At 60.4% G+C, this 57497-nt stretch carries 54 protein-coding genes and 1 tRNA gene (1 of these 55 running past the window's edge); 26 read left to right on the top strand and 29 right to left on the bottom strand.

Translation table 11 applies throughout. The annotated features are described in order from the left end of the window. Positions 1-326: the beginning of a glycerophosphodiester phosphodiesterase family protein gene (locus VGI36_12795; protein ID HEY2486024.1), read on the bottom strand. Its footprint begins 406 nt before the window's first position; only the first 326 of its 732 coding nucleotides appear in the window; its start codon is at positions 324-326; its stop codon lies off the left edge, out of view. A gap of 130 nt (positions 327-456) precedes the next feature. On the opposite strand from VGI36_12795, the gene VGI36_12790 reads away from it, so the two are divergent. The 4 genes from VGI36_12790 to VGI36_12775 all read left to right on the top strand — a co-directional run bounded on the left by VGI36_12790 (position 457) and on the right by VGI36_12775 (position 3305). Beyond that, positions 457-1326, top strand: a complete 870-nt coding sequence (locus VGI36_12790) for a 50S ribosomal protein L11 methyltransferase (protein HEY2486023.1) — start codon at positions 457-459, stop codon at positions 1324-1326. Beyond that, positions 1323-2051, top strand: coding sequence for an RsmE family RNA methyltransferase (locus VGI36_12785; GenBank protein HEY2486022.1), 729 nt, complete (start codon positions 1323-1325; stop codon positions 2049-2051). Before VGI36_12790 ends, VGI36_12785 begins: the two co-directional genes overlap by 4 nt. 61 nt (positions 2052-2112) lie before the next feature. Beyond that, positions 2113-3069, top strand: coding sequence for a glutathione synthase (gene gshB / locus VGI36_12780; GenBank protein ID HEY2486021.1), 957 nt, complete (start codon positions 2113-2115; stop codon positions 3067-3069). Positions 3070-3229: 160 nt separating this feature from the next. Continuing rightward, positions 3230-3305 (top strand) — tRNA-Phe (locus tag VGI36_12775). A gap of 800 nt (positions 3306-4105) precedes the next feature. On the opposite strand, the gene VGI36_12770 is transcribed toward VGI36_12775, so the two are convergent. Further along, positions 4106-4426 carry an RNA-binding protein gene (locus VGI36_12770; GenBank protein HEY2486020.1) on the bottom strand — a complete coding sequence of 107 codons (321 nt, stop codon included), beginning with the start codon at positions 4424-4426 and terminating at the stop codon, positions 4106-4108. A gap of 310 nt (positions 4427-4736) precedes the next feature. Here VGI36_12770 and VGI36_12765 point away from each other — a divergent pair, with 310 nt between their 5' ends. Next, the gene (locus VGI36_12765) at positions 4737-5057 is read left to right on the top strand and encodes an RNA-binding protein (protein ID HEY2486019.1); all 321 of its coding nucleotides are present in this window, start codon (positions 4737-4739) and stop codon (positions 5055-5057) included. Positions 5058-6782: 1725 nt separating this feature from the next. On the opposite strand, the gene VGI36_12760 is transcribed toward VGI36_12765, so the two are convergent. Next, the gene (locus VGI36_12760) at positions 6783-7253 is read right to left on the bottom strand and encodes a hypothetical protein (protein ID HEY2486018.1); all 471 of its coding nucleotides are present in this window, start codon (positions 7251-7253) and stop codon (positions 6783-6785) included. A gap of 1275 nt (positions 7254-8528) precedes the next feature. On the opposite strand from VGI36_12760, the gene VGI36_12755 reads away from it, so the two are divergent. Together VGI36_12755 and VGI36_12750 are read left to right on the top strand one after the other, a co-directional pair. Beyond that, a complete protein-coding gene (locus VGI36_12755; GenBank protein HEY2486017.1) occupies positions 8529-8729 on the top strand; it encodes a helix-turn-helix domain-containing protein in 201 nt (66 codons plus the stop codon). 734 nt (positions 8730-9463) lie between these two features. Then, on the top strand, positions 9464-10576 hold the full coding sequence (locus VGI36_12750) for a hypothetical protein (GenBank protein ID HEY2486016.1): 1113 nt from the start codon (positions 9464-9466) through the stop codon (positions 10574-10576). 636 nt (positions 10577-11212) lie between these two features. Here the strand turns inward: VGI36_12750 and VGI36_12745 are convergent. Beyond that, entirely contained in the window at positions 11213-12778 is a 1566-nt protein-coding gene (locus tag VGI36_12745; GenBank protein HEY2486015.1) for a L,D-transpeptidase family protein, read from the bottom strand. 776 nt (positions 12779-13554) lie between these two features. On the opposite strand from VGI36_12745, the gene VGI36_12740 reads away from it, so the two are divergent. Then, complete coding sequence (locus tag VGI36_12740; GenBank protein HEY2486014.1) at positions 13555-14745, top strand: acyl-CoA dehydrogenase family protein; 1191 nt, start codon at positions 13555-13557, stop codon at positions 14743-14745. Positions 14746-15006: 261 nt separating this feature from the next. Here VGI36_12740 and VGI36_12735 read toward each other — a convergent pair whose 3' ends face one another. The 4 genes from VGI36_12735 to VGI36_12720 form a co-directional block, all read right to left on the bottom strand. Continuing rightward, positions 15007-15744: a glutathione S-transferase N-terminal domain-containing protein gene (locus tag VGI36_12735; GenBank protein HEY2486013.1), complete on the bottom strand. Its 738-nt coding sequence runs from the start codon at positions 15742-15744 to the stop codon at positions 15007-15009. A 24-nt stretch (positions 15745-15768) separates the two neighbouring features. Continuing rightward, the gene (locus VGI36_12730) at positions 15769-16953 is read right to left on the bottom strand and encodes an amidohydrolase family protein (GenBank protein HEY2486012.1); all 1185 of its coding nucleotides are present in this window, start codon (positions 16951-16953) and stop codon (positions 15769-15771) included. A gap of 219 nt (positions 16954-17172) precedes the next feature. Beyond that, the gene (locus VGI36_12725) at positions 17173-18093 is read right to left on the bottom strand and encodes an alpha/beta hydrolase (GenBank protein HEY2486011.1); all 921 of its coding nucleotides are present in this window, start codon (positions 18091-18093) and stop codon (positions 17173-17175) included. A gap of 122 nt (positions 18094-18215) precedes the next feature. Further along, positions 18216-18587: a hypothetical protein gene (locus VGI36_12720; GenBank protein HEY2486010.1), complete on the bottom strand. Its 372-nt coding sequence runs from the start codon at positions 18585-18587 to the stop codon at positions 18216-18218. A gap of 185 nt (positions 18588-18772) precedes the next feature. Here VGI36_12720 and VGI36_12715 point away from each other — a divergent pair, with 185 nt between their 5' ends. The 6 genes from VGI36_12715 (at position 18773) to VGI36_12690 (ending at position 24685) form a co-directional block, all read left to right on the top strand. Continuing rightward, entirely contained in the window at positions 18773-19642 is an 870-nt protein-coding gene (locus VGI36_12715; protein HEY2486009.1) for an SMP-30/gluconolactonase/LRE family protein, read from the top strand. Between the two features lie 116 nt (positions 19643-19758). Continuing rightward, complete coding sequence (locus VGI36_12710; GenBank protein ID HEY2486008.1) at positions 19759-20223, top strand: LptA/OstA family protein; 465 nt, start codon at positions 19759-19761, stop codon at positions 20221-20223. A gap of 291 nt (positions 20224-20514) precedes the next feature. Continuing rightward, a complete protein-coding gene (locus tag VGI36_12705; GenBank protein HEY2486007.1) occupies positions 20515-21366 on the top strand; it encodes an MBL fold metallo-hydrolase in 852 nt (283 codons plus the stop codon). 28 nt (positions 21367-21394) lie between these two features. Beyond that, on the top strand, positions 21395-22567 hold the full coding sequence (locus VGI36_12700) for an acyl-CoA dehydrogenase family protein (GenBank protein HEY2486006.1): 1173 nt from the start codon (positions 21395-21397) through the stop codon (positions 22565-22567). A gap of 3 nt (positions 22568-22570) precedes the next feature. Next, entirely contained in the window at positions 22571-23815 is a 1245-nt protein-coding gene (locus VGI36_12695; protein ID HEY2486005.1) for an acyl-CoA dehydrogenase family protein, read from the top strand. Positions 23816-23848: 33 nt separating this feature from the next. Next, the gene (locus tag VGI36_12690; protein HEY2486004.1) at positions 23849-24685 is read left to right on the top strand and encodes a TauD/TfdA family dioxygenase; all 837 of its coding nucleotides are present in this window, start codon (positions 23849-23851) and stop codon (positions 24683-24685) included. Positions 24686-24780: 95 nt separating this feature from the next. Here the strand turns inward: VGI36_12690 and VGI36_12685 are convergent, their stop codons facing one another. Further along, entirely contained in the window at positions 24781-25296 is a 516-nt protein-coding gene (locus tag VGI36_12685) for a nuclear transport factor 2 family protein (protein ID HEY2486003.1), read from the bottom strand. Between the two features lie 293 nt (positions 25297-25589). On the opposite strand from VGI36_12685, the gene VGI36_12680 reads away from it, so the two are divergent. The 8 genes from VGI36_12680 to VGI36_12645 all read left to right on the top strand — a co-directional run bounded on the left by VGI36_12680 (position 25590) and on the right by VGI36_12645 (position 30833). Further along, the gene (locus VGI36_12680; GenBank protein ID HEY2486002.1) at positions 25590-25958 is read left to right on the top strand and encodes a TfoX/Sxy family protein; all 369 of its coding nucleotides are present in this window, start codon (positions 25590-25592) and stop codon (positions 25956-25958) included. Between the two features lie 202 nt (positions 25959-26160). Further along, entirely contained in the window at positions 26161-26880 is a 720-nt protein-coding gene (locus VGI36_12675) for a thioredoxin family protein (GenBank protein ID HEY2486001.1), read from the top strand. 195 nt (positions 26881-27075) lie between these two features. Further along, positions 27076-27549 carry an SRPBCC domain-containing protein gene (locus VGI36_12670; GenBank protein ID HEY2486000.1) on the top strand — a complete coding sequence of 158 codons (474 nt, stop codon included), beginning with the start codon at positions 27076-27078 and terminating at the stop codon, positions 27547-27549. Between the two features lie 326 nt (positions 27550-27875). After that, positions 27876-28286, top strand: coding sequence for a VOC family protein (locus tag VGI36_12665; protein HEY2485999.1), 411 nt, complete (start codon positions 27876-27878; stop codon positions 28284-28286). Then, positions 28270-28761, top strand: a complete 492-nt coding sequence (locus tag VGI36_12660) for an SRPBCC domain-containing protein (protein HEY2485998.1) — start codon at positions 28270-28272, stop codon at positions 28759-28761. Before VGI36_12665 ends, VGI36_12660 begins: the two co-directional genes overlap by 17 nt. Positions 28762-28784: 23 nt before the next feature. Continuing rightward, positions 28785-29258, top strand: coding sequence for an SRPBCC domain-containing protein (locus VGI36_12655; GenBank protein ID HEY2485997.1), 474 nt, complete (start codon positions 28785-28787; stop codon positions 29256-29258). A 12-nt stretch (positions 29259-29270) separates the two neighbouring features. Then, complete coding sequence (locus VGI36_12650; GenBank protein ID HEY2485996.1) at positions 29271-29741, top strand: SRPBCC domain-containing protein; 471 nt, start codon at positions 29271-29273, stop codon at positions 29739-29741. A gap of 297 nt (positions 29742-30038) precedes the next feature. Then, positions 30039-30833 (top strand): SDR family NAD(P)-dependent oxidoreductase, encoded by a 795-nt coding sequence (locus VGI36_12645; GenBank protein HEY2485995.1) that lies wholly within the window; start codon positions 30039-30041, stop codon positions 30831-30833. Between the two features lie 79 nt (positions 30834-30912). On the opposite strand, the gene VGI36_12640 is transcribed toward VGI36_12645, so the two are convergent. Then, a complete protein-coding gene (locus VGI36_12640) occupies positions 30913-31428 on the bottom strand; it encodes a hypothetical protein (GenBank protein HEY2485994.1) in 516 nt (171 codons plus the stop codon). Positions 31429-31580: 152 nt separating this feature from the next. Between VGI36_12640 and VGI36_12635 the strand changes: the two genes are divergently transcribed. Next, entirely contained in the window at positions 31581-33335 is a 1755-nt protein-coding gene (locus VGI36_12635) for a DUF885 domain-containing protein (GenBank protein ID HEY2485993.1), read from the top strand. 153 nt (positions 33336-33488) lie between these two features. On the opposite strand, the gene clpP is transcribed toward VGI36_12635, so the two are convergent. The 12 genes from clpP to VGI36_12575 form a co-directional block, all read right to left on the bottom strand. Continuing rightward, complete coding sequence (gene clpP, locus VGI36_12630) at positions 33489-34112, bottom strand: ATP-dependent Clp endopeptidase proteolytic subunit ClpP (protein ID HEY2485992.1); 624 nt, start codon at positions 34110-34112, stop codon at positions 33489-33491. Between the two features lie 218 nt (positions 34113-34330). After that, entirely contained in the window at positions 34331-35725 is a 1395-nt protein-coding gene (locus tag VGI36_12625) for an amidase (GenBank protein ID HEY2485991.1), read from the bottom strand. 5 nt (positions 35726-35730) lie between these two features. Then, on the bottom strand, positions 35731-36135 hold the full coding sequence (locus VGI36_12620; protein HEY2485990.1) for a hypothetical protein: 405 nt from the start codon (positions 36133-36135) through the stop codon (positions 35731-35733). A gap of 49 nt (positions 36136-36184) precedes the next feature. Beyond that, the gene (locus VGI36_12615; GenBank protein HEY2485989.1) at positions 36185-36625 is read right to left on the bottom strand and encodes an AraC family transcriptional regulator; all 441 of its coding nucleotides are present in this window, start codon (positions 36623-36625) and stop codon (positions 36185-36187) included. A gap of 532 nt (positions 36626-37157) precedes the next feature. Continuing rightward, complete coding sequence (gene gltX / locus VGI36_12610; protein ID HEY2485988.1) at positions 37158-38594, bottom strand: glutamate--tRNA ligase; 1437 nt, start codon at positions 38592-38594, stop codon at positions 37158-37160. A 3-nt stretch (positions 38595-38597) separates the two neighbouring features. Continuing rightward, complete coding sequence (gene guaA, locus VGI36_12605; protein HEY2485987.1) at positions 38598-40127, bottom strand: glutamine-hydrolyzing GMP synthase; 1530 nt, start codon at positions 40125-40127, stop codon at positions 38598-38600. A 70-nt stretch (positions 40128-40197) separates the two neighbouring features. Then, the gene (gene der / locus VGI36_12600; protein ID HEY2485986.1) at positions 40198-41637 is read right to left on the bottom strand and encodes a ribosome biogenesis GTPase Der; all 1440 of its coding nucleotides are present in this window, start codon (positions 41635-41637) and stop codon (positions 40198-40200) included. Continuing rightward, on the bottom strand, positions 41634-42530 hold the full coding sequence (era, locus tag VGI36_12595) for a GTPase Era (GenBank protein ID HEY2485985.1): 897 nt from the start codon (positions 42528-42530) through the stop codon (positions 41634-41636). The genes der and era overlap by 4 nt, the downstream gene beginning before the upstream one ends. After that, complete coding sequence (gene rnc / locus VGI36_12590) at positions 42514-43266, bottom strand: ribonuclease III (GenBank protein ID HEY2485984.1); 753 nt, start codon at positions 43264-43266, stop codon at positions 42514-42516. Before rnc ends, era begins: the two co-directional genes overlap by 17 nt. Next, positions 43202-44536 (bottom strand): tRNA (N(6)-L-threonylcarbamoyladenosine(37)-C(2))-methylthiotransferase MtaB, encoded by a 1335-nt coding sequence (gene mtaB, locus VGI36_12585; protein ID HEY2485983.1) that lies wholly within the window; start codon positions 44534-44536, stop codon positions 43202-43204. Before mtaB ends, rnc begins: the two co-directional genes overlap by 65 nt. A gap of 4 nt (positions 44537-44540) precedes the next feature. Continuing rightward, on the bottom strand, positions 44541-45629 hold the full coding sequence (gene mnmA / locus VGI36_12580) for a tRNA 2-thiouridine(34) synthase MnmA (protein ID HEY2485982.1): 1089 nt from the start codon (positions 45627-45629) through the stop codon (positions 44541-44543). After that, positions 45626-46792: a cysteine desulfurase family protein gene (locus VGI36_12575; GenBank protein ID HEY2485981.1), complete on the bottom strand. Its 1167-nt coding sequence runs from the start codon at positions 46790-46792 to the stop codon at positions 45626-45628. Before VGI36_12575 ends, mnmA begins: the two co-directional genes overlap by 4 nt. 85 nt (positions 46793-46877) lie before the next feature. Here VGI36_12575 and VGI36_12570 point away from each other — a divergent pair, with 85 nt between their 5' ends. Beyond that, positions 46878-48074 carry an FAD-binding oxidoreductase gene (locus tag VGI36_12570; protein ID HEY2485980.1) on the top strand — a complete coding sequence of 399 codons (1197 nt, stop codon included), beginning with the start codon at positions 46878-46880 and terminating at the stop codon, positions 48072-48074. Positions 48075-48351: 277 nt separating this feature from the next. Here the strand turns inward: VGI36_12570 and VGI36_12565 are convergent, their stop codons facing one another. From VGI36_12565 to VGI36_12545, 5 genes are all read right to left on the bottom strand, one after another. Beyond that, positions 48352-49341, bottom strand: coding sequence for a threonine/serine dehydratase (locus VGI36_12565; protein HEY2485979.1), 990 nt, complete (start codon positions 49339-49341; stop codon positions 48352-48354). A gap of 103 nt (positions 49342-49444) precedes the next feature. Beyond that, a complete protein-coding gene (locus VGI36_12560) occupies positions 49445-50083 on the bottom strand; it encodes a glutathione S-transferase family protein (protein HEY2485978.1) in 639 nt (212 codons plus the stop codon). 208 nt (positions 50084-50291) lie between these two features. After that, positions 50292-51008, bottom strand: coding sequence for a serine O-acetyltransferase EpsC (gene epsC / locus VGI36_12555; protein HEY2485977.1), 717 nt, complete (start codon positions 51006-51008; stop codon positions 50292-50294). 27 nt (positions 51009-51035) lie between these two features. Next, a complete protein-coding gene (cimA, locus tag VGI36_12550; protein HEY2485976.1) occupies positions 51036-52712 on the bottom strand; it encodes a citramalate synthase in 1677 nt (558 codons plus the stop codon). Positions 52713-52716: 4 nt separating this feature from the next. Further along, positions 52717-53958 (bottom strand): aspartate kinase, encoded by a 1242-nt coding sequence (locus VGI36_12545; protein HEY2485975.1) that lies wholly within the window; start codon positions 53956-53958, stop codon positions 52717-52719. Positions 53959-54275: 317 nt separating this feature from the next. Here VGI36_12545 and VGI36_12540 point away from each other — a divergent pair, with 317 nt between their 5' ends. Further along, positions 54276-54956, top strand: coding sequence for a hypothetical protein (locus VGI36_12540; protein ID HEY2485974.1), 681 nt, complete (start codon positions 54276-54278; stop codon positions 54954-54956). Between the two features lie 4 nt (positions 54957-54960). Here VGI36_12540 and VGI36_12535 read toward each other — a convergent pair whose 3' ends face one another. Both VGI36_12535 and VGI36_12530 read right to left on the bottom strand, forming a co-directional pair. After that, complete coding sequence (locus tag VGI36_12535; GenBank protein HEY2485973.1) at positions 54961-55278, bottom strand: hypothetical protein; 318 nt, start codon at positions 55276-55278, stop codon at positions 54961-54963. Positions 55279-55567: 289 nt separating this feature from the next. Continuing rightward, a complete protein-coding gene (locus VGI36_12530) occupies positions 55568-56677 on the bottom strand; it encodes a substrate-binding domain-containing protein (protein ID HEY2485972.1) in 1110 nt (369 codons plus the stop codon). Positions 56678-56867: 190 nt separating this feature from the next. Here VGI36_12530 and VGI36_12525 point away from each other — a divergent pair. Further along, on the top strand, positions 56868-57497 hold a 630-nt coding region (locus tag VGI36_12525), incomplete at its 3' end, for a hypothetical protein (protein HEY2485971.1).

Genomic DNA, 57497 nt, shown 5'->3' with positions numbered 1-57497 from the left:
AGTGCGCACTGGCCGGCGGTTGCTGCGAATACTTCATCGAGCGTCGGAATCGGTTCACTGGATCCCGCCGCCCCGCCGAAACGCACCCCCGCATCGAGGCGTTTAAGTTCCGCGAGCGTCATCTCCTTAACCGCACCCTGCCCGTCGCTGGTGCGGTCGACGGTGTCGTCGTGGATGACCACGAGCGCGTGGTCAGCGGTCGGCTGCACATCGAGTTCGCACATCTCCGCGCCGGCTACGATCGCGGCGTGAAACGCGGCCAGAGTGTTCTCGGGAGACGTTCCGCTCGCTCCGCGATGCGCTATGTTCAGGATTGACGGCTTCATCGGGAAGGAACTGCACCAAAGCTTATGTTTGACTGTCGCGCGAGCGCAAATGCGAGGGGCGCGGTTATTCGGAGGTAATCCACAGGTATCTCGAACCGCCCGGCTCGCGATGAGATACTGCAAGCGCTCGATGACAGCGACTTACGCAAAGGCCACCTTTCGAGTGCCGGCCGTGATGGCTGATGAGATCGCGGGATTTTTGATTTCCAAGGGCGCTCTCGGTTGCGCGGTTGCAGAGATGGAAAAGCCGCGGCAACGACCGCGCCGGATTCTGACGCTGGAAGCCTATTTTCCCATTGCCAACCGCCGCCAGGTCAGCGGTCTTTACACGGCAATGCGCCACGGAGGAATGCTGGCGGCGCGGTCGCGCGCACGGCAGCCGAAGAAAATCAAAGATCCGGGCTGGGCCACAAAGTGGCAGGACCGGTTCACGCCATTTCAGGTAGGCAAGATGTTTCTCATCGTACCTCCGTGGGACCAAAAACGGATACCGGAGCGGATCAGCATCACGATTGCACCAGGGTTTGGATTCGGCACGGGGCGCCACCCGTCAACGGCAGGCGCGCTGCGCGCGATTGAAAAGCTGTTCGCGCAAAGATCCTATGGAAATGCCCTCGACGTAGGTACCGGGTCGGGCGTGCTGGCGTTTGCGATGGCTTCGCTGAACGCGCGAGTCACCGCGATCGATATCGACCAGCAGGCGCTGGAAAACGCGCGCCAGAATGCGAAACTCAATACGACGGCCGCGGGCATCCGGTTCTCTGCGAAGCCGCTTGCGCAAGTCGCGGCGCGGTTCGACCTGATTACCGCGAATATTCTCAGCACCGTCTTGATCGGGATGGCGCCCCTGCTTACGCGGCGACTCAAGCCCAAGGGCAGACTCGTGCTGAGCGGGATTCTAGCTAGTGAGGTCAGAGAGGTCCTTGCCGCGTTTCGCGGGCTGCGGACGGTTGCAATCACTCGCAGCCGGGGATGGGCCACCCCGGTGATGGCGAAATGAAGCCGGCACCACGTTTTGCGCTTCAGTCAGCTCCCGACTTGCGGGGGACGGCGCGCATTGCCCGCGAAGAGGCGCATCATATGCGTGACGTGATGCGGTTGGAACGCGGCGACGCGGTTACACTGATTGATCGGGAAGGAAGGAGCTATTCGGGAACCATCAGCGGCTACGATCGCGAAGGCGCGCTGGTTCAAATCCTCTCGTCGCAATGCTCGCGCCCGCGGCCACCTCTGATAGTTACCCCCGCCATCATCAAGGGGCCGCGGATGGACTTTTTGGTGGAAAAAGCGGCCGAGCTTGCCGCGACCGAATTGTGGCCGATCGTGAGCGCCAGGACGGTAGGCAAACTGCCCGGGAAGGAGAAAATCCTGCGCTGGCAGCGGCTGGCCGCGGCGGCAGCTAAGCAGAGCCTGGCCTTGCCACCGATGCGGGTCCGTGATGCCGTGCCCTTCGCCACCTTGATTCGAAGCGTACCGCGCGACACGCTCGCATTGATCTGCTCGCCAGGGTCGGAACCGATGACGCGTCTGATGGGAAAGGAAAGGCCGAGCGGTCTGCTAATAGCCTCAGGGCCGGAGGGCGACTTCGCGCGGGAGGAGCTGGAGGAGGCAATCGCCGTGGGATTCGTGGCAGTTGGCCTTGGTCCGAACCGGCTTCGCAGCGAGACCGCAGCTATAGCTGCCCTCGCGCTCGTCGGACAGTGGCTTTACAGCAAAGCTGGGTAGGCGGAGCCGTAAGGAAGACAGATAGCGGAGCGCCGAGGCAACAAGTCAGGAGAGACGCGTCGTGTACAAGTTCGCTTTCATCATGGACCCGCTCGAAGGGGTGCTGATCGACAAAGACACCACCTTCGTCTTCATGCTCGAGGCCCAGAAACGAGGCCACCAGATTTACTTTCTGGGATTGCGCGATCTTTACGCCGTCGGGCGGCAGGTGCAGATGCATGCGTGGCGCTGCGAAGTGGAGCGCGCGACGCCGCATTTTCGATTTCTCGACAAGGGGGCCGACTATCCAATCGAGGCCTTCGAGGCGGTGTTCATGCGCAAGGACCCGCCGGCAGATGCGCCCTACCTTTATGCAACCATGTTGCTGTCGCTGGCGGATCCGCGGCGCACCTTCGTGCTTAACGATCCGGCCGGGCTGCGCGAAGCAAACGAAAAGCTTTACGCGCTGAATTTTCCATCGGTGATCCCGCCCACGGTAGTGACCTACCAAATATCCCGGCTCAGAAAATTTTTGATCGATCAGGGTGGCGAGATGATCGTGAAGCCGCTCGACGGACACGGCGGCGAAGGGGTGTTCTTCGCGCATAGCGGCGACCGGAACCTAGGCGCGATCCTGGAATCGGCAACCCGCTTCGAAACGCGTCCCATAATGGCGCAACGATACGTGCCCGAAGTACGCGGCGGCGACAAGCGCCTGATCGCGCTGAACGGCGAACCGTTGGGATGTACCTTGCGCGTGCCGCGCGACGACGAACATCGCGGAAACATCCACGTGGGCGGGACCTGTGTGAAAGCGCCGGTGACCGCCCGCGATCAGGAGATCTGCAAGACGCTGCAGCCCCGCCTTGAGCAGGACGGGCTTTACTTTGTGGGCCTCGACATAATCGGCGACTACCTGACCGAGGTGAACGTCACCAGCCCGACGGGAGTGCAGGAAATCGATCGGCTCGACAACGCAAACCTGGAGGGCAAGGTGATCGATTTCGTAGAGTCGCGGTGCGCTAAGCTGTTCAGGTAGGAGCCTGCGAAATCCGCGGGTTCCGCAGATTCATCCATTTCCGGAAGGGCAATATGTGAAATCGGGGAAGTTTCTTTGTTCTATTGCAAGGGACTGAGCGGGAGGATACGAATGATCGTTCGCTGTACGCATCGCCTACAGATCCGGCCGCTGTCACGGTGGGCAGGTAGCTCAGTCGGTAGAGCAAAGGACTGAAAATCCTTGTGTCGAGTGTTCGATTCACTCCCTGCCCACCAGCTAAGTAATTGAAATATCGAAGATTTCGCTAATCTGGTCGAGGCCGAGAACCTGCCGATCGTGCCGAAGTGTGGAGGTTGTGTGGCGGTTTTCAAAGGCGCCCTCCCTCGGTTTTCTTCTTGAGCGGCAGAGTGGCCGGTGCTTGGGGCTGCGCGGCGAGATCGTCGAAAACCTCTCTCTATAGCGCGTGCGAGCTCGTCCTCCGCGACGATGTTGTAGGGATCGAAAACAGATCTTGTCTTATGCCCGCTTAAGGCCGCGGTCTGGTCGGGCGTCGATCAGGAGCCGATGGTGCGGGCCATTTTAAATCGGCGATGCATTGGGGTCGCGAAGCGGGCGAGATCGCCGCACGCGAGCTCGACGGCCTTTTCCAACCCCCTCGCGGTGGTGCTGCTTCATGTTGGCCAACTTACCGTTCAAGCTATTAAAGGCCCGGTGTTTATTTGCACTTATAGTGTAATTAATTGCAACGACCTTGGAAACTAGCAGGGTCAGGAGATAACTCATGACGCGCTACCAGCCGACAGCCTTGAACAACCGCTTCCGATCTTCGTCATCCGTCACACTGAAGAGACGGGGGCACTGATCTGATAGCCATCGACTCGCTCACGACACCCTCCAGCGCCCCACCTTCTCCGTCGACGGCCCAGATGTCCCGACTTGTGGCGGTAAACTGGTGGAAGTTACGGCCGCATCTGCGGCATCTGTATTCCAGCGTTGAACCGCGCGCCGCAGACCAGTCGAGCATCTTGACCGCAAAGTCGTGGGTGTCCCAATTTCGCGCCGCCGCCAAATATTTTTAGGCCTCGTCCGGTCCAGGTTCCGATTCAGGTGCACGCAAGGATTGCACCGCCCGATTTCGGGCCTTGCCATTTTTTAGCGATGGATCAGCTTCGATCTTTATCTGTTGTCCGTTAAGGAGAGTGTTGTTCAACAGGCTGAACGCGAGCACAACGTCGGCGAGTTCCGCCATTTCCACAAAGCCGAAACCGCGGCAGAGTCCGGATACTTTATCCGTAACTGCCAACGCCCCCAGCACCTCTCCCGCGCGTGAGAAATGCGTCAGAAGGTCTCTACTGGTAACCGAACTGGCCAGATTGCCAACATACACCTTGGGCATCAACGAACTCCTTGTGGGTCTCAAGCGGTTCGGATTGTCTCGACCAACGACGTGAGGTGGTCTGTCTGCGGTGGACTGTATCCGAGAGCGAATAGCAGCACTTTATTCTTCGCCGAGGGGTAAGTACATCTGTTGGCATCTCAACCGCTCGAAATCAGCGACCCGGTCAAGCGAGGGTGGTATCTTCAGCGGGCTGGAAGATATATAATTGTTTAACTCTAAAGTTCGGACGTTCCTTTCACACCCACCCGGGAATGAGCCCGGGTCCCCTGTTCGGAGCTACCCCGACACAAACTCTCGGAGGGCAAAAATGCCCAGCAAGTTATATGTAGGCAATCTGGCCTACGCGGTTTCCAATGACGATCTCCATCAACTCTTCTCACAAGTTGGCCAGGTGCAAAGCGCTACGGTCATCACTGACAAATTCTCCGGACAATCAAAGGGTTTCGGCTTTGTCGAAATGACCACCGCGGAAGAAGTTGCCAACGCGATCCGTCAGTTCAACGATACCGAGCTCAAGGGCCGTAACATCAAGGTGAACGAGGCCAAACCGCGCGAGTCGAACTTCGGCGGGGGCAATCGCGATCGAAGCAGTGGTGGCGGTGCAGGTCGAGGCCGTAACCGCTGGTAATTATGTAATCGGCGCGAATCGTATTTTGCTTTGGTGCGCTGATGACCAAGGTCTGGCGCACCACTCGAGGGAGCGCCGGAACAAAGTCATCAATTTGGATCGCGTCGCGGTTCCAAAACGGCGTCGATGATGTCGCCCACACTCGGAGGCAGAATCCATGGAAAAACGCCAAAGAGAACGTGCACGCAGAGAGAAACAACAGCAAAAGGAGCAGCGTCGCATCGAACGCGTGGCTGAACGTCAGAAGCGGGCCCGCGAAGGTGGCAAAGACGCAGACCTTAACGGAATGGTTCCGGAACCGAAATCCGGCCAGATTGTCGACTTGTCCTGAGGTTCCTCCCTACCCATCCGCGCCGCTTCGATATTCATGCCGTCCCTCTGAGTGACGGACGGTCTTTTGTCCCTGCAATCCGACAATCGCCTCTCTGTGGATGCGGATTGTCCGCGAGCCTTTCGGTTCGAACGATCTTAGTCTAGGAGGCCCGACCTTTCGCCCGCTGGTAATCGACCGCAAGTAGGCACAACCAAGCCCGGTGTTTGGCAGTTGGTTATCTTCAGCTCGATGCCGGTCGAGAATACGACGCGATAGTCGTGTCGATGGCTTTCGCCAGACTTCTTTTTGCGGGTTGCCTTTCCTACCTATTAAAAGCCCGCTGGCTTGATGTCGGTTTGATCAGAGGGTTACTCCCATCTTCATCCACCTCTACCGTTTGTCCTCGTATACGGCCGACCTCGATGATGGGTTCGGGGCCGAAAACCCTAAGATAGTGGCGCAGATCACCGGCGTGGACCCCGCAGGACCCAGGGGAGCGAAGTACTAAAAATCCTTGTGTCGAGTGTTCGATTCACTCCCCGCCCACCAGTCAAATACGAAAGATCGAGATTTTCGCCGATCTAGGTGAGGGCGAGGTCTTGCTCATGGACCGGCCAATTGCCTTTGGCGTGCTTGGCAATCGACGCAAGTAAACGCGCCGGGCCGGGAGCTCGGCAGCTGGCATTCTCCAGATCCACGCCAGTTGAGAATATGACGCGGTAATCGTGGTGCCTCAATGAACCGGAGCCTTTGGCTTGCCCCTTTTGTCTTTTTACCGATGCCCTCCGGCGACCGGCTCAACTTTGATGCAAATCGGTCTTTCTTGCGCTGTGCTCGATACACCAACGGTCGATAAGCTCGGTATTGAACCGCCAGTCGCTTCCAACTTTGAACCCTGGCAACTCGCCACTTCGCAACAGCTTATAGATGGTTGACGGGTGGACGCGAAGATACTCCGAAAGTTCCGCAACGGTCATTATGCGGGCCGGGAACTGGTCATGTTTGCCCTCTTTTGCCATTTTCCTCTGAAGTCACGGATGATCGATGCTGGGTCAAGGTTACAGTTTTATTTCCCCCGTGGAGGTAATCCGTCATCCGTTCTATTACGTTCGCCTTGACTGTGTTTAAAGCTTTCAGAGGCTACGGCGCGAAGCAATCCCCTCTGGATTCAGCTCAAGCGCGCGGGGCGTCTTTTGCGGTGCATTTTTGGTGGGAAGGCCAGATGGCAGCTGGAATGATGGCCATCTCTCCGCGCCGGAGCCCATTCGCACAACCAAGCGATTGACCGCGATCAGGAAACTTTCGCGATGCCGGAGACGATGAAGAATGGAGAACCGTTAGTCTGCCGAAGTTCCGCACGGTGAGTTGCGGAAGCGCTGCGCAGTCCTCCAACAGTCCGCTCTTGGACGAGATTAGTTTCGGGGCGGCGGCTCTCCGCTCAACTCCAGAGGTGGTGGTTCTGCAATCAAGCGCGCCGTCATCGGGTGGGACTCGTGGCGAATCAAGAGGTCCATCGGATACTTGTCAGCCATTGCAGCCGCTACCTTGCTGCTCATGTCAGGTGCAGACTCCAATCGGACCCGGTCAAACTTCCGGTCGCCTATCTTCAGCATCACGTATTGACCTGCGAGATTCTCCTTGACTCTCTCGAATGTTCGACCATCGAGTCTGACAAAAAGTTGCCCGTCAATAACTACCAGCCACAGCTCGGACCAGTGCGCACCCTCCTCGGCATCAGTCGTCATGATCTGAAGGGTGCGCTGGTCGCGGAACCCATCAGGATCCCATCCCGCGGCGAGATTGGCTGCAGCGCAGGTGCTCGCCATCACGGTCCAGAGGACGACCGTGCTCACCACTAGCTTGAAATTGGTTTGAATTCTCATTAGCCGCGCATAGCACCCGTTGCTCGTATGGAGTTGTGATAAAGCTCCTTAGCAGCAATCGTTCTAATTGAGTTAGTGCTCAGTGACCTAATCTATCGTTCGGCTAGGCGATCGATACTCAGGTCTACTTAATAGGAGTCTAGCAGGGTCACAATAGGCCTGCAATCACTATTCCGACCGAAGGATCCCATTGTCGCATAGACCTGCAATAGATGAACGGTCGTCCGTCGAAGGCTACGGACGGACCAGACCGGTGGGAGATGGAAGAATCAGGATCGCGCAGTTTTTTGCGCGTATCGGGCGGCGACTGGTCGGGGTGTGGATTTCACGGCGGATCCGATTCAACTCTCCGTAGTCGAGAGAGATCTTCGCGAATTCTGTAACGTTGCTCGTACTCTGAATCCGACGATCGTCTCGGCCCTCGGCGGGTCACCGGGTCCTAAAATGTCCTATTGAGGTCGAAGTTTAATCCTCGGGCTGCATGCGCGCGCGGCGGGACCTCGCCCATTCTATAATTTGAACCCGATTTAAGCGCCAAGCCGTGCCGACCTTCAAAGCCGGGAGTTCACCGCTCTTGATCATTTTGTTAACGGTCTCTCGATGGAGTTTCAAAAACTCTGCCACTTCGCGGACGCTTATCGATTCGTTCTTGGGTTTTTTGAGCGTTTTCATTTCACGGGTGGAATCCTGTACAGCGACCCTCGCTTTAAGAAAGCGGCGGACGATGGCCCCACTGTTAACTACGTCAGGCCGCGGTCGTTGGATTCGTCTTTCTTCACAGCACCACGCTGAAAGGCATCGTAGGAGTTAAGACTCTAGCTTTGTCGGCATCATGGATCATCCGACCGATATTTCGCGACACCTCTAGGGCTTGAACATATCGCCGCAAGAGAGAGGGGTGGACGGTAGTAGCCTGGAAGCGAACTGAGACTTTTGTTCATTTGAAGAAGCAAGGCGAGTCTCTGCGCCACACGGGCCGCAGGCGCCTGGCTTTGCAACCCGGTCCGCTCGCGCGAGCGGACCGCGGTGCGCCCCCATGAAATAAGCGCCGACCGGGAATCGAAGACCAGAGTGGGTTGGGCGGCCGCGGAAGCTGATCTCCCTCCCGACCTTGCGTCGGGTCAGTTGCAACCGGTCTCGGGAACAGCCCCGCTGCCGCCCCTGCCGCTCTGATCGATACCACTATGGAGCAATTTCGTCCACTCCCAGTGTTGGCGTGAGTTTAGGATTGCGCTAAGAGTGTACGCAAGGCTCGATGCGCTGATGGTCGCAGAAATGAAAACAGCCAAAATACCAATGAACGAAGTGCTGACTCTCTGGGAAGTGGCAGACTTTCTGAAGATCCATCGGTCTACCGTTTACCGATTGGTTAAGCGCGGTGAGCTGCCGGCCTTCAGAGTCGGGACTGATTGGCGCTTCAACCGCGTATCTATCGAGGAATGGCTGAAATCCCGCATGCAGGTGCCTCACGAGTGAGGCCTGCGCAATTTATGGGACTAAAGAACCCCCGTGAATCCGCAATAGTGTGACAGAACGAGGCGCAGGCCCTCACCGTCTATTTCCGCTGAATCGATTCTCCGCGGATTCGTTTCTCTAAGTGCTTCTCTTTCGGTTGCAACTAAGTCGGAGGGCTTACTGGTCCGCGAGCTCCGGTGACCTCTCGTAAAACTTTTACTTTTGCTGTTGGAGGAACGGACTCGAGATTCACATTCTGGACTGGCGACTTTGCCAAGAGCACGCTGTGGAGTTCATGACAGCGCAAGAGGCCTCGCGGCTCGAGAGGAATTATCGAAACTCAATTCCACCCCGACCACAATGCCCACGCATTCATTCGCCTTGATCATGCATTGGACCAAAGTCTAATAGCGCGCAACGCCAATCTTTGTGTAGAACACCTCTACTTTCAGTAGCAGAATGAGGGGACCACCTCTCTCTTCCTCCGTCGCACCTTCTTCCTCAGCCACAGCTTCACCACCTCAGGCTGTTACCCGATATCTCTGCGTTGCTCAGGGTCTGTCTCGAAAAGGGGGAACAGCGTGTATCACTCACGTAGTGGTGGTTCTTATCTCATATTTATCGTCTTCGTCTTAATTCCGAGGGGCGCGTTCGCGAAGGATCACTGGCGTCCTAGCGCAACGCCTACCCCGACATCGCCGTCATGTATCTCGATCGCCAGCCCGGCTGACAACACCGCGGTAAGCGGACCGGCCGTGCCGATCAAGACAATAGAAGACTGTGCGGGGATGTGGTTTGAAGCATTGCAAGTCGATGGACAACCCGCAGGCGCGTTTTCCATCGGTCAGGTGATTTTCAACAGCACCAGCGTGGCTGACGGCTCGCACCAGCTGACCGTCACCAGTCAGAGCGAGAATCCTGGAACCACCGTGCTGGGAAGCGTCTCGGTGGTTTTGAATGTTGTCAATGGCATCAACGTGCCGACCCCGACACCTACCCCCAGTGGACCCCACTACTCGATGCTAGGCCCGGGCGCGGCGCTGCCGAGCGAAGCATCTTGCGCCCAACAGGTTAATGCCTTCCCGGTCGCTGAGTTTGCTCCTTGGAACCAAAATGACGGCACCGGTTACGACTCCAACCAGCCCCCGCCGGAGCCCATACCGAGCTACTTCTATACATCCGCAGGCGGCAGTGAGCTGCCCTCTTCCGATTTTGCGACTGTTGACGGCGCCTACGCAGGCAGCACCGATGACATCTTTCGCGTTTACGCTTGCAAGTGGGGGATCGATGAAGATTACGTTCGTTCCCAGGCGATGATCGAATCGCACTGGCATCAGGACTGCGCTGCGGCAAACGGCGGAAACGGGTGCAACGAGGGCGGCGACCTCAACAATCCGAGCGGGTGCACCGAGGGGCTTCCGGTCACACCTCTGACTCCCGGCGGCCAGTTCTGTGCGTTGGAGGGATTTGGCGGAATCGAGGCCCCCAATCAGTACGCTTCGTGGTCGATCCTTCAAAACAAGGTCTACTATGAGTGGATGACTTGGCCGATGATGGAGCAGTCTACTCCTTTCGCCGTGGACTACCGCTACGCAGAGATGCGCGGTTGCGTGAACGGCGACCAAGACGGTTACTACCATTCACAGGACCCGAGCAGCGCAACCGACTATGATAACGCGGTTATCGCCGCCACGATCGATCCGAACGGAACTTCGAGCATATCCGACTGGACGAACTTGCAATATCTCGCTTACGGATGTATCCAGACGCACTTCACCGGGTCGTGGTTCGATGGTTCGGTCGATTCATACCTGGACCAATTTCTGAGCGATTTAAGCAGCGCGCCCTGGCCCGGTGGTAACAAATAGACGTGTCATCGTTTTTCGGACTGGACTCTGCCAGTCGAGGTCGGCCACCGGCTGCACAGAATGGCGGCGATAAGGAACGAACATTAAGCAGGTTGGAAATCAGAACGGGTTATCTCGGCGTATCTTGCCCGCCGAGTATGGTTCTCGAGCGTTCCAGCGATTCCATAACCACGCGAGAATGGCCCCGAACGCAAGCAGCCCTACAAATGCAAACGCCGCGATTTTGATCTGAACTGGCGGAATCGGTGCGGCCTGGCGCAATTGAGGCGGTGGTCTGGAGATTCCCGGCGCTGCGCGGAGCATAAAGGCAACCCCGGCCGCCACAGCGCAAAGCGGGCACCTCGCTTGTGATCGTCCAAACATGTTGGGCAACCGTATGTGCAAGAACCTCCACACCAGCGAGGGGTAGAACGGGTGCCTGCGCGAACTGGCCGCGTTGAGCGCGCTCGTTGCCGAAAGGAAAAGCTGCTCGCGGTATTCGAAAGTCGGCACAGTAAAAGATTTCGGTTCGAACTCGCTTCGCTTGGCCTACCCTTTCGGACAAACTGATACCGCTTTGTGCGGACCCGTGCTCGCAATGACTGGCGTCAGAACTAGGAAGGTCGCGGCATGCGAGCCATACGGTGGCCGGGATGGCTAAATAGCGCCCGCTTGCAGGGCCTTTTGCAAGGACGCGTCGTAGCCATAGATGTCATCGAAAAAGTGCACCTCGTTGTCGGGCTCCACAACCGCAGTGCTGTAGAGAATCAGGACGGGTATCGGCTTGTCGAGGTTCACCTGAACATTATCGGTGTCGCCGTTCATCGTCGCGCGAATTCGATCGGGGTTCCAGTCGGGTTTGTTGCGCAAGACCCACGCTGCCAGGGAGGCAGGGTTTTCCACGCGAATGCAGCCGTGGCTGAAATCGCGACGCGCCCGGGAAAATAGTTCGGGCTGAGGTGTGCTGTGCAGGTAAACGTTGTAGTCGTTCGGAAAGATAAACTTGACGAGCCCCAAAGCGTTCTTGGGTCCCGGTTTCTGCCGGATCGTGTAAGCACCGGAGCGTAGACCCCTCATGACATCCGCATCGATCTCGCCGTCCGTAACAACTGACCCGCCGCCGTCGATAATCTGATATTGGTGCTGCGCCACGTAGCTGGGATTGCGCTGGATCTTGGGGATCAGCTCGTTGCGCTGGATTGCAGTTGGCACGTTCCAGTACGGACGAAAAATCACGTAGCGCATCTCATCGGCAAACACGGGGGTTTGGGAACGATACGCTCTGCCCACGACGACGTTCATTGAGAGGAATTCGGCCGGCTGCCTGCGCAGGGTGCGAAGTCGAAACTCCGGAATATTGACGACGATGGGCGGCTCAGGAAAGTGGCGCGGGATCCATCGGTAGCGTTCGAGCGCCAAATCAAGCTGCTCCAACCGGTAGGCTAGCGGTTTGTTCAGTTCGGAGACGGTCCCCGCGCCCAAGACCCCGTCCTGTGCCAAGCCGTGGCGACCTTGAAAATGTTTGACCGCATCGACGACCGCACCTGAATAGATACCAGGGTCGGCAGATACATCCTGGCTCGCGGCAAGATCGCCCAGTTGGCGCAGGCGCGCGACCAGTTGCGGGATTGACGCATAAGGTTGTCCCGGATGGATAGATCGTTCCGGAGCGGGGATTCGCGCAACGTCCCCCTGGGTAGAGAGCTTAAGATAATCCGGCAGCGCGGTTTCTGCCCTCCGATATCCGTCGTACGGCGGCTCCACCTTCGCGATCGCCGCGGCCACGTCGGGCGCATCGAGCACCTGGGTGCGCAAAACCTCCGCCAGATCGTATTGCTTCGTTCCCATTTCAAGCCCGAACTTGAAATGCTGGGGGTTAACCCTGCCGACGTGCAGGTCGGAAATGAACCGCATCGCACAGATGGTGAGCGCCAGATCGAAGTGTAACTGGTCGCTATCTGACGGTGGCGGGGCTACCGAACCGAGTTTCGCCAAACGCGCGTCCCAGCGCGATGCGTCGTAGTCATCGGGAGCGAGACCTTTCAGTTGGGCTTGTTTGAACTCCGTAACAATCGCCAGCGCCTGCGGTGACGGCCGACGATCGCGCAGCCACGCCAGCGCGTAACCACCTTGCTGGTAAAACTGGTTCAGCTGCTGCTGGTAGGCGCTAAAGGCCGGGTGTTCAAGGTCAGGCAGCGAACCCAGGTTTATCAGCGAGCCCATTTCGTTTTGCGGTGGAGTCGCTGGAGCAGGCGCCGAGGCCTGTGCAGCTGGGCTGGGGCTGACGTTGGCCGATTCGGTCGGTCGTACAAAGAACGCGACGAGTGCGCTGACTATCGCGAGAACGACCACTCCCGCAACACTCCATGCCCGCCGGCTTGCAATCGCCTGTCGCACGCGGAATCAAATACTGCATAACGGCCGCATGGTCTATCGGAGCAAAAGTCGGCCGTGGCTGGGCTGTGGATAAGAGGCAGTCCTCCCGTGACACCACTGACTGGGGTCAACCGCAATTGCATCGAGTTCGGCCCAAGCTCGGATTGGGAGGATCGGGCTTGGGCTCGATTCCCCCGAATCGAACGATGGCTTGGACCAACTCAGCTCCACCAACGCCGCGGAAGTTGCGCACTCAGCGAATCCTGATTGGGCGACTTCAGTATCAATCAACCGTTTCCCACATCGCGCCGGGGAAGCCCTCATTCCACGACTCAATATAGATTCGAGCGACCGCGCATGCTTCGCCGGCCGCGCGCCGCGGATTCTAACCGCACGAGAATTCGGATTTTCCGAAATAGAACTTGCCTGGCGCCCAGCCGCATCGTTGTCGCGCAGCCGGTTTTGCTGGGTTGCGATTTACCGCGTTGGCTTCCTCGGCGCGATGCCGCTCGCAACCGGAGGCGTGGGCGGCGGCAATGGCACACGTGTCTTCGGGGCGTGGTCAAAGGCACGCGACTTTCGCTATGAAACATTTGTTGCCGCCGATCATCGGGAGGGCCCTTATGGATTTTAAATTCAGCGCAGAGGACGAGGCGTTCCGACACGAATTCAGGAGCTGGCTGGAGAACAATGTTCCCCGCGACTGGCGCGATGACAGCGAACTTGCCGATCCGGAGACCAAGACTGAATTCGAGCGGCGCCGTACCTGGCATCGCAAGCTCTACGACGCGGGCTGGATGTGTATTCATTGGCCGAAGGAATATGGTGGCCGCGGCGCTCCTCTCATCCAGCAATTCATCTACCATCAAGAACTCGACCGTGCTAAGGCGCCGCCCACCGTGAACTTCCAGGGCATTGCCCGAGTCGGCCCGACTCTGATGCAGTGGGGAAGCAAGGAACAGAAGGAACGCTACATACCGAAAATTCCTTCCGCCGAGGAAATCTGGTGCCAAGGCCTCTCGGAGCCGAACCATGGCTCGGATCTGGCCGCAGTGGAAACGCGCGCGATCGACCAGGGCGATCACTTCATCGTCAACGGATCGAAGGTCTGGACGTCCAATGCGCATCACGCGGATTTTTCCACCCTCCTGTGTCGAACCGACCCGAGTCTCCCCAAGCACAAGGGCCTGAGCTATTTGCTGGTCGACATGAAGAGTCCCGGGGTGACGGTACGACCGCTCTTGCAAATCACCGGCGAGCACGGCTTCAACCAGGTGTTCTATGAAGACGTGCACGTTCCAAAAACCAACCTCGTTGGTCAGAAGAACCAGGGCTGGATGGTTGCGATGACCAATATGATGTTCGAGCGCACGATCCATGGCGGCCGCACCGACATGATGGTGGAAGTGCGGCAACTTGTGGAGCTGGCCAAGAAGGTGGCGCGCAACGGTCGGCCAGCATCGAGCGACGCATACGTGCGCCAGAAAATCGCGGAGTTCGCTTCCCAGGCCGACGGCCTCAAGTACACCAGCCTCCGTCAGCTCACCCGACAACTGAAGGGGCTGCCGCCCGGCCCGGAAGGATCCATTCTGAAGCTTGGTACCACAGAACTGAATCTGCGTATCCAGATGTTCGCGATGGAATTGCTTGGACCCTACAGCCAGTTCGAGTATCAGGCAGCCGGCGCGATCGATCGCGGCAAATGGTCGCATCGGATGCTCGCAGCCCGCCGCGGTACGATCGCGGCAGGCACCAATGAGATTCAACACAACATAATCGGCGAGCGTGTACTGGGGCTGCCCAAGGGGGGCTAGTTTCGAAGCGAAGCTGTCGCGTTAGGGAAGACACCGATCGCGCGCTCCACCCCGTTGGTGCCGTGCAGCGCGGAGAACTCTGGTTCGAGCAGCGCTTTAAAACCGCACAAGCGGAGACCGAAACCGGAATGGGAACGATCGAATTTCAGCTTGCAGAGGTTTAAAAAACGGTCAATCCCTCGCCGCGAGCGGATTCCCTAGATTGGGGTACGACCAAGCTGCTGTGGTAAATCTTAAGATAGTAATCCTGACTCGCCGTGGTTAAGCCCACTCCTTGGGTACCGCTTGCGCCCGCTGGTGAGTCAGCAGCTTGGAACGCCGTGCCTGCTCCTCCGGGGTGACAGTTGCGGGGTCTTCGCGATACTCCGGACCTGCCGCCATCGCCTTTTTTACCGCAGGCCGTTCGCCGATCTCATCAAGCCACCGTTTGAGATTGGGAAATTCGTTGAGATCGAGATTGCGATTCTGCCAGGTCGTCGCCCACGGATAGCAAATCATATCGGCGATGGTGTATTGCCCAGCGGCCAGGTAGCGCTTCTTGTGCAGGCCCAGATTCATCACTCCGTAGATGCGATGTACCTCGTTGTCGAAGCGCAGCAGGGCATAGGTCTGATCGCCATTTTTGGGGTTCTGCGAAGCGCGACGAAAGTGTCCCTGCTCGCCCATCTTGGGCCCCTGATTGGCCATCTGCCAATAGAGCCACTGCGTGACCTCAGCCTTGTGATGCGGTTCCTGGGGCCAGAACTTTCCGCTCTTTTCGGCGAGGTACTCCATGATCGCGCCGGACTCGAAAATGGCGATTGGTGCGCCGCCACCGCTGGGTTCGTGATCGACAATCGCCGGCATTCGGCCGTTGGGTGAGAGCTTGAGGAATTCGGGAGTGAGCTGATCACCGCGCCCAATATTTACCGGCTTGATGGTGTAAGGGATGCCGGCTTCCTCGAGCAGGATGGTGATCTTCTTTCCGTTTGGAGTTGGCCAGTAGTACACGTCAATCATGTGTTGTAGCTCCGTTTCCGCGCTTTACGCGCCGGCGCTCCTGGCTTGGTCAGCCGCGGATGGACCCGTAACTTTGTACAGCTTTTGCGCGTTCTCCCAGAGAATCTTGCGTCGCACCGACTCCTCGCAGTCGGACAACCCGCTCTTGATGCGGGCGTGGACCTCGTCGCCGTAAAGCGAGGTCGGATGCGGAAAGTCGGTTTCGAAGAGCACGTTGTCGACGCCGATTTTGTCGATCAGGCGGCGCGGAGCTATCTGCTCAAACCAGTAACAGGCATAAACGTTGCGCGCGAAGTACTCCGACGGCAGCCGGTCAAATTCGGGATGCTCTTCGGCGACGCTGTTGCCCTGAAACTGATAATCCATCGCTTCGAGCAGAAACGGGATCCATCCGATGCCGCTTTCCACCGACACGAACTTGATTTTCGGATGGCGCACCAGCACGCCGGACATCAGCAAGTCATTGAGCTGCAGGCCATTATGCAGAAAAATATCTACCGCCAGCTCCGTAAATGCCGCCATCCGGCCGTAGGTCGCAACCCTTTTCCTTGCGAGGCCCTCGGCCATATCGCCCGAGCCAATATGGAAGCTGATCGGCAGGTCGAGTTCGACCGCCACTTCCCATAGCGGATTCCAATGCGGATCGCCCAGCAGTGGCTTACCGTAGTACTGGGGCTCGCCGGTGAAGAGAATCCCCTTGTGGCCCTTGGCGGCACAGCGACGAACTTCCTTCACCGCCGCCTCAACGTCCCAAAACGGGAGTGAGGTGATGGGCAGTAGCCGGCGCGCATCGGCGGACGCCCACTCGGTCTGCCAATCGTTGTAGATTTGCACACAGGTGAGCATCAGTTCCGGATCATTCAGCTTCAGGAACTGCTGCGCTCCAAAGCCGCCCACGTTGGGGTACATGACCATCGCCCAGATACCCATGTGGTCCATGTACTTGAGCCGCGCTTGGGCATCGTACGCGCCAGGGTGCATCGCCTCGTAATTCTTCGGCGGATGCTTGAAGCTCCCAGCCCCAGCGGTGGCGGTCAAACCAACCACCGCCATGGCCTTGCTGTCTCCCACCACCCATCTTTGGCTCCCATCGGCTTCCGTCACCACATGTGGAACCCGGTCGCGCATCGCCGCAGGTGCGCGGCTGGTCCACAAGTCCGGCGCTTCGGTCACGTGGGTGTCAGCATCAATGATTGTGTAACTGCTCATGGTGTCCCTCTTTACAAGTTTTCAAGCAGCCTCTGGAAAAATATTTTCCGCGCCTGCTCTCCCAATCTAGGCTACTCGCCGGAAGCGCTAAAGGAAAAGCAACCACCGCTTCCGCACAGTCGCGGCGGCCAATTTCCGCTTTGTTCATTTGGCCCGTTTCTTAACGCCCACCAAGCTTTACCGCTTAACCCGGCATCCACTCAAATCATTTGCCCGCTGCTAGAGCGTTTGCGCACGAACGAAATCGATCATTTTTTCGACCACGCGCGCGGCGACCGGCGACGATGGATCCCGCTTATCGTACATCTGCCGGACCGCTTGCGGTGGATTCCTGGAAATGAATGCATCACTTGCACCCTCGGTCAGTTCCAGCTCCACTTGCCCGCCCGCCTTGCGATAGAGCTCAACGAACCGCTCGAGCTGAGGGCGCGGATGTACGATGTCACGCGTATCCTGAATGTACAGTACGGGAGGCAAGGCGACCCGTTCGCCGCGCTCGAGCGCCTGCACCGGGTTCCCCTCTGCCATCGCTTCTTCGCTCTTCCAGTATTTGTCGTGCAGCGGCAGCACCAGATCCACGAACTCGGGATAGGGCTTGCCGCTTTCCTTGAGCTGCCTGGCGTAGCGATAACGACCCAACGGATCGATTACCGGCGCGCCCATGATCACGCCGCGCACGTTGGCGTCAAGAGCGGACTTATCGCCGGAAAGCGGTATTGCGGCATAGCGCGAATCCTGCGGCCGCATCCCGAGCAGCATAGCCTGATGCCCGCCGCTGGAGATTCCAAAAGTGCAAACCATGTCGGGGCGCGTGTGCAGGGTCGCAGCCTGCGCCTTGAGCCAGCGGATAGCAAAATTGATGTCAGCCAAGGAGCCGGGATACGAGGCTGCCGGCGGGAGCCGGAAATCCAGCGCTGCGACCAGGATGCCGGCGCGCGCCAGTTGTTCGTTGATTGCGGTGTCCTGGAGGCGATCGCCCAGACACCACGCGCCACCGTGTAGTTCGACTACCGCGGGGAAGGGCCCCTGGCCGTGCGGCCTGAACAGGCGTGCCAGTAGCGTGGTATCGCCGTGGCGCAGATATTCCACGTCTTCAACTTCAAACTCGTAATGCATACTTTTAGGCGCGGTCGCTGCCATGAGGGCTCCTCCTCGATACCGATTTCACGTTTTGCAACCATCCAGATGTTTTGCGTCGAACAGCTCCTGCCGGGTGAAGGTCCGCTGCGCCGATCCGACCCGATGGCACACAAAAACTAACTTCATGCCACGCGGCGTGGACGTCTCACTTCGCTGGCCAGCACTTTTTCCGCGATGGGGGTGAAGATGTAGGTGGCGACGTTCTTCATGTCGATCGCGTCGCTGGGCACGATCTCCGCGGTGCCGCCCCGGGCTCGAAGTTCCTTGAGCGTGCCGGCCAAATCGTCGGTCTCGATCTCATAAACAGCGAGATACTTGTGGGCTCGGCTGCCGTCGCGACTCATTTGGGTATCGGCCAGGCAAAAGCGTTGGCCGCTGACGAAGCCGGGTATGTTGAGAACGTCGGGAATGTGCTGGCGATTGTACCAATCGTTGTATTCCGATTCTTTGCCCTCGACCGGATTGGTGAACACGATGAAGCTGTACTTTGCCATTGGGGCTGTCCTCCTCGGTGTGAACTCGGCGTGCGCGGATGCTATCTGCCGGGATTCTAGGTCCGCGGGCTGGAACTGTCCATGTTTGGAAGGCTACACATTTATGTCGGGAGGAGCATGATTGGGAGACAGTGGTCGGAGCAGAAGAACGCATTCGCTAAATGATGAGTCGAGGATGACAAACCATGGCGGTCACAATCGAAAAAATCGGCGGAATCAAAAACAAGCTCGGCGAAGGTCCAGTGTGGGATGTGGCCGAGAAGGCGCTTTACTGGATAGATGGCAACGCACCAGCCATCTATCGCCTCGATCCGAAGACTGGCGACATCAAGTCCTGGAAGACTCCCAAGCCCATCGGCTCACTGGCGTTGCGCGAAAAGGGTGGCGCAGTGTGCGCGCTCTCCGACGGCTTTTATCTTTTCGATTTCAAGTCGGGAGAAGCCCAGCAGATAGGCGGCGCCGTCGCAAAGCCGGGAACCACTTTCAACGACGGCAAGACTGATGCGCGAGGAAGGTTTGTCGCGGGCACTCTGGATTCTAAATTCCAAGGCCCCGTCGGCTCGATCTTCAGCCTGGATGGGTCGCTCAGGTGTACGGTTCTCGAGCCCGCGATCGGATGCACCAATGGTCCATGTTTTAGCCCCGACAATCGCACCTTCTACTGCGCCGACAGCGTGGCCCGGACGATCTCGGCCTACGACTACGACCTCGCGACCGGCACGGTTTCCAACAAGCGCTTGTTCGCCGCCATCAAGGGGCTTGGCGGGGTGCCCGATGGCGCCACCGTCGATGCGGAAGGCCACTACTGGTCGGCGATCGCGGGCGGGGGGAAAATCGTCTGTTACACCCCGGATGGTTCGATCGCACGCACCGTCGAAGTACCGGTACCGATCATTACCAGCCTCATGTTCGGCGGGGACAATCTGGACGTGATGTACGCGACCTCGATCGGCGAGAAGATCCTCAATATGGAGCCGGGGGCCGACGGCGGCAGTTTATTCGCGATCAAGGGGCTGGGCGTGAAGGGAAAGCCCGAGCCGCGATTCGCTGGCTGAGTGCGAAATCAAGCCGGAGCGGAAGCGTTTTGAGAGACGTACTCGTTTCGGTCTCGGAAGAAATCCAGAGCGGGAGCAAGCAGCGCGACTCCGGCTCCAATCGGAGGCGACGCAATATGGAACGTGCGGCTTTAATAACCCGGACTGGGTCCAGACAAAGCCGCCGCATACTACTTGGCGCACTGTCGGCGATCGCAGTTATCCTGGTCGCCGCTGCGGAGATCCCCAGCGTCACCAGGCCGATGCAGGTTCGGGCGGAAACGACATCGCTCGACACTTCTGCCCAGTCGGTCCTATTCTCGGGGAACGTCCACATGAAGATTCCTGCTTGCCGGCTCTCGAGCGCGAGACTCCGGCTTAACTATGCGCGCGATCTTCGCGACGTTAAGACTGCAAGTGCCGACGGCGATGTTCGAATCGATCGAGGATCCCGGTGGTATACAGGAAACGATGCCCTACTCGACACCGTAAGCCGCACGATCGTCCTGACCGGGTCGCCGACCATCCACGAGGTTGGGGGCGAGACCAAAGCCAGGAAAATCACTATTCACCTGGATACGGATCGGAACATCATCGAGTAGGTGACTGGAGCTGCCGCACCGCTCCCAAGGTGAAAGAAGTACGCTAGCGTTGGCCTTCCGAGTGCATCGGTCGGCGCCGATTCGTTGTGGTCGCCCGCATTAAGCCGCCTCCCGAAACTTGGCCAGCAAGGGTGAATTTCACTGGTAACGCACCACCCCACGGCGCCAGAGCCGCGGGCGGCGTGGAGGGTCGAGGGCAGTCGCAGCGGGCTTGCCGGGAGCGCCCCAACAGGGATATGCCGATGTTAACCAACCGCCTCGAGGCGAGAATTCAGCAATGAGGAGCGCGCGATGAACCAGTGGAAGATTGGCGACGTGAAAATCAGCCGGGTGATCGAGTCCGAAGCGGTGTGGGAGGGCACGATGTTGCTGCCCAACGCCAGCGCGGAGAATGTCAAGAAAGAGGGCGAGTGGCTTTCACCCTTCTCTACCGAAGATGGCCGGGTCAAACTCGCCATCCAGGCGCTAATCATCGAATCGCAGGGCAAGCGTGTGCTGGTCGATTCCTGTATCGGCAACGACAAGGTTCGTTCCAATCCGGAATGGAACAAGCTCAAATTGCCGTTTTTGCAGGACCTCGAAAAGATCGGCAGCCCGCGCGAGAAGATCGATCGGGTCGTGTGTACCCACCTGCATATCGATCACGTGGGCTGGAACACGATGCTTAAGAACGACAAGTGGGTCCCGACCTTCCCCAACGCCAAGTATCTGATCGGCGGCACGGAGTGGGATTTCTTCTCACGCGCCGAGGACCCGTTCCTGAAGGACCCGGTGGACGACTCGGTGCGCCCTGTGATGGCCGACGGGATGAGCGAGCTGGTCGACGACCAGTACAAGATCACCGACGAAGTCTGGCTCGAGTCAACTCCCGGTCACACTCCTGGGCACTTCGCGGTACGGATCTCCTCCCAGGGGCAGCACGCGGTGATTACTGGAGATTTGATGCACCATCCCATTCAGTGCCGTTACCCGGAATGGGACGACGTCTTCGATATCGACGGCGCGCAGGCGAAGAAGACACGGCGCGGATTCTGCGAACGCTATGCGGATGGCAAAACGCTGGTTATCGGAACCCATTTTGCGACCCCGACCGCGGGCAAAATTGTGAAAAAAGACGATTCATTCCGCTTTGTGCTGGCCTGATCGGCGCGAAGAGCGCCCGAGGAATGCGATGAGCGCTACCCCCGAAGCGAAACCAGAGTCCGCGCGCCGAATCCGGTTCGCGTTCACCGACGAGCAGGAGCAATTTCGCTCGGCCGTGCGGCGATTTCTTGAAGACAAGTCGCCGACCACCGAGGTCCGGCGCCTGATGGCCACCTCCGAGGGATACGATCCCGAAGTATGGCGGCTCTTGAGCGGGGATCTCGCGCTGCCCGGAATCCATATCCCGGAGCGATATGGCGGCGCGGGGTTCGGTATGGTCGAACTGGGAATCGTGATGGAGGAGTTCGGACGCGCGTTGCTGTGCGCGCCGTTCTTTTCCACGGCAGTACTCGCCGCCAACGCGATTCTGAACGCCGCAACCGAGGCGCAGAAATCGCAGCTGCTGCCCGACCTCGCCCGCGGCGCGCGGCTTGGTACGCTCGCGGTTACCGAACCGACTGGCGAATGGGATCCCGCCAGGATCACCGTGATCGCCACTCCTGACGGAGACGGTTACCGGCTCGATGGAACCAAGAGCTATGTCGTGGACGGGCACATTGCCGACCTGGTGGTCGTTGCGGCACGGCGACCCGGAAGTACCGGCCACACGGGTCTAGCGCTCTTCGCGCTCACCGGAAAAGCCAGTGGGGTGGAACGCGGCGCGCTGCAGTCGATGGATCCAACCCGCAAATTGGCGCGGATCGACTTGCGCGGTGCTCGTGCAGAATTGCTCGGTAGCCTGGAAGCGGGCGCGCCACCGCTCGTCAGGACCCTCGACCAGGCGGCGATTGCTTTGGCCAACGAAATGGTGGGCGGTGCACAGGCACTGCTCGATTCCGCGGTGAAGTACTCGAAGCTGCGAGTGCAGTTTGGGCGAGAAATCGGCTCCTTCCAGGCCATCAAGCACAAACTGGCGGACCTGCTCCTCGAGGTGGAGCTTGCCAAGTCGGCGGCTTACTGTGCGGCCCAAGCGGCCGCGGTCGATGACCCGGAGTGGCCCGCGCTCGCCTCGCTGGCCAAAGCCGCGACCTCGGAGACTTACCTGCATACGGCGGCAGAGTGTATTCAGATTCACGGCGGGATCGGTTTCACCTGGGACAACGACACTCATCTGTGGTTCAAACGGGCAAAGAGCTCGGAGGTCTTCCTGGGTCATCCGAGCTACCATCGGGAGCTGTTGATGCAGCGCTGGGGGATTTGAGCAATGAGTAGAATCAACGAGGCCGAGGTCCGTGCCGAAGTGCGCGAGTGGCTGGCGGCCAACTGGGATCCGGATATGTCGTTGGTGGAGTGGCGCAGCAGGCTGGCAGACTCAGGATGGGGGATGCCCCAATGGCCAAAGGAGTGGTATGGGCGCGGCCTGCCGCACACGCTGGCCCGGGTGGTGGAAGAAGAGTTGGCGAACGTCGGCGCGGTCGGGGTGGCCAAATCCGGAGTGCGCCTGCTGGCCGCGGCAACCCTCCTGGAACACGGATCGGATCCACAGAAAAAGAAATTCCTGCGCCGCATCCTCACCGGCGAGGACACCTGGTGCCAATTCTTCAGCGAGCCAGGGAGCGGCTCGGACCTTGCGGGCGCCACCACGCGCGCGGACCTGAAGGGAGACTTTTGGATCATCAATGGACAGAAGGTGTGGACGACGAGCGCGCATCATGCCGACCATGGCCTGCTGCTGGCCCGCACCGATTGGGACGCTCCCAAACACGAGGGGCTCTCGTATTTTGTGATCGACGTCAAGCAGCCCGGCGTCGATGTGCAGCCCCTGAAGCAGATGAACGGCCACGCGTCCTTCAACCAGGTGTTCTTCACCGATGCCAAGGTCCCGCAAGAGAATCTGGTGGGACGGGTCGGCGAGGGATGGAAAGTGGCGATGACGACGCTTGCTCACGAGCGCCGCGGAGCAGATGGGCTCGCGTCACCCTCCAAGCGCGGGACGCGGGTGGGAAAGATCCACGCCGAAGAACGGGTCGAAACCGAAAAAGCGAATCAGCCCTACACCTGGTATCCGCAGCGCGCGGGTCGCGTCGACCTAATCCTCGAGCGCGCGAAGGAGACCGGCGCGAACCAGGACCCGTATACACGCCAGGAGATTGCGAAGCTGCTGATCCTGGCGAAGTCGGCCGAATGGACCGCCCGCCGGGCACGCGCCGCTCAACAGCAGGGACGGCCGCAGGGTCCGGAGGGCTCGCTGGGAAAGCTCGCCGCGAGCCACGTCGCGCGAGGCTGCTCCCGCGTGCATACGCTGATTACCGGGACCGAAGCCATGCTAACCGGTAAAGGTAGTGCGCGCGACGGAATCATCGCCGAGATACTGGTCTCGGTGCCTGCGGTGTCGATTGCCGGCGGCACCGATGAGATCCAGCGCAACATTGTCGCCGAGCGCGTGCTTGGGTTGCCGAAAGAGCCGCGGTTCGACACGGGACCCTTCCGCAACGTGCGGAAGAACTAGAACCGGTTAGTTCCAGGTCGAGGTTACAGAGTCATGAGCACTGCGCAGGAGATCGCAGTTAAGAGGGTTGCCGGGGCGCTGGGCGCGGAAGTCGAGGGCGTTCATCTAGGACGCCTCGACGACGCGACTTTCGACGAGTTGCGGGCGGCGTTCCTCGAGCATCAGGTGCTGTTCTTTCGCGACCAGGAGATCACGCGCGACGAACACAAGAATTTCGGGCGTCGGTTCGGCACGCTGCAGATTCATCCTTTCCTGCAGCCGCTCAAAGACCAGGGTCATCCGGAGTTTGTGGTGCTGGAGAGCGATGCGCAGCATCCCTTTGTGGCAGAAGCATGGCACAGCGATGTTACCTTCGTGGACAACCCTCCGCTTGGCTCGGTTCTCAGGTGTATCACGGCACCGGAGTATGGCGGCGACACGATGTGGGCGAGCATGTACGCCGCTTACGAGGCCCTGTCCGACAAGATGCAGCATCTGCTCTCTGACCTGGTCGCGATTCACGATACAGCGCGGAGTTTCTCACGGCCTGACTACAAGACCGAGCACATCGGCGGCACTCAGGCGATGAAAGTGATTTCCACGGAGCACCCGGTAGTACGTACTCATCCGGAGACGGGGCGCAAGGGACTGTTCGTCAATCCGGTTTTCACCGCATCGATCAAGGGAATGAAGACGGCTGAGGGCGCCGCGTTGTTGTCATTTCTGTATCGACATATTGAGACGCCGGATTTCACCTGCCGTTTCCGATGGCAGCCGAACTCGATCGCGATGTGGGACAACCGCTGCACGCAGCATCGGGTGTGCGCGGACAACAAGACCGCGAACCGGAGGATGGAGCGGATAACGATCAACGGGGACCGGCCTTTTTAGGGACGCGCTAGGCGCCGCGGCAGCGCCATCCACCTACTTCCGGGTCATCGCGAGGTGAGCTCTGCTTCCGAGACTTACCGAGCGAACCATCCCTGCTACGGTTTCGACTGCAGGTCAGCTTTTCCGGTAGCCAGATCGACCGGCACGGAAATATGCTCGTGCGCGATTAGCCACTTGCCCTTGAAGTTCGCGTAGCCATCGGTGACTCGAAGGATGACGTCCATCTTGCCATTCTTCGTCGTGCAGGTGACATGCTGGATGCTGTGGCTGAAGGCAAAACCCTGGCCTCCCTGAACATGGAGGTCGCTGACTTCCCAACTAGGGGAATCGTTGCATTGCGCGAGAAACCCCTCCCAGTTCGCTTTGTACGCATCCCAGCCCGTGTATTGACGCGGCGGGATTAGATCGAACACGACCAGCTTTGGGCTGTTCATGTAGCATGCCATGATCTTGTCGATGTCTTTTGCCCGGATTGCGGCGGCAAGACGGTCGTGGAGCATCCGTATCTCCTGGTCAAAATCAGCCACCGCGGGCGCTTGCGCCCGCCATGCTACAACCACGAGTAGCGCGACGCTGGCAAGAGCGATTGCTTTTCCGATCCGCTTAGACATACGAAGTCCTCCCCGGTTGAAGGCCAATTAGCACTACGACAGGCGAAAACTCAACGCCGTAGAAGAGAGCCAAAAGAACCTATCTCTCTGAAGTCTCTATTCTTCAGTCGGCGCTTCGGCATTGGTTGGAGGAGCCGGGTCTGCTCGGCCCTTACCGCCCGCATACGATTCGTTTGGCCCGATGTATGGTTGGGGTCCCTATCTCGGGCAGGCAACTTTCTAGGTGTCAACGTATTGGCAAGCGCATATTCATTGGCGCAAACAAGATCCGCTCGCTATACAGGATATTCAATATGGAATTCCTCAAAGCGCCCGCAAGACTAGTCGAGACCTTCGGTGCAACCGCGCCGGGACCGCCGGCCGCACGGCGCAAGGTATTCGGGTATCCGACGGCATTCATCAACGGCAACATGTTTTTCGGCATCTTCGGAGAGAACATGTTTCTGCGCCTGCCGAAAGACCTGCAACAAAAGATGATCGAGAGCGGCGGGCGCGCGTTCCAACCTATGCCTGGACGTCCGATGCGTGAATACATCGTGCTGCCGGATTCGGTAGTTGGCGATCGTGGCGAGCTTAAAGGCTGGATCGCTAAGTCATTGGCCTACGCGAGAGAACTTCCAATCAAGGCCGCATCGAAGAAACCGCGGCGAAAGTCACGCTAATCGCGCCGCACCTGGAGTCGTGCCTCCAGCGCCATGCGGCGCTTGGGGTGTTCGACCTCGAGTCGGGCACCCGCGATTGCAATACATCCGTCTCAGTCCCGCCGGGTTAGAGTGCCCCTGCTTGACAGATGTCGGCTCGGACTGTATTTAACCATTTAGTTATTTAACCGGATCGTTTTACACGGCCCGCAAGGAGAAGCCAATGAACCAAGTCGTATCTCGCGAAAAATGGATCGACGCCCGTAAACAGCTCCTCGGCAAGGAGAAGGAGCTCACCAAGATGATCGATGAGCTCAATGCGCGACGGCGCGAGCTGCCCTGGGTCAAGGTCGACAAAGAATACGTCTTCGATACTCCCCGCGGAAAGCAGACCCTGTCAGAGCTATTTGAGGGCCGCAGCCAACTGGTCGTGTATCACTTTATGCTCGGGCCCGGGAGCAAGGCCGGATGCGTAGGCTGCTCGTTTTTTGCCGATCATGTCGACGGCCCCAACCTCCATCTGGCACATCACGACGTGACTTTCCTTGCGATCTCGCGCGCACCGCTGTCGGAAATACAAGCTTACAAGCAACGGATGGGATGGCGCTTCAACTGGGTTTCTTCCTTTGGCAGCGATTTCAACTACGACTACCACGTCTCGTTCAGCAAAGAGGATCTGGCCAAAGGCAAGGTCTACTACAACTTCGAGGTGACCGAATCCACGATGGAAGACCTGCACGGCAGCAGCGTGTTCTTCAAGGATAGCGACGGCACGGTCTATCATACTTACTCCTCATATGGCCGCGGCGACGAGCGCGGACTGGGCGCCTACATGTTTCTCGACGTAACGCCCAAGGGCCGCAACGAGACCGGACCAAACTTCAATTTGACCGACTGGGTCCGGCGTCATGACGAATACGGTGAAAGTCCCGCCAAGGCATGAAGCGAGGGCGCATCTCTGGGCAGAGGCATAAGACCGCGCCGTCCGCGCATCGCCGCGGACGGCGCGCTGCGCAACTCGCGTAGGAAACGAGTAGGGTTCGCCGGTTTCGGCGATGGCGCGGACACTGACTTTTGGGAGCAGAGCTTCGATCGTTTACAAGACTATCTTGGCAAGCTGGGGAAGGGAGTGTCACCCGTGCCAGACCATGCTGCGAATCGATTGGTGGAGCGGAAACTCAAAATCACTAGAGTGTTCGACGCGCCGCGGCGGGTCGTGTTCAAGGCTTGGACCGATCCGGAGCAGTTGGCGCGATGGTGGGGACCAAGGGGGTTCACCAACCCGCTGTGCGAGGTGGATGCGCGCCCGGGCGGTGCTATCCGGATCATCATGCGCGCGCCAGACGGAGTGAGCCACGAGATGAAGGGTGTTTTTCGAGAGATCAACGAGCCGGAGCGCCTGGTGTTCACGAACCGGGCTATCGGATCCCAGGGCGAGCCGCTGCTCGAGGGATTGACGACCGTGAGTTTCACGGAGCAGGAAGGCAAGACCACGATGACGCTGGAAACCAGCGCGGTTGCCTTGCTGCCAGAAGCTCGAGCGATGCTAAACGGAATGAACGATGGTTGGAATCAAAGCCTGGAGCGGCTGACAATGGTCTTGGGAGGGTGAAGGTCCCGGAGTCACGAGGCGAATGCTGGTAGGGCGGTTCGCACTGCGGTCGTGGGTATTGAATGTCCTAATCGACTTTGAGTCCGGTGGGCATCGGTTGGTACGGAGTGGCTTGGGTCAGAACGGTGGGTGCTTGCGCAAGTCAACAACCTAAACGGTTTTCAGCCTGGTCCGCCGTTGGCAAAAATGGGACTCGGACAGCGAGGTTGGTTGGCTGGACAAGATGGAAGCGGCCGGTTCGACTTGAGGCTTGCGCAGCTCTGGCTCAAGCCCACTTGGCCGCCAAATGAAGAAACCGGCTGTGTAGGGCCGGCAAGGAGTTATTCATGCGTTTGAATCCATATCTCACTTTCAACGGTAATTGCGCGGCCGCCTTCAAGTTCTACGAACGATGCCTGGGTGGAAAGATCGAGATGATGATGAGCCACGGCGACTCGCCGGCGGCGGCGCAGACGCCGTCGGGGTGGCGCGACAAGATCATGCATGCACGGCTGACGTTGGGCGACCTGGTCGTGATGGGCTCTGATGCCCCGCCCGAGATGTACGAGGAGCCCAAGGGATTTTCGGTATCGCTTAGTGTAGCGACACCTGCCGACGCGGAGCGTATCTTCAAAACACTGGCGGAGAACGGCAGCGTGAAAATGCCGCTGCAGCAAACGTTCTGGGCGGTGCGTTTCGGTACGGTAACCGATCAATTCGGCATTCCATGGATGGTGAACTGTGAACAAGCAGAGTGAGGATACGATTCAGCAAACAAGCGCAGCCGCTGCGAAGGGTCCTGAACTCTTGATCACACGGGTCTTCGATGCTCCCCGAACGCTCGTGTTCCAAGCGTGGACGGAGCCGCGACACCTGGTCCATTGGTGGGGCCCTCGCGGATTCAGCACGCCGGCGTGCGAAATGGATGCGCACGCAGGAGGTGCGTATCACTTCCGGATGCGAGCCTCTGACGGTCGCGAAGTCGTGTGGCAAGGCGTGTGCAGGGAGATCGTACCTCCCGAACGGCTGGTGTGGAGCTGCACCATCCGTGAGGCGAATGGCAATCTGATCAGCGCCGAAACGATTTTGACGGTGACGCTGGAGGAGCAGGCGGGTAAGACGACGATGACGCTACATCAGGCAGTGTTCGACAGCGTCGCAAACTGTGAGGCGCATCAGAGTGGGTGGAACGAGGCGATGAGTCGGTTCGCCGAATACCTGCCGAACGCGTAGCGGGAAAGCGGAGCAAGAGTGGGATGACTCCCGGCCCAGATGCCGCAGCTGATCTAGGGGAACTCGATCTGGTCATCACGCGAATCTTCGATGCGCCGCGTGAGTTGGTCTTCAGAATGTGGATTGAGCCGGAACATCTGGCGCGCTGGGGAGGTCCAAGGGGTCTCACCTTCACGATCATCAAGATGGATGCGAGGCCTGGTGGCGCGTATCGTTTCAAAATGACGGAGTTTAATGGTACCGAGCGATGGTCGCAGGGCATCTACCGCGAAATTGTCCCGCCCCAGCGGCTGGTGTTCACGACCGGATGGACCGACGCGGAGGGAAACCCGACCAGTCAGTACACGCTGTTAACGCTGACCTTCCAGGAGTACGAGGGCAAGACCAAGCTAACCCTCCATCAGACGGGGTTTGAATCGGTCCGTTTACGCGATTTGCATCGCGAAGGCTATCTCAGCACTCTGGAGCGGCTCGACGCCTATGTGGCGACGCTTTGAGCCGAAACGGATATGACGCCAGGGAATGGATCTGCAGCAGAACTGGAACAGCGCACGCTTCTTCTAGACCGTCTGTTCGACGCGCCGCGCGGTGTGGTGTTCAAAGCCTGGTCCGAGCCCGAGCACCTGATTCACTGGTGGGGACCGCGCGGGTTCACGAGTGACATCGAGAAAATGGAATTTCGGGTGGGTGGCGCTTATCGAATTCACATGCGTTCGCCCGAGGGCACCGATCATTGGTCACAGGGGGTCTATCGCGAGATTCTGCCGCCCGAGCGGTTGGTGATGGTGGGAAGTTGGGCGGATGCGCGGGGGACTCCTACGACGCCTGAAACGGTGCTGACCGTCACATTTGAGGAACGCGGTGCACAGACCCGGCTCACCCTGCACTCGGTGTTCGAGACGGTGACAGCGCGCGACGCTCATCGGGGTGGCTGGAGTAGTTCGCTCGACCGCTTGGTGGAATACCTGGCAGCCGCATAATGGTGAGTGCGAGTGAACCGGTCCGCACCGTCTTCCGAACTCCCATCGCGATAACACCACGCTCGTGCGGCGGCGGAGTGTCGCGCTGGTTAGGCTCTCCAGCCTCGACCTGCGGATTTCGGTGCCCGGGCGAGACGCTCGGTTAACAGACCCGGCCAGCGAACGGGATGTCTGCAGTCACGTCTCCTTCGTTCGCTGCGGGCAGACCTTTAGCTCTCCTTTCTGGACCGGCCAGGATACGCTTTCAAAACGGCTTCAGTTGTGACACCTCTCGGTCACTACGCTGAGGGTTATGCCATGTTGCTCAAAGACAAAGTCGCTCTTATTACGGGTGCTGGTTCGGGGATTGGGAGGGCAAGTGCGATTCGCTTTGCCCAGGAGGGCGCCAAAGTGATTGCGGCTGATTTGCGTCCTGAGTCCGCCGCCAACACCGCTGCCGAAATCGGCAACGCAGGCGGCACTGCGAAATCGCTGGCGGTCGATGTTCGTAGCGGTGTCGAGGTGGAGCGGATGGTCGACGAGACCGTACGCGCGTTCGGCCGCCTCGACATCCTGTTCAACAACGCTGGCGTTTATATTTCCAAGAACGTGGTGGATACCACTGAGGAGGAGTGGGATTGGGTGGTGGACGTGTGCCTCAAGGGTGTCTTCTTCGGCTGCAAGTACGCGATTCCCCATATGATTAAAGGCGGTGGCGGAGTAATCATCAACACCGCCAGCGGCGCGGGAATCGAGGGCGTGCCGCGGCTGGGCGCTTACCAGGCTGCGAAGGGTGGCGTGGTGATCATGTCGAAGGGGATCGCCCTGGACTTTGCGCGCGACAAGATTCGCTGTGTTTCGATCTGTCCGGGTGTGATCGAGACGCCGATCGCGGAGAACTGCAATCAGATTCCTGCGGGCGCCTCACCCGCGATGTGGTCGCGCAGCGGCATGATGCATCCACTTGGCCGCAACGGGAAGCCAGAGGAAGTGGCCGCTCTGGCCGCTTTCCTGGCCTCGGAGCAGGCCGGGTTCATCACCGGAGTCGCAGTACCGATCGATGGCGGCTTCAACGCCGGCGCGTGGATTCCCCCCGAGCTGAGGAATTCCTAGGTGCGGGCCGGTCACTGAAAAAACGGCCGAAAGCCCGCTGGCGGAGCTCCCGGCCGTCTTCGTAATAAAACTGGCAGGTTTACTGGCTCCCGCCCATCTTTCCGGCATCACCGGCCAGCGGCACCATCTGCGCGATATCGCATTGCACCATCGCGTGCAGCTTGTTGTCGATTTGAAAAAACCGGGTGGTCTTGATCTGCGAGATCACGCCGCGGAATTTCGGAATAAATTCCTTCTGAGTGTCGAGCCGGCCCTGCGCGATCGCAATAACTTCATCGAGCTTTGCCTTGGCGTCCGCATCGGTCAGGTTCTGGTATGCCTTCGCGAAAGCGCGCACCTCATCGGCGTGACGCATTTCGAGCGCGTCCATCTTGCCCTCGTACTGCTCGTACAGCGGCCAAAAGCCGTGCGCTTCCTGCTCGGAGAGCGCCATCGCCTGGCCGATCAGCGCCTTGCGATTCGCCTTGAGGGCCGCAAAATCAAGCTGCTTCTGCGACGGTGGAGCCGATTGTGCAATCGCGGGCGTGACGAGCCCGAAGGCCGCGACCACCAGCGCGGCGGCCATCGACCCGATGATCGGTTTTCTGAAACCCATTAGCAATCTCCTTTTGGACGTCGTGAAAACAGTCGCGCCGGATGCTGATTTATTCAGAGTCTGGAGTCAAGTCGAGGTGCGCTCTCGTCTCGGGGAGCCGAATACTTTATGTATTGGGCACCCGCGCGCAACAGGGTGTGAGAATGGTCCCGATGTACCGCAGAAACGGTCGCCCAACTGGTACGCGCCTCCTGGCGGTATGCCTTGGTTTGCTCCTGTCCATCGCATTCAACGGCGGCATTTGCGCCGAGACGCCAGCCTCGGGAGATGCTGCGTTCCGCGCCGCGGTCGATCATTTCATCGAATCCGAGCTGCGGATGTTCCCGGAGCGGGCAACCCAACTCGGCGACCATCGTTTCGACAACCGCGTCGACGATGTGTCCGCGCGCGGCATCGCCGAGGAGATACTGCATGCGACGGACTGGAAGGCGAAGCTGAGTAGGTTCAACTCCCCGGCGCTATCACCAGCAAACCGAGCCGATCGCGACTGGCTCATCGCGCGATGCGACGGCGAGCTTCTGTCGACGCAAGAACTTCGCACCTACCAACGCGACCCCGGGATGTATCTGCCAACCTCGGCGGTTTATTCGCTGATCAAGCGGAACTTCGCGCCGTTGGAAAACAGGATGGTATCGGTCACCGAACGCGAGCGCGCGGCGCTAAAAAACTTCGACTATGCGCGCACGAACCTGCGTCCCGAACGCGTCGCACCGGTCACCATCGATATCAATCTCGACCAGATGCCGGCGACCGTAGCGTTTTTTGAGAAGGAGTTGCCGGAGGCCTTCCGCGAGGTCCCGGACGGCCGCAACAAGAGCGCGTTTGAGGTGGCGAATCGACAAATCGTCGAGGCGCTCACCAAATACAGCGAGTGGCTGCAGAACGATCTTCGACCGCAGGCGGCGGGCGACTACGCGATCGGTGCGCAAGCGTACCGGCGAATGCTGGCCGATTCCGACATGGTCGAAATACCGCTCGACCGCCTCGAGGCGGTCGGCGTCGCGGAACTCGCGCGCCTGCAGGAGCAATTTCGCCAGACCGCCGGGGAACTTGATCCGAAAGCATCGCCCGCGGAGGCGGCCGCCGGGCTCGCCAAGCAGCACCCGCCCGCCGACCAGGTGATCGCTCAGGTGAGCGGCGGGCTCGCCGCGCTCCGCTCGTACGTGGTCGAGCACCACATCGCGACGATCCCATCGGAAGTGCCGCCAATCGTTGCCGAGACGCCGCCTTTCATGCGGGCAACAACCTTCGCTTCGATGGACTCCCCCGGGCCGCTCGAGAAATCGACCGAGGCGTACTTTTATGTGACCCTACCCGACCCTTCCTGGCCAGCACAGAAAACCGAGCAGCTGCTCGCTTTCTATGCGCCGCCGACCATTTCCGACACTTCCGTGCATGAGGTCTACCCGGGCCATTATGTTCAGTTCCTGAACAATCGCCTTAACTCGGACCCGGTCCGCACCATTTATCACTCGGGGGCTAACGGCGAAGGATGGGCATTGTACTGCGAGCAGATGATGCTCGACGAGGGACTGCACCGCGGCGACGCGCGCTACCGGCTTGCGCAGTTGCAGATGGCGCTGATGCGCGCATGTCGGTACCTGGTGGGTATCCGGATGCATACACGCGGGATGACCGTCGATGAAGCGGCGAACTTTTTTGAAAAGAATTCTTATCAGACTCCGCACAATGCGCGGGTGGAGGCGCTGCGCGGGACGGACGACCCCGGGTATCTGCGCTATCAGCTGGGAAAGTTGATGATTCTGAAACTCCGCGAGGATCTGAAGGAGAAAGAAGGACCCTCATTCGACCTTGGGCGTTTTCACAATGAATATCTGCGCCAGGGGGCGGTACCGGTGCCACTGATTCGGCGCGCGATGTTGGGTGATGAGGGAACGCTGTTATAGAAGAGGTTGTGGGCCTACCGTCACGCGACGGTGCCCTTTCGGCCTTCAAAAGCCCGGAAGCGAGAGATAGGGCGGAGGCTGCAGCGACCTCAGACGCCAAACTCGTGGCCACCTCCCCGCGGCAGGCGGGTTCAGCGTGAGGAAACAGCAGCGCTACTTTTCCTGGGATGTTCCCGGAAGCGGAACCTTGACGGTGCGACCCGCGAGGACTTCATCAATGAGACCGTACTCTACCGCTTCCGGTGCGGACATGAAGTAGTCGCGCTCGGTGTCTTTGGCGATCTGCTTTACCTGTTGGCCGCTGTGCTTGGCCAGAATCTCGTTGAGGACTTCGCGCAGGCGGAGCGCTTCCTTGGCGTAGATTTCCATATCGGTCGGCGGTCCTTCGAAACCGCCGGAGCCCTGATGAATCATGATTCTGCTGTGCGGCAATCCGTAGCGGCGCCCCTTGGCGCCAGCCGCCAGAAGGACCGCACCCATGCTGGCCGCCTGTCCGACGCACAGCGTGGAAACCGGCGGTTTTACAAATTGCATCGTGTCGTAGATCGCGAGGCCGGCGGTGACCGAGCCGCCAGGCGAATTGATGTACATGTTTATTTCGCGCTCGGGGTCTTCGGACTCCAGGAACAAGAGCTGCGCGGTTACCAGATTGGAGAGGTCGTCGTTGACCGGCCCGCCGAGGAAGACTATGCGGTCTTTGAGGAGGCGCGAGTAGATATCGTAGGAACGTTCGCCGCGGCCGGTCTGCTCAACAACGTATGGGACGAGAATACTCATAATTCGAAGGTACTCCGCGAATTCGCGCCGGTCGAGCGCGCCTGTGTTCGAACCGAAACACCTGCGGAACGCTGTAAGCTGCGGGTCTTGGACCTCAAACGGCGCAGCCGATTTTCGCATTGGCCGTTAAAAAACCCGCCGCTCAAAGAGGCGAGCGGCGTAGTCGTGAGCAACCTCTCGCTCCTGCGCTAATTGTCGGTGCGCGGAACGCAGATGGCTTAGATGGGTGGGGGGCTCAGCGGCCCGCGCATCGCCGCGTAGCAGGCAGCTACGCGCAACACCATTGGTTCGTCGAAAGGGCGTCCCACAATTTGCATCGAGGTTGGCAGTCCGTCGCTCGCAATCCCGGTCGGAATCGTAATAACCGGCTGCCCGGTCGCATCAAAGGGTTGGGTGAACCGAAGTTGGTTTCGATACCCAAGCTCTGCACTCGTCTCGTTGTCCATCTTAAGATAATCGCGAAACTTCAGCGCCGTCGTCGCAACGCCGGGACTAACCAAGACGTCATGATTCTGAAGCGTGCTCAGCGCCTCGGCCAGAATGCGCGCTCGCCCGCGCTGGGCCCTGAAATAGTCCAGCGCGGGTATCATCATACCCGTTTCAAGATTCAGACGAATCTCCTTGCCGTAGTCGTTGCGCCGCTCGCGCAGCCAGCGCTCGTGATAGTCGAGCGCTTCGACCCACGTGACCGTCGAATTGATAAGTGCTCCGAACTCCAGAGTCGGTATCGAAACTTGATCCACGTAAGCACCCGAACTCGCGAGTAGTCTTAGGGCGGCAGCAAATGCGCGGGATACCTCTTCTGATAGCCCGTCGGTAAGTTGACGAATTATCCCGACGCGAATTCCTCTCACCCCGCTTGCAAGCGTCGCCGTGAAGTCAGGCACCAGCTCTCGACTAGAAGTAGAGTCATTCTGATCGAAACCTGCGATGACATTCATCATGAAGGCGGCATCGCGCACGCTGCGAGTCATCGGGCCAACGTGATCCATCGTGTACGCGAGGGGAATCACGCCGAAGCGGCTCACCCGGCCATAGGTTGGCTTGAGCCCGACGCATCCGCATTGCGCCGCCGGTATCCTGATTGAGCCCGAGGTGTCAGTGCCGACGGCGGCGGCACACATCCCAGCAACCACCGCCGCCGCGGGCCCCGCACTCGAACCGCCCGGAAACCGCTCGGGATCATACGGATTACGGCACATCTTGAGCAGTCCCCCATAGGCAAATTCATTGAGATTCAACTTGCCGAGCAGAACCGCCCCTTGTGAGGCAAGCTTCGCCAAGGCGGTGGCGTCGAAATCAGGTCGAAAATCCGCAAGGACCTTCGAAGCACCGGTCGTAAGAACACCCTTGGTGTAGAGATTGTCCTTGAGTCCAAGCGGAACACCATGAAACGGTCCACGCCAGTTGCCGGCACCGATCTCGCGGTCCGCACGAGCCGCGTCAGCCCGCGCTCGCTCTTGCGTGACGGTGATATAGGACCCCAGCTGGCCATCGCGTTCTGAGATCCAATCGAGGTACGCTTCGGTTGCTTCGACCGATGAAATCTCGCGCGCTCGCAGCTTTGAAGAAAGCGTCGCAACCTCGAAGGTCAATACCTCTGGCAGTCCCAACGTCCTCATCCTCGCTTCCAGATAAGACGTTCTGCCTCGGCGCAGATCAGGCTGAAATCAAACGGAGGATCGATCGGAGCAATGTCACGCAAAGCAATTGATTGCCAAGTTCTTATCGTCGCCTCCGCGCTGCGCGCGATTGCGTCGCAGTCGGAATCTGGCATCTGGTAGTCGAAGAAGGCTCGTGCGACCCGTTCAACCACCTTGCCGGACAACTTCACTCGTTCGTCTCTGGGCGCGAGCACCGCGCCTCCCCTCACCTCCCCGGCAATTGCAGGTACCACACCCACGATGCCAGCAACGAGCGCGGATCCGCCGAGAAACGATGCCCGCAACAGCTCCCTGCGTCCGATTCCGGCGTGTACTCGCCGGCTGCGGGCCGCGACATCCCTCCCGCGAGTTATTCTCATCAGGAGGAACTTACCTCCGAGGCAAATCGCCTTATTGTAAAAAATTTCCTCAGCCCAAGGGCGGCAGGTGATCGAGCAAGGTGAACCCCGCAACGAGACTCTTCAGTTCCTTCATTGTACAGCCGGTGAAAGATTTAAACTCCCGGATCATGTGCGCCTGGTCGTAGTACCCGCAGTCCTGCGCGACACTCGCCCAGTTGATTCGATAGTCAGTACGCGACAGTCGCAGGACTCTATTGAAACGAACAGTCTTAGCCGTCGCTTTGGGTAGTACACCAATGTGCTCTCGGAATCCGGCGAGGAGCCGCTTGTGGCTCCAATCCAGATGATCGGCGAGCGAATCGATCGAGGTTAACCCTCCCGACCTGCGCAGCTCCCACCAGGCCCACAGGACGCCCGGTGCAGAGATACGAACTGCCGCAAGGCGCTCAGCTAACACCGAGTCCATGAGGTCGAACAGATCGATTAAAAAGCTGGTCCATTGCGACATCAAAGAGCAGGCGTGCGCCCGGGGGCGTAAGTCTCACAACCAAAAGGTGCTTGGCCCCGGCGCTCCTTGTAACAAACGGCTGATCGTGAACCCCCATAGCTGCGACGCTGCGAAATTTCAGCGTGCCGCTCTGAGCCCCGGATCCGATTACGTCATGCGGAGTTCCGAGGTTGACCACCAATGCGGCCTCACCCGACGGTAGATGCCGCTCGCGGGTGAGGCGCATGGTACTCCGCAGACCAACGTATCCGATCACGTAGTCGCGGAGTTGAGAATGGGGCCCGCGGCTGGCCATTTCCCAACGTCCGAAGTCGCACTCCTGACGCGTGATGCGTAGCAAATCACGCCGGTACGATTGAAATTCGACGGACACGTCATGGCCCCTAAGCGCAATCGGTTCGATTTCCGAGCGGCAGTGTGCCCGACGACGAATATCTCACAATTCGGGCCAAATGCGCCTTGAAGATCGCGCCGACCGTGTGACGCCACTGCTACGCCGCCCAACATCGCAGCAGTAGTGCGGCAAGGAATTTTACGAAATATGAGTCAGGGCCGCGCGCAGCCGGCTTACGGTGCGCGGCTTGCCGAGAACCGCGATCACCTCGTAGATGCCCGGGCTTACTGTTCCACCAGTCAGGGCTACGCGGACGGGTTGGGCGAGCTGGCCCAGTTTCATGTTGTAGCGGGTCAGGACGTGCTCGAAGCTGGATGCTACCGTCTGCTCCGAAAAGGTGCCGGTGATTGCGTCGATCTGATCCGTCAGCTGGCTCAACGGCTCTTTAATGTCCGGCCTCAGGAATTTCGCGGCTGCCTTGGGGTCGATGTCGATTTGCTCTTTCAGATAGAAGCCCGCGAAGTCGACTAGCTCTACCAGGGTCTTTGCGCGCTCGCGCAGCGTCGCGACCATCTTCTGCAGCCAATCGTCATCGCCGGGGACCGTAAGTCCGCGCTGTGCGATGAATGGTCTGACCTCGGCGGCGAGCTGGGCCAGAGGCCTTTCTTTCAGATAGTGAAAGTTGAGCCACAGGAGCTTGTCGGGATTGAAGACGCCGGGCGATTTGCCGCAGCCGGCGAAATCGAAGAACTCGACCAATTCGGACTTGGAGAAAATCTCCTGATCACCGTGCGACCATCCCAGACGCGCCAGGTAATTGAGCACCGCCTCGGGGAAAAAACCGCCTTCCCGATAGGCGCGCACGGAGGTGGCGCCGTGACGTTTCGAGAGCGGAGCGCCGTCCGCGCCGAGAACCTGCGGCATGTGGGCGAATGCCGGGGGCGTGAACCCGAGCGCGTACGCCATTTGCATCTGGCGCGGGGTATTGGGGACGTGATCATCGCCCCGCACGACGTGGGTGATGCGAAAGTCGATGTCGTCGACGATCGATGCGAAGTTGTAAACCGGGCTGCCGTCGGAGCGAACGATAATCAAGTCATCGAGGTCGGTGTTCTCGAAAACCAGCCTCCCTTTGACGAGGTCGTCCACCACGGTCTGGCCGGCTTCGGGCATCGCGAATCTGATCGTGTAGTTGCGCCCCGCCGAACGGTCCGGCAGCGACAGATCCGCGGGAAAATCGCGCCCGCGGCACTTCCGGTCGTAAATCGGCCGGCGCTTCTCTTTTTCCGCAGCCTTACGCTTGGCGTCCAGCTCTTCGGCGCTGCAGTAGCAAGGATACGCTTTTCGCTCGCGCAGCAGCTGCAACGCGCATTCGAGATGGCGTGCGATCCGGTTGGTCTGGAAATATCCGGGGTCGGGCGGCCCCTCGTCCCATTCCATCGCGAGCCACTTCAGGTCGGTCAGGATTTCATTCAAGGAGTCCTCGGTCGAGCGTTCGCGATCAGTGTCATCGATCCGGAGGATGAAGTTGCCGCCGTCGTGCCTGGCGAACAGGTAGGCGAACAAGCCGGAGCGAACGTTACCGATGTGCAGCGAGCCGGTGGGACTCGGAGCGAAGCGCGTGCGAACCGTCACTAGCTACTCCCATTCTATCGTGGCAGGTGGCTTGGACGTGATGTCGTACACGACCCGATTGACACCCTTGGTTTCGTTGGTAATCCGCGAGGAAAGGCGGGCCAGCAAGGCGGGAGGGAGCCGCGCCCAATCGGCCGTCATGCCATCCTGGGATTCGACCGCGCGGATTGCGATGGTGCTTTCGTAGCTGCGCCCATCTCCCATCACACCCACGCTCTTGAGGGGCAGCAGTACCGCGAATGCCTGCCACAGCTTGGGACCGAAGCCATCGCGCGAGATTTCTTCCATGACGATCGCATCGGCGCGGCGCAAGAGATCGAGCCGCTCCCGAGTCACCTCGCCGACGATGCGCACAGCGAGACCGGGGCCGGGGAACGGTTCGCGGTCGACGACTTCGGACGGCAACCCCAGCTCGCGTCCGAGCGCACGAACTTCGTCCTTGAAGAGCAGGCGCAGCGGCTCGATGAGTTCCAGCTTCATCCGCTCCGGCAAACCGCCAACATTGTGATGGCTCTTAATGACCGCGGACGGCCCCTTAAACGAGACCGATTCGATGACGTCGGGATAGAGCGTGCCCTGCCCCAGGAATCGCGCACCGCCGACTACTTCTTCGGACTCGAAAACATCGATAAAGGCGGCGCCGATAATCTTGCGCTTGGTCTCGGGGTCGAGCACCCCGGCGAGTCGCTCCAGAAAGAGAGCGGAAGCGTCAATAACCTTGAGGTCCACTCCGCGCTGACGCGCAAAGATCCGTTCCATGCGCTCGCGCTCGCCGGCGCGCGACAACCCGGTATCAACAAAAACACATTTGAGGCGGGCGCCGACGGCGCGATATATGAGAGCCGCCGCCACTGCGGAATCGACCCCGCCGGAGAGCGCCATCAGCACTCGATCGGTGGCACCGACCTGCGCGCGGATCTGGGCGGCCTTGGTTTGGACGAAATTCGCCATCGTCCAGTCGCCTGCTTCGCCGCAAATCTTGAACACGAAATTGCGCAACACCTGCGCTCCGCATGGCGTGTGAACAACTTCGGGATGAAACTGAATCGCCCGCATGCGGCCGTCACGGGTGCGGAATGCGGCAAACGGCGAATGGCCGCTGTGAGCGATGGGCTGCAACGAATCTGGCAGCGCCTCGACGCGATCGCCGTGACTCATCCAAACCCGATGCTCTTTCCCGGCCAGACCCTCGAACAGCAGGTCGGGCTCATCGATTGTCAGCGTCGCAGGACCATACTCGCGCGCTCGCGAGCTGACGCTCTTGGCGCCGAGGTGCTGCGCGATGATGTAAAGGCCATAGCAGATGCCGAGCACCGGGCACCCGAGCCGCAGCACCTCGTCGGAAATGTCCGGCGCGTCCTCGTCATAGGTGCTGGACGGGCCCCCGGAAAGGATGATTCCGAGCGGCTTAAGCGCGCGGATCCTCTCGACTGCGAAATTGAACGGGTGAATTTCGCAATACACGTGGGCCTCGCGTACACGCCGCGCGATGAGCTGCGTGTACTGGCTGCCGAAATCAAGAATCAGGATCATTTCCCTTGAGGATTTAATATAGCGGAGGGTTTCGTGCGTACGAAATCCGACGCCCGGAGAGTTTCCACAATCATCGTCGCCGCGCGCGCGCTTGCGGCGTGCGGCTGGTCGCGCCGCGCGGCCCCACGAAAGTTCGCCCGGTCTTGTGGAACTCCAGGCGCAAAGGCGTACCGACGAGCTTAAGGGCGTTGCGATAGCGCGTCTCCAGGAAGCGCACGTAATGCGCAGGAATATCGCGCGCCAGGTTGGAGAAGAAGCGCAAGCGGGGCGGTGCGCTGGCGGTCTGCGTCACGTACATCAGGTTGAGGCGACGGCCCGCGACCAGCGGCGGATCCATCGCGGCGACCGACTCGGCCAGAATTCGGTTCAGCAAGGCAGTTTGAAACGCCGCGCGCCACGAATCTCCCGCTTTGGTTGCCGCGGGCACGATTTCGCCCACTCCGTCACCGGTCACCGCCGAGGTAAACACCATGGTCGCGAAGGTCAGAAAGGGAAACCGCGCGTGTGCCGCACGGACATACCCCGGAATGGTGCGCTCCTGCCTCGCCGCCGCATCCCACTTGTTGCACACGATGACCATCGCGCGATCGCTGCTGTCGACCAGGCGCGCCAGGCGCGCGTCCTGATCGGTGATTCCTTCGCTCGCATCAACAACCAGTAGGACAACGTCGGCGCGGCGAATGGTCTCGATCGCACGCCCCACCGAGTAGCGCTCTAAGTCACCCTCGACGCGGGTGGGTCGGCGAATACCGGCCGTATCAATCAACAGCACCTCGCGACCATGCGCGGTAAGGCGCACATCGACCGGGTCGCGCGTGGTCCCGGGAGCTGAGTCAACCAAGGCGCGCTCGAAACCGGAGAGCCGGTTGAGCAGCGACGACTTTCCGACGTTCGGGCGTCCGATCAGCGCGAGTTTCAAATCGGGCAGCAACGCCGGTGCGGTCGCGGCGGTCGGGAGCCGCATGACGATCTCGTCGAGGAGCGTTTCGACGCCCAACCCATGTGTGGCGGAGAGCGGGATGAGGCGTGGTGCGCCGCTTGCGTAAAATTCGCCGAGCCTGCTCTCCTGTCCGCTGGAATCGATCTTGTTGACGATGGTGACGAGCGGACACCCGGTTTCGCGGACCAGGGTGAACGCTTCTTTGTCGGATTCACTTAGGCCCAAGCGACCATCGAATACGAAGACCACGACGTCGGCAGCGCCCACCGCCGCGAGCGCCTCGGCCACGACCCGCTCGGACATCTGCTGGCGCCCGCCGAGTTCGAGACCACCGCTATCGATCACTGCGAATTCGCGGCCCGCATGCGAAGCACGAGCGAAATTGAGATCGCGGGTGGTGCCGGGAATCGGGCTGGTAATGGCCCGTGCACCCTTGACGACGCGGTTGAAGAGCGAGGACTTCCCGGCGTTTGCGCGTCCCACCAACACCACGGTTGGCAAGCCGGCGGCCAACGCCCGTGCGGCGCGCGGTTCCCGGTCCGCGGACCTGGCTGGGCGGGGACGACTCATGTGCCGTACTCTGCGACTCGCCGCGGATCCCGAGTCCAGCCGGGTTCGACCTTGACCACCATCGTGAGGAAAACCCGGGTCGCGAAGATATTCTCCAGCTCGAGTCGCGCCGCAGTTCCGATTTGTTTCAGGGTGCGACCGCGGGCGCCAATCAGCATGGCCTTGTGCGAATCGCGTTCAACGATAACCAGCACCGATATGCTCTTCAACCTGCGCTCGGGCTGGTCGTCGAATTTCTCCACCCGCACCGCCGTGGAAAATGGAATTTCCTGGCGCATCGCGAGAAAGATCTTCTCGCGCACCAACTCCTCCGCGATCATTCGTTCGCTCTGATCGGTATATTGGTCCTCGGGCATCAGCGCCGGACCGACCGGAAGCATTTGCTTGACGGTCCCAATCAGTTCCTCGACATTATCGCCCCGAAGCGCGCTCACCGGGACAATCTCAGCGTTGGGAAAATCACCGTGCAGCTCTTCGATAAGCGGCAGCAAGTGGGGCCGGGGCAGCAGATCGAGCTTATTGATCACGATGATCAGCCGAGCCTTCAGCGTGGCCAGCTGCTGAAGCACCGCACGGTCCGCGGGATCGATCGATTCGCCTGCCGCGATAACGCCCAGCACCACCTGCCCCTCGGTCAGAGCGCGGCGGGCGACCTCGACCATCCTGCGGTTGAGTTCCTTGCTCGAATCGTGAATTCCCGGGGTGTCAACGAGCAACAGCTGCGCGTCAGGATCGGTGCGGATACCGATAATGCGCCGGCGCGTGGTCTGCGGGCGCGGCGTGACGATCGCAACCTTCTGGCCGACCAGGCGGTTCAGCAGCGTGGATTTGCCGACGTTGGAACGCCCCCCCAGAACCACAAATCCCGCGCGATGTTCAAGCGCGTCGGCCACGAATCTCCTGCCCTATTTGATCAAGCGCCTCGCGCGCGGCGGCCTGCTCGCTCTGCTTTTTGCTCCCGCCGGTGCCGTTACCGAATTCGCGTCCGGCGATTCGGATGCGGGTGGTGAAGCGCTTGGCATGATCGGGGCCTTCGGCCGACACCAGCTCATAGATCGGTTGGGTTCGAAACCGACGATACGCGAGCTCCTGGAGTTCGGTTTTGTAGTCGCGTTCTGCTGCGGGCCCGCCGATGTCGCCGGTGAACAGAAACTCCACTACCCGTTGCGCCGGTCCGATTCCGCCGTCCGTGTAAATCGCGCCGATGAGCGCTTCGAACGCGGCGGCCAGGATTGAAACCTTGTGGCGTCCCCCACTCTTTTCCTCCCCCTTACCGAAGCGCAGCATGTCTCCGATGTCCAGGGCTTGCGCTTTGAGAGCCAAGGTACGCGCATTGACGATGGAAGCGCGCAGCTTGGAGAGGGGACCTTCCTTGGCGGTCGGAAACTGGCGCATCAGCAGGTCGGCGATTGCGAGATCCAGGACCGCGTCACCGAGGAATTCCAGGCGCTCGTAGTGCGCATCCGAGCCGAGGACCGCGCTCGGGTGCGTCAACGCAACTTCCAGCAAGTCCGGCTGGGAAAACGAATAGCCAATCGTGCGCTCAAGCCGCGAACGGACACTCTCAGGCGGGGCCTTGAGCGTCGGTCCGGGGGTTCGCGCGTCGCTCCGCCCGAACAATCTGGCCAACCAATTGAGCGCCTTCGACAAGCGATGCCTGTACCTCGACTTCGTGATTTGTCAGGTCGTCGGGGCCCGTGGTCAAGACCCGCACGTAGTTGCGGCTGTAACCGGAGAGCATCCCGCTCCCGGTTCGCTCTTCAAGTAACACATTAAGTCTGGTCCCGCAAAAGCGCGCCGCGAACCGTGCCCGCTTTGCGTCGCCCAGCCGGCGCAGCACCGCGGCCCGGCGTTTGATCTCGGCAGGGGGGACGTGCTCCGCCAGCTTCGCTGCCGAGGTATTGGCCCGCACCGAGTACGGGAACACGTGGAGATAGGCGAGCGGGAGCGATTCGACGAACTCGCAGCCTGCGTCGAAATGGCGCGCGCTTTCGCCCGGGAACCCGGCGATCAGGTCGGTTCCGATGGCGGCATCCGGCAGCGCGGCGAGCACCCGCTCCACCCGCTCACGATAGTAGTTGCGATCGTAACGCCGACGCATCGCGGTGAGGATCGGATCCGCCGCGGATTGCAGCGGCAAGTGAAAATGCGGGCAGAATTTACGATTGCGCGCGACGAGCTCGATAATTTCGTCACTCAGCTCTTCGGGATCCAGCGAGCTGATGCGAAGCCGACCGATGGGAGATCGCTCGGCCAGCATCTCGAGCAGTTCGGCCAGACTGACCCGCGGCACCAAGTCCTTGCCGTAGCCGCCGAGATGCACCCCCGAGAGGGTGACCTCCTTGAAGCCACGCGCGGCGAGCTCGTCGATGGCGGCGACTACCCGGCGCGGTTCGACGCTGCGGGAGGTGCCGCGCGAGATCGGTATGATACAGAAGCTGCAGAACTGATCACATCCTTCCTGCAGCTTCAAGAAGGCACGGGTTTGCCCGGAGAGCGCGACCGCGCCGACTTCGATAGGAGCGCGCGCCTTGCGCAAGTTGGTGACCATCACGCGCGCACCGGTCTCCGCAATCACCGCACGTTCGAGATCGTCCAGTCGCCCCAGACCGACCACCGCATCGACTTCGCGCCGGCCGGCGAGCGCGTGAGGATTCGCCTGCGCAAAGCATCCGGTCATCACTACCTTGGCCTTGGGGTTGCGGCGCTTGGCCCGTCGCGCCAGCTTGAGACATTCCGAGTCGGCGCGATCGGTCACGGTGCAGGTGTTGATGACGTAGACGTCGACGGCTTCGCCGAAATCACCGCGTTCCAATCCGCGCGCGGCGAGGCGCGACTCGATAATCGCGGAGTCGTAGTGATTGACCTTGCAGCCCAGGGTGGCGAGTGCGAAGCGCATACCGTCACGCCTCCAAGGCCCGCTCGATGAATCCGCCGCCCAGCACTTCCTCGCCGCGATAAAACACGCAAGCCTGGCCGGGGGTTACGGCAGGACCGCCCGCCAGAAACCGCACCTCCGCCCGACGCTCTGCGCCCAGCGCAAGCACCGCGGGGACCGAATTCTGGCGATAGCGAGTCTTCACCTCGACTTCAACGCGACCCGCGGTGTGGGACGCATCCACCAGGCTTACGTCTCGGGCCAGCAACCCCGCGCAATTCAACTCTTCGCGCCGCCCGACTACCACGGTGCCGGTGTCGCCGTGGATCTCGCGCACGTACATCGGCTCGCTCGAGGAAAAGCCGAGGCCGCGGCGCTGGCCGATCGTAAAATGATGCACCCCGCGATGCGCACCGAGCGCGGTACCGGCGCGGTCGACGATTCGGCCCGGGCGGATGCGATCGCGGCTGGTGGCACGTTCGACCAACCCCGCGTAGTCGCCATCCGGAACGAAACAAATCTCCTGGCTCTCGGGCTTGTCCGCGTTGGCGAGCCCCAGCTGGCGGGCCCGCGCGCGCACCTCGGCCTTGGTTATCGCACCGAGCGGAAACAGGGTCCGTGCGAGTTCGGTCTGGGTCAGCGAAAAAAGGAAATACGACTGATCCTTGGCGTTGTCGCGGGCGCGCAGAAGATGAAACCGTCCGGCGAGGTCACGCGCAGTCTGCGCGTAGTGGCCGGTCGCTACAAAATCGGCGCCAAGAGCACGCGCCCGCTGCCACAACCGGTCGAACTTGATCTCCCGGTTGCACATCACGCAGGGATTCGGCGTCCGGCCGGCGAGATATTCCGAAACGAAATTGCCGATCACGCGCGTGGCAAAATCTTCGCGCAGGTCGACAACATAGAACGGAAAGTTCAGACGTTCCGCGACCCGCCGCGCATCCTCGAAATCCTCGTGTGAGCAGCAGTTCGCGCGCCGGCGTGCGGAATGCGCCGGCTCCGGCGCAAGACGCATCGCGACACCGACGACCTCATAGCCGGCTTCACGCAGCAACGCTGCAGCCACCGAGCTGTCGACGCCACCCGACATCGCGACCAGCACCCGAGCGCTCATGCGAGCGCCTCGCGCGCCGTAACCGGTTCGGACTCGGAAACGCGATGCCAGACACGGATGATGATTCCGGCCGCGCGCGTGACCTCATGCGCGGTTGTGTTCCAGCCGAGGCTGAGGCGCAGCGAGCTGCGCGCTTCGCCGGCGCTCCGACCCATCGCGAGCAGCACGTGGGATGGTTCGACGGCGCCTGCGGCACACGCCGAGCCCATCGAGACTTGGACTCCTTCGAGGTCCAGCGCGATGAGCATGCTCTCGCCCAGGACCCCGGGAAAGGTGAGGTTCAGAGTGTTGGGAATGCGATCGGTGAGCGGTCCGTTGCACACGAGTCCGGGAATCTGCGCGGCGAGAAGCGAAGAGAGGCTGGCGGTCAGCGCGCCGAGCCGTGCGGTCTCCACAGCAAGCGTGCGAAGCGCGGCCTGGGCTGCGGCGCCAAACGCCACGGCACCCAGCAGATTCGGAGTTCCCGCGCGTCGACCATCTTCCTGGGGACCGCCCAGCATCATCGGTGCGATCTGACAATCGTCCCGGATGAATAGCGCCCCGCTCCCTGCGGGAGCGCCAAGCTTGTGTGCGCTGAGAGTCATCAGATCGCAGCCGAGCTCATCGACCTCGAGTGGAATCCGGCCCGCGGCCTGGGCTGCATCGAGATGGAAGATCGCGCCCGCGCTGGCCGCGCGTCGCGCGATTTCGCCAAGGTGCTGAATCGTACCGACTTCGCCGTTGACAAGTCCCAGGGTAATCAGTGCGGTGGTCTCGTCGATCGCCGCAACGACAGCTTCGGGCGAAATCCGTCCCTCACGATCGGGCGCAATTCGCACTACCTCAAAGCCGCGATCATCGAGATTCAGCAAGGGCGCGAGAATGGAAGAGTGTTCGATCGCAGAGGTAATCACCTTGCGCCGCTTGCTGAGCGTCCCCAGCGCACCCGCAATGGCGAAATTGTTTGATTCGGTACCGCCGCTTGTGAAGATAATCTCCGATGGGCTCGCCGCCACCAAATCCGCGACCTCGCTGCGCGCTTGTTCCAATGCGCGGCGGGCGCGCTGCCCGGCGCGATGAACCGCGGCGGGGTTACCTTCACCCTCCAAGAGCAGCGCATTGAGGGCGGCGATCGCTTCGGGTCTCAGGGTCGAACCCGAGTTATGATCAAGATAAATGCGCATGTGAGTCTGAAAACTTCTCGGCGAAGGCTATAACCTAGCGCACCGCGCCCTCCCGAAAAAGCCGTCCCGGGCGAAACTTAAAGCGATGCCTGAAGAACTATCCGCAGCAAATGTCGTAGTGGTTGGCGCCGGCGTGGTCGGCTGCAGTATCGCTTTTCATCTGGCTCGAACGGGGGCCCGGGTGAGCGTTTTCGACAAGGGCGCAATCGGCGCGGGCATGTCGGCGCGGTCGGGCGCGTTGGTGAGGATGCATTACACCTTCAAGCCAGAAGCCGAGTTAGCGTGGAAGAGCCTAGGGTACTTCGAGAACTGGGGAGATGTGGTGGGCGGAAGTTGTGGGTTCGTGCGCACCGGTTTCTCGTTGATCGTCGCCGAAAAAAATGCCGACAAGCTCAGGCGCAACGTCGCGATGCTCAAGTCGATCGGGGTGGAGACTGAAGTAATCGAGCGCGGCGAACTTAAACGACTCGAGCCTGCAGCTTTTGTCGATGACGTGGGGCTGGCGGCCTATGAGCCGCGCAGCGGCTATGCGGATCCGGTCGCCACCACGGAGTCCTTCGCGGCAGCCGCGCGAGCGAGTGGCGCCAACTTCAACCTGAACATGCCTATCTCGGCGCTCGCCCATGTGGGCGGACGATGCGTCGGCGCAACCGACGCATCCGGGAAGACCCACGAGGCGGATTTCGTCTGCCTAGCGGTGGGACCCTGGACTGATGACCTGCTGTTGCCGTTCGGGACCCGGATCGGGATCAAACCGGAGCGCGCGCAGATCGCGTTCTTTAGCAGAGCGCCGGCGCTCGTGCACGGCATCTGTATAGACACCATCACGGGCAGTTATTTGCGGCCCCACGGCACCGATCTAACTCTGGTCGGTCTTGGGGCGCTCAATCCGGAGGAAGAAGCGAGTCCGGATACTTTTCGCGAAACCAACGACTTGAGCTTTATCGAACTGGCCCGCCAGCGACTGGCCAAACGCCTGCCCGGGCTCGCCGAGGCGTCTTATGCGCGCGGTCACGCCGGGATCTACGACGTGAGCCCCGACTCGCGCGCGGTCTTGGGCCAGGTACCGGGGGTAACCGGATTGTTCGTCGCCGCAGGTTTCAGCGGCACTGGTTTCAAGACCTCACCGGCGGTAGGGGCAGCGATGGCTGAATTGATCCTCCGTGCCAAGAGCGCCGTGATCGATCTGTCCTCCTTTTCGTTCGAGCGGCTGGTGAGCGGCGAGCTGATTCATCCGGCGGACGAGTACGCGCTGGGCGCGGATTTTGGGCATAGCCTGTAGTGGTTACTCGGAGAAACTCAGAAGAACCGCAGTAATCCGGACTAACCCTGACTGCCTCGCGGACCGGAAAGGGGAACTATGACCCAACGAGGAGTCACCTTAAGAAGAAGGTTGAACCGCGCGAAGAGCCAAGAGTCACAGCTTGCAGCCGCCAACCATTCTGGTGAAGCAAAAAATCCGGATGATCCATCGCGCTGATACGCCAAAGCGCGCGGCAATTTGCCTTCGCGAGAGCGGATTTGAAGCGCGCCTTCCTTCTTGCCTGAAGGTTGCTCTGTTAAATGCCGTCGGTGCCCGCGCCGCAGACCAAGGCACAAACCCTTTCGCCACTGTGGGCGCGATAGCGGCCCGCCAGAAGTGCGGCCACCGCGGCCGAGCCGCTTAGCTCTGCCGCGACCCCAAATTCAAACCATAGCCAGCGTGCCGCCTCCCGCATCTCGTCATCCGAGACCAGCACTACTTCGGCGACGTGTTCTCGAACGAGATCGAAGTTCAACTGCTCGGTGGCGCGGGCGCCGAGAGTCCCGGCGGCGGTCGTGATTCTATCCAGTTCGACGATGCGGCCGACCCGAAGACTACGGTACAGCGTGGGCGCGCCCTCGGGTTCGACGCCGATGATACGGATGTCTGGTCTGAGTGACCGGGCTGCGATCGCGGTGCCGGAAATGAGCCCTCCCCCTCCGATCGCGATCACCAAGGTATCGGTTTCGGGAGCGTCTTCAAGGACCTCGAGACCTACCGTACCCTGACCCGCGATCACCATTGGATCGGCAAAGGCGTGGATGTAAGTGAGGCCCTCGCTCCGTGCCGCAGCCAGCGCGATCCGATTGCTGTCATCCCAGGAGTCGCCCTCCAAAATGGTGCGCGCGTTCCATTCCCTGAGTTTCTCAATCTTGGCGGCCGGCGTCGTGGTCGGCAGATAGATCGTGGCCGGCAGACGCGCGACGTAGGCGGCGTACGCGACACCCAGGCCGTGATTTCCTCCGGAGGCCGTAATCAAACCTCGAATCGAGGTTCGGTCGGGCAGTGAAGAAAGTTTGTTCAACGCGCCGCGCGGCTTGAACGACCCCACAACCTGGAGGCATTCGAGTTTCAGGCACAGGGCACTTCCTAGGTTGTGGCGATCGCGAACCGGCCCGATAAAAATCGTCGGCGTCCGACGAATGTAGGGAGCGATCCGCTTCGCAGCCGCGCGAATGTCACCGACGGAAGGGGCGCGCGGAGCGTCACCTCGATCAAACTCGTGCGACATTACCGTTCCAGGCACCTCGCCCTCTCAGGTGCGGCTCCACCGACCTTCGACGCTTTGCCGCTGACCGGAAATGGGCTAGCAGAAAGACTCTAAATCCTCTCAAAGCTCCGGTCACGCACTAGCGCTGGTCGAAGTCGGTCATCTGCGCGCGGAGTGCGCGCTGGAAGGCCGGGCGTGCTTCGCCGCGGGCCTGGAAGGCTTTCAACCGTGGTGCGGACTCCATGAGATCGGTGTGGCGCAGGATGCGCAGCACGGTCGTCATCAAGAGGTCACCGACCGTGAAGCGGCCCTCGAGATATTCCCGATTGCCCAGCCAGGTGGCCAGCTCCGAGAGGCGCCGCTGGGTTGCGTTCACTACATCGGGGCGGTGGAGCTTCGCCCATTCCTGACCGGGCCAGAACAGGTCAATTTCGGCGAGCTGCTGGACGAATGGCTCGATGGAGTTGAGGGCGGCGAACACCCAGCAGACGGCGCGCGCCCTCTCCTTCTGGTTCTGGGGAAGGAGCGCTTCGGTCCGCTCGGCGATGTGGAGCAAAATCGAACCTGACTCGAAGAGAACGAGGCCGTCCTCTTCGAACATTGGCACTTGCCCGAACGGCTGGCATGCCCGATAGTCCGGCGATGCCTGAACCGCAGGGTCGATAAGCCGAGTCTGGTACGAGAGGCCGGCTTCCTCCAGCGCCCAGCGGACGCGCAGGTCACGGACCACACCCTGTGCGAATGGCGGAACCCACTTGAAGGCGCTGATTGTGATCATGGGCAACTCCTCTTAATTAACCTATTCGTTAAATAAGCCAGGCGCGATTGCGGGTCAACCGACGCTGCAACCGTGCTCGGCAGGCATCTTCATCCCACTGAAGGCGCGCGCCAGGTTATGTCGTTGGCGACGTACGCGAGCTTCGAGGACCCACCCTCCCGCGAAGCGCGGTGGCATGAGCGATTCGATTACGCTGGGAAATCTGCGCCTAGCGTTTGGCGATCGCGGCGGTACGATCGGGGGGATGATGCTCGTTGACTTTGTCTTCGACGCAGTCCTGACGCTCTTCGATCTCTTCCATCCGCACGCCCAGGCGGTTCATCTTTTCGACCAGGTTGTTGATCGCGCGAGCGACCGGGTCGGGCAGGTGGCCGTGCTCCAGTTCCGCCACGTCCTGGCGCGCACTTTCACCCTCTATGACCTTGCCGGGTATGCCGACGATGGTTGAATACGGGGGCGCCGACGACACCACAACCGCGCCCGCGCCGATGCGGCTGCCGCGCCCGATTCGCACCGGACCGATAACCGACGCGCCGGCGCTCACCATCACGTGGTCTTCGATCGTGGGATGCCGCTTTTCCTTTTTCAGGCTGGTGCCGCCGAGGGTCACGCCCTGGTAGATAAGCACGTCGTCGCCGATCTCAGTGGTTTCGCCCATCACCACTCCCATCCCGTGGTCAATGAACAAGCGGCGGCCGATAGTCGCTCCGGGATGAATTTCGATCCCGGTGAAGAAGCGCGCTACTTCGCTCACCATCCGCGCAACGAGCTTCAGACGGTGGTTCCACAACCAGTGCGCAAAGCGATGCAGCCATATGGCATGAACCCCGGGATAGGCCAGGATGACTTCCAGCGTGGTCCGAGCAGCCGGATCATTGTGAAAGACCGTTTGGACGTCTTCGCGCATGCGCTCGAAAAAACCCATGCCCGATCCTCTGTGGCCCCTAAAATCTCACGCCCGGCCGTTGCGGGCGTCACGAGGCGTGTTGGATACGCGCCCCGGACGAGGTTTCGCACCGTTGTGCCGGGAGGCAGTGTTGCTGCGCGGCTTCACGTTATCTTTGTGGAGCTTGTACTCGATCGAGTCAACCAGGGCCTGCCAGCTCGCATCGACCACATTGCTCGACAGCCCCACGGTGCCCCATCGACGCTTGCCGTCGGTCGATTCGATCAGCACGCGCACCCGCGCACCGGTGCCCGCGCCTGTGCCGAGAACCCGGACCTTGTAGTCGGCCAAGCTCATGGTTTCGAGACTGGGGTAGTACGGGATCAGCGCGCTGCGCAGCGCCGAGTCCAGCGCGTTGACGGGGCCATTGCCAATGGCGGAAGTACGGGTGCGCGCTCCGTCGGGACCTTCGATGACCACCACGGCTTCGCTGAACGGGGCGTGGTCTTCGTGCCATTTATCGTCGAACACGCGAAAGCTCACGAAATTGAAGTGTTCGCGGGCAAGTCCCAGGGTACGCAGCATCAACAGCTCAAACGAGGAATCGGCACCGTCGTAGACGTAGCCCTCGCCTTCAAGGCGCTTGAGTTCATCGAGTAGCACCGCGATCTTTTCGTTGTCGGGGCTGATGTCGATTCCGAATTCACGCGCCTTGTAAATGATGTTGGCGCGGCCCGCCAGTTCCGAGAGCAGGACCCTGCGATTGTTACCGACCGCGAGCGGGTCGATGTGCTCATAAGTGTGTGCGTTGCGCTGGATCCCCGAAACGTGGAGCCCTGCTTTGTGCGCGAAGGCGCTGCGGCCCACATACGGCTGACGTTGGAACGGCGTGACGTTGGCCAGTTCGTACACCAGGGTCGATACCTCGCGAAGTTGCTTGAGCTTGGCGGGGGGGACGCACTGGTAACCGAGTTTGAGCTGCAAGTTCGCGATGATGGAAATCAGGTTCGCGTTGCCGCAGCGTTCGCCGAAGCCGTTGATGGTGCCCTGCACCTGAACCGCACCCGCCTCGACCGCCGCGATAGTGTTGGCAACCGCGACCTCGGAATCGTTGTGGCAGTGAATGCCGATTGGACAGCTCACCGCAGCACGAGCGGCTTTGACCGCTGCATCGATCTCGTGCGGCAGGCGGCCGCCGTTAGTGTCACACAGACAGATCAGGTCTGCCCCGGCTGCGTCGACAGCCTTGAGGCAGGCCAGTGCAAACTCCGGCTTCGAGAAATAGCCATCGAAGAAGTGCTCGGCGTCGAAAATGACTTCACCGACACGTTTTTTTAGGAATGCGATGGTATCGTTCAGGATTTCGAGGTTGGAATCGGCCGAGATTCTAAGCGCCTCGCGCACATGCAGGTCCCAGGTCTTGCCGACCACAGTCGCAACCGGAGTTTCAGCGCGCAGCAGCAATTGCAGGTTGCGGTCCTGGGCGGCGCGCACGTTGGCACGGCGGGTTGAACCGAAGGCGGCAATTTTCGAGTGACGAAGGTGCGCCTTGCGGATCTCGCGAAAGAAGGCGGCATCGCGTTCATTGGAACCTGGCCAGCCACCCTCGATGTAGTCAAAGCCGAGGTCGTCGAGACGCCGGGCGACTTCGACCTTGTCGGCGGTCGTGAGGGAGACATCCTCGGACTGACAGCCGTCGCGCAAGGTCGTGTCATAGACCTGAATGTGTTTGCTAACCGCCATGAGACTAGACCGTCTCCTCGGGCAGCTGGAAGTCGGCACCGTCCACGAAAGCGTCGTGGAGCGAGCGCATTGCCAGCTCTCCGTATTTCGAACCGACCACCACCGATACCTTGATTTCCGAGGTGGCAATCATCTGGATGTTGATTCGCTCACCGGCGAGCACTTCGAACATCCGGGCGGCGACGCCGGCATGGGTTCGCATACCTACGCCCACGATCGATACTTTCGCAACCTGGTCCTCGTGGCGCACGCCGGTCGCGCCGACCTCGGCGCTGACGCGCTGCACCAACTCCAGGGTGCGGGCCAGATCGTCGCGGTTGACGGTGAAAGTCATGTCGGTGCGGCCATCCGCGCTGGCGTTCTGAATGATCATATCCACCACGATGTCGGCCGCGGCGATAGGACCAAAAATTCTGGCCGCGAGACCCGGGCGATCTTCGACGCCGGTGAGGGTGACTTTGCTCTGATTCTGATCGAGCGTCACCCCGGAAACGAGCAGATTTTCCATCGATGGGTCCTCTTGTCCCACCCACGTACCCTCCGAAGCATTAAAGCTGGACCGGACCAGCAGCGGCACCTGGTAGCGCCGCGCCAGCTCGACCGAGCGGAGCTGGAGCACTTTGGCACCGAGGCCGGCCATTTCGAGCATCTCGTCGTAGGAGATTCGTTTGAGCTTTTTCGCCTTGGGGCAGATATTGGGATCGGCGGTGTATACTCCATCAACGTCGGTGTAGATCTCGCAGGCGTCGGCCTTCAAAGCTGCGGCCAGCGCGACCGCGGTCAAATCCGAGGCGCCGCGGCCAAGAGTAGTAATATCTCCCAGCGCATCGACTCCCTGATACCCGGCAACCACGACGACTCGGTCGGCATCCAATTCTTTGACCACTCGGGATGGATCGATTGATTTGATGCGAGCGCGCCCGTGATTGGAATCGGTCGCGATGCGCAATTGATCGGCGAGAAAAGAAATCGCTGGGACCTGTAGGGCCTGCAGACGAATCGCCAGGAGCGCTGCGGAGACCTGTTCGCCGGTCGCGACCAGCGCGTCGGTTTCGCGGGGACTGGGAGCCTCGCACAATTCGGATGCCAGCTTGAAGAGACGATTGGTCTCACCCGCCATCGCAGACACCACCACGACCATTCGATTGCCGAGCAGGCGTGCCTGCGCAACGCGTTCGGCAACCGCGCGGATGCGTTCGGTCGAGCCAACCGAAGTGCCGCCGAACTTTTGAACAATCAGGGCCATGGAGAAGAATTGGTCATTTGCCCCAAAACGCTGGAGTAAACCTTGATTATGAGCAGATTTCAGGAGGTAAACCAGCCCCTGGTGTGACCCTGCTCACACGGTTGAAAGTTTTCGAGACGCCCGCAGGCAGGAAAGCGAATCCTCTCCCGGAACCTCCCCGGCGTTGCGGCTAACGAGGAGCCGGGACTGCTCGGGCTGCATGGAATCCCCCGAAGGGAAGGCACCGCAAGCCTGAAGGACAAATTGCATCGAGAGTCCCGCAGCGTAAGCTTGCTCATTATTCACTAACGGACATGATCACGAGAATTCCGCTCGACTTGGCAAATAGTCGCGTCGCCACGCTCCATCGGCACGACAGTCGTGGGCGCATCGTCGAGGTAAATCAGTGGGACGGAGGTGCGCCGGCGCGGTTTACTCTGATGAGGACCGCTGACGACGTCATCTGCCGGTTTCGTGCGGATGTTCCAGATAACCTGGCGCGCACGCTGGAGGAGCTATCCAGCCAGGAACCCCGAGGCCAGGAATTGGAGAAGCTGCCGGTCCATCATCATCGTTATCGCACCCTGCTTTCTTCGCACGCGCCGGTCGAGGTTGTTTCGGCGGGACCCGCTTACATTTTCACGCAAGACGCAGCGGGGAGCGCGGCACCAACTGCGATCGGCGAGCGCAACGCATATCTGCTGCGTGGCGGACTCGAAGAGTGGATCCCTGATGTACCGCACCGCAAACCTTTTATGGCGATGGTCGAGGATGGGCATGCGGTTGCGGTTTGCGCCAGCGTGCGTATTTCCGCCGCGGTTCACTGCGCGGGCGTGGAAACGCGCCCGGAATATCGCCATCGGGGGCACGCGGTGAACGCGGCGGGCGGATGGGGACGTGCGGTGCGGGCGCTAGGTGCGACGCCCTTCTACAGCACGTCATGGGAGAACATCGGCTCGCAGCGGGTGGCGCGGCGGCTCGGGTTGACGATGGTGGCGCTGGATTTTTCGATAGCGTAAGCGATCAGCGATCGCGGGCGGGAGAAAGTACCTCGATCCAGCCGTCCAGAATTCTCATTGCGACCCACACGGCGGGTATCGCCCATGGCGTCATGAAGAGGGGCAGGAATCCCGCGGCCACCAGCCCGGCGCCCTGACCTCTAAGCGCGACCTCTATCTTGAAAAAGCAATAGACTGCGGCGACGCCCCAGATGCCGCCGGCGATCGTCACGATCAGATAGAGGAACGCCGAAATTACGCAGTTTGTTAACAGGCCATGCGCGACGCTCACTTTGAGGAGGTGCATAGCGGTTGTTGGAGCGTAGCCCAGCGGTCGGGGCAAAGGCGAAGCCTCCACTCTCTTCTCCTCCCACCGGACGAAATTCTCGGCGTGCGGCCCGTTTCGGACATTCCCTCATCCCGCGCAGGCCGCGCGACAAATCGGAGGGCCGCGGTCGAGCCGGTCCATTCGCTTGCCTGGTGAAACTTAACCGCCTCGCGGTGGGTGGGTGGAGCGATAACTTTCCAGCCACGGGGTTCGCCCACCTGAGCTGTGTTGGCCTCCCCCGACTTCGCTTCGGATGATTTGACCGAAGCCGCCGCAACCCGCGCGATCCGCCAGATCCCCCAATTCAGGAGAGTTGGGCGACCACTTTACCCATCGATGAAGTGTCGTAGCCGCACAGCGTGGCCACTTCGCGGGCAAACCGGGCCGAGGTGAGCGATTCCATCATTGCGCGCAGCGGGATCGATGACATCTCGCGCTCCGGAATTGCCAGATCGTAGCGTTCTTCGCGATGCGCCACGAATCCCAGCCCATAGGCCTGCGCGGCGACCCTCAGCGTCACACCCGCGTCGGCGCGGCCTGCGGCGATTGCCTCGGCGACTTCGAGATGACCCGGAACTTCAACTTCGTAGCCCACGAGGGCTTTCGCGTCGAGACCCAAATCGTGAATCGCCTCGTCGAGTGCGCTGCGCGCGCCGGAGCCTCGCTCGCGGTTGACGATCTTGAGGCCGCGGCGTCCCAGGTCGGCGAAGCCTCGAATCGCATGCGGGTTACGAGGAGCGGTCGCGAGCCCCAGTTCCCAGCGTCCGAAACTGACCAGTACCGTGCGCTGACGGCCGAGCGCGCGCCGAGCCGCATCGAGATTGTACTCTCCGGTTTTACGATGGCGCAGATGCGCGCCCGCAACATGGACCTGACCGGCGCCGAGTGCGTCGAGCGCCCGCTGGCTGCCCCGTCCGAACGCTGCCACGGTGACCGGAGAGTGATGGCGCGCGATCCAATCTGCCAGAATCGAGACCGCAGGGTCACAGCCGGCGACCAGCAGCATGGAATTGATTTCCGCCCCCGAGCGAAGGCTCTCCACCGCGGCACGGCTTCCATGCGTCCGTTCGATGGTTCCGGCAGCTGGCGCCAGCGCTCGCGGTGCGGCGAAGTACGGAACCGCGACTACGCGTCCCCTGACCCGGCCGAGCGCAACCCGGGTTCCCACCGCACTTTCCGCACCCCGTGCCATTACCGCATCGATGCGCTCGAAGGGCAATTCCGCGAACAGACTCTCAACCGTGTCACCCAATTCGCGTGCGAGCTTGAGCGCGACGCTGACACTCGGTTGATAGACGCCCGACTCGATCGCGCTCAGGGCCTGCCGCGAGATTGCCGCGCGGCGCGCGAGTTCGGTCTGGCTCATCTGGCGCGCGGTGCGTGCGGTGCGAATCCGGTTTCCGATGTCAGCCATAATACTTGTCAGCAATGCCATCATACTGGCATAACACTCTCGCCATGAGAATTCTCTTTCGCCGGTCCGGGTTCAATGTGGTGGTGATGGGCGCAGTGGTCCTCCTGACGCTGGTGCCGGCCGTAGCGCGGGCGCAAAGCGCTTCTGGGAGCGGCGGCCTAGGGGACATGATCGTGCAGTTTATAGACGATTGGCAGGCGCGCGCGACGCGCATCCCGTCGGAGCAGCCGCACTGGGTGACGCCGCTGGTGACCGTGACCCCCGCCTTGAACAGGAATTCCGCTACGATCAGTTCTGGCAGGCCAATCAGAATGGACAAGCGACCGACAACTTCGGCGGCAGCAAGGGACTGGAACTCATTCCCTTTCAAAATACCGAGGTGATCCTCGGAATTCCCCCCTGGATCGCGCACAACGGCAGCATTCGATTGCCGACTAAGAAAAAATCTGTCGACACCGACGGGTGGGGCGACCAAACCTTCCTGCTCAAATATCGGCTGCTGTCGGCGAACGAGGAGAATGGCAACTACATCGTGACCGCCTTTATGGGGTTCAGCGCCCCGACCGGCGATGACGGCAACAGCGCCGGGCACGGGTTGTTTACCACCACCATCGCGGGAGGAAAGGGATTTGGTGATTTCAGCGTTCAATTCACGCTGGGAGTCACCTTTCCCAGCGGCGGCGAGGATCGGCTGGGGTGGCCAATGGTGTGGAATACCGCGTTTCAATATCACATCTTCAAATACTTTTGGCCCGAAGTGGAAACTAATTACACATGGTTCGCCAAGGGCGAACACACCGGCAAAAATCAGCTGTTCCTG

This window comes from Candidatus Binataceae bacterium, from assembly GCA_036495685.1.
Lineage (GTDB): Bacteria > Desulfobacterota > Binatia > Binatales > Binataceae > JAFAHS01.
Note: the sequence above shows the minus strand (reverse complement) of the source record. Positions and strands in the feature narration are given on the sequence as shown.

What these genes read in the sequence shown, in the direction of transcription:
- VGI36_12640 (HEY2485994.1), bottom strand. Translation starts at nt 31,428, where the DNA reads ATGGGTTTCAGAAAACCGATCATCGGGTCGATGGCCGCCGCGCTGGTG.
- VGI36_12705 (HEY2486007.1), top strand. Translation starts at nt 20,515, where the DNA reads ATGAACCAGTGGAAGATTGGCGACGTGAAAATCAGCCGGGTGATCGAG.
- clpP (HEY2485992.1), bottom strand. Translation starts at nt 34,112, where the DNA reads ATGAGTATTCTCGTCCCATACGTTGTTGAGCAGACCGGCCGCGGCGAA.
- VGI36_12730 (HEY2486012.1), bottom strand. Translation starts at nt 16,953, where the DNA reads ATGAGCAGTTACACAATCATTGATGCTGACACCCACGTGACCGAAGCG.
- VGI36_12645 (HEY2485995.1), top strand. Translation starts at nt 30,039, where the DNA reads ATGTTGCTCAAAGACAAAGTCGCTCTTATTACGGGTGCTGGTTCGGGG.
- VGI36_12530 (HEY2485972.1), bottom strand. Translation starts at nt 56,677, where the DNA reads ATGGCTGACATCGGAAACCGGATTCGCACCGCACGCACCGCGCGCCAG.
- VGI36_12615 (HEY2485989.1), bottom strand. Translation starts at nt 36,625, where the DNA reads ATGTCGCAATGGACCAGCTTTTTAATCGATCTGTTCGACCTCATGGAC.
- mtaB (HEY2485983.1), bottom strand. Translation starts at nt 44,536, where the DNA reads ATGCGCTTCGCACTCGCCACCCTGGGCTGCAAGGTCAATCACTACGAC.
- VGI36_12570 (HEY2485980.1), top strand. Translation starts at nt 46,878, where the DNA reads ATGCCTGAAGAACTATCCGCAGCAAATGTCGTAGTGGTTGGCGCCGGC.
- VGI36_12635 (HEY2485993.1), top strand. Translation starts at nt 31,581, where the DNA reads ATGTACCGCAGAAACGGTCGCCCAACTGGTACGCGCCTCCTGGCGGTA.
- VGI36_12545 (HEY2485975.1), bottom strand. Translation starts at nt 53,958, where the DNA reads ATGGCCCTGATTGTTCAAAAGTTCGGCGGCACTTCGGTTGGCTCGACC.
- guaA (HEY2485987.1), bottom strand. Translation starts at nt 40,127, where the DNA reads ATGATCCTGATTCTTGATTTCGGCAGCCAGTACACGCAGCTCATCGCG.
- cimA (HEY2485976.1), bottom strand. Translation starts at nt 52,712, where the DNA reads ATGGCGGTTAGCAAACACATTCAGGTCTATGACACGACCTTGCGCGAC.
- VGI36_12560 (HEY2485978.1), bottom strand. Translation starts at nt 50,083, where the DNA reads ATGATCACAATCAGCGCCTTCAAGTGGGTTCCGCCATTCGCACAGGGT.
- VGI36_12575 (HEY2485981.1), bottom strand. Translation starts at nt 46,792, where the DNA reads ATGCGCATTTATCTTGATCATAACTCGGGTTCGACCCTGAGACCCGAA.
- VGI36_12740 (HEY2486014.1), top strand. Translation starts at nt 13,555, where the DNA reads ATGGATTTTAAATTCAGCGCAGAGGACGAGGCGTTCCGACACGAATTC.
- VGI36_12680 (HEY2486002.1), top strand. Translation starts at nt 25,590, where the DNA reads ATGGAATTCCTCAAAGCGCCCGCAAGACTAGTCGAGACCTTCGGTGCA.
- VGI36_12755 (HEY2486017.1), top strand. Translation starts at nt 8,529, where the DNA reads ATGAAAACAGCCAAAATACCAATGAACGAAGTGCTGACTCTCTGGGAA.
- der (HEY2485986.1), bottom strand. Translation starts at nt 41,637, where the DNA reads ATGAGTCGTCCCCGCCCAGCCAGGTCCGCGGACCGGGAACCGCGCGCC.
- VGI36_12760 (HEY2486018.1), bottom strand. Translation starts at nt 7,253, where the DNA reads ATGAGAATTCAAACCAATTTCAAGCTAGTGGTGAGCACGGTCGTCCTC.
- mnmA (HEY2485982.1), bottom strand. Translation starts at nt 45,629, where the DNA reads ATGAGCGCTCGGGTGCTGGTCGCGATGTCGGGTGGCGTCGACAGCTCG.
- VGI36_12675 (HEY2486001.1), top strand. Translation starts at nt 26,161, where the DNA reads ATGAACCAAGTCGTATCTCGCGAAAAATGGATCGACGCCCGTAAACAG.
- VGI36_12710 (HEY2486008.1), top strand. Translation starts at nt 19,759, where the DNA reads ATGGAACGTGCGGCTTTAATAACCCGGACTGGGTCCAGACAAAGCCGC.
- VGI36_12765 (HEY2486019.1), top strand. Translation starts at nt 4,737, where the DNA reads ATGCCCAGCAAGTTATATGTAGGCAATCTGGCCTACGCGGTTTCCAAT.
- VGI36_12700 (HEY2486006.1), top strand. Translation starts at nt 21,395, where the DNA reads ATGAGCGCTACCCCCGAAGCGAAACCAGAGTCCGCGCGCCGAATCCGG.
- VGI36_12770 (HEY2486020.1), bottom strand. Translation starts at nt 4,426, where the DNA reads ATGCCCAAGGTGTATGTTGGCAATCTGGCCAGTTCGGTTACCAGTAGA.
- VGI36_12745 (HEY2486015.1), bottom strand. Translation starts at nt 12,778, where the DNA reads ATGGGCTCGCTGATAAACCTGGGTTCGCTGCCTGACCTTGAACACCCG.
- VGI36_12785 (HEY2486022.1), top strand. Translation starts at nt 1,323, where the DNA reads ATGAAGCCGGCACCACGTTTTGCGCTTCAGTCAGCTCCCGACTTGCGG.
- VGI36_12620 (HEY2485990.1), bottom strand. Translation starts at nt 36,135, where the DNA reads ATGAGAATAACTCGCGGGAGGGATGTCGCGGCCCGCAGCCGGCGAGTA.
- VGI36_12735 (HEY2486013.1), bottom strand. Translation starts at nt 15,744, where the DNA reads ATGATTGACGTGTACTACTGGCCAACTCCAAACGGAAAGAAGATCACC.
- VGI36_12690 (HEY2486004.1), top strand. Translation starts at nt 23,849, where the DNA reads ATGAGCACTGCGCAGGAGATCGCAGTTAAGAGGGTTGCCGGGGCGCTG.
- VGI36_12685 (HEY2486003.1), bottom strand. Translation starts at nt 25,296, where the DNA reads ATGTCTAAGCGGATCGGAAAAGCAATCGCTCTTGCCAGCGTCGCGCTA.
- VGI36_12650 (HEY2485996.1), top strand. Translation starts at nt 29,271, where the DNA reads ATGACGCCAGGGAATGGATCTGCAGCAGAACTGGAACAGCGCACGCTT.
- VGI36_12720 (HEY2486010.1), bottom strand. Translation starts at nt 18,587, where the DNA reads ATGGCAAAGTACAGCTTCATCGTGTTCACCAATCCGGTCGAGGGCAAA.
- VGI36_12715 (HEY2486009.1), top strand. Translation starts at nt 18,773, where the DNA reads ATGGCGGTCACAATCGAAAAAATCGGCGGAATCAAAAACAAGCTCGGC.
- epsC (HEY2485977.1), bottom strand. Translation starts at nt 51,008, where the DNA reads ATGGGTTTTTTCGAGCGCATGCGCGAAGACGTCCAAACGGTCTTTCAC.
- VGI36_12695 (HEY2486005.1), top strand. Translation starts at nt 22,571, where the DNA reads ATGAGTAGAATCAACGAGGCCGAGGTCCGTGCCGAAGTGCGCGAGTGG.
- VGI36_12725 (HEY2486011.1), bottom strand. Translation starts at nt 18,093, where the DNA reads ATGGCAGCGACCGCGCCTAAAAGTATGCATTACGAGTTTGAAGTTGAA.
- VGI36_12665 (HEY2485999.1), top strand. Translation starts at nt 27,876, where the DNA reads ATGCGTTTGAATCCATATCTCACTTTCAACGGTAATTGCGCGGCCGCC.
- VGI36_12790 (HEY2486023.1), top strand. Translation starts at nt 457, where the DNA reads ATGACAGCGACTTACGCAAAGGCCACCTTTCGAGTGCCGGCCGTGATG.
- VGI36_12655 (HEY2485997.1), top strand. Translation starts at nt 28,785, where the DNA reads ATGACTCCCGGCCCAGATGCCGCAGCTGATCTAGGGGAACTCGATCTG.